Source organism: Acinetobacter sp. YWS30-1, from assembly GCF_033558715.1.
GTDB lineage: Bacteria > Pseudomonadota > Gammaproteobacteria > Pseudomonadales > Moraxellaceae > Acinetobacter.
The window spans coordinates 54,933-112,603 of record NZ_CP114607.1; the positions used below are offsets into that span (position 1 = coordinate 54,933).

Genomic DNA, 57,671 nt, shown 5'->3' on the forward strand with positions numbered 1-57,671 from the left:
TTTTATCTTTTCTTGCCTGTGATCTAGGTTGTAATACTCTAATTTCATACTCACCTGAAGCAGGTAAAATATAAATACCATTATCATCAAGCTCTGGAGAATATTCTCCAAGATTGATGGAGTCTTTTAATTGATTACCCCATAAGTAAGCTTCAACATTTCCTCCAGTCAACTTCACTTTTAACTTTTGCCCTTTTTTAGCATAAAATTTGTAGGAATCATACTTGTATCCATCTATCCTTCCGTAATAATTTGCAGAGTAAGCTTTTTTAGCAAACTTAACTACAATAGTCTTCCGTATATCATTGTTATCATTTGCAAGTAAGACAGGGCTAACTATAGTTAAAGTTAGGGCTATCAAAGCGCCAGCTAGTAATTTCGTATTCGCTATTTCCATAATAAGGTTACCCTAATTCTTGTATCGCTCTTGACATAATAACATAACTAATAAGTAACCATGAATCATGGAGCAGAAATGTGAATAGTCATAACATGGGGTTGCACTTCAAATGCCAATTTAAGACTTGCAAAATTAATGGTTAATTAATTGGTTACTATGGAATAACCAATCTAAATATAAATTTTATTTAACAATTACTTATAAAAATATGTGATGCGTATGATACGCATCATATGAATATCGCTTAAATTTGCTATAATTGAATTGAGCAGTGCCATTTGTGGTTAGGTTAAAAATTCATGAGTCTTACTGAAATTAAGGTACGTCAAGCTAAACCAAAGGAAAAAATCTATTTTCTGGCAGATGATGACGGCTTAAGTTTGAAGGTAGAACCAAACGGACGTAAATCTTGGAGTTACCGCTATTCACTTGCAGGGACAAATAAACGTCCTCGCATGAAGTTGGGTGAATATCCTGTAATGTCCTTGAAAGAGGCCAGATCAGTCCGGGATGAATATAAATTTAATAATTATGAAAATAAACCACTGCATAAAAAATACATCAAAACTTTTCAGGATATTTGTGAAGAGTGGTTAGAATTTAAAATTAAAAATTCCTTTGAAGATGAACCACGATGCGGTGTAATTCAGCTCGCAAAAAAATGTTTAGATCAGGATGTTTATCCAAATATTGGACTAATGCCATTTATGGAAATTAAAAGATATGATCTAGTTAAGATTATTAAAAATATAGAATCTAGAAATGTAAAAGAACCTGTAAAGAAAGCCTATAGTTATTTAAATCAGATTTATGATTATGCGGTAGCGATGGGGTATTGTGAATATAATATTGCACATGGACTTCATAAAATATTAGTCAACAATAAGATTAAGAAAAACTATCCTCATTTAAATTCAGATGAACTATCTAATTTCTTAGCTAAATTAAATCAGATTAATACAGATCCTATTATTAAAAAAGCCCTGTTATTTAAATTATATACAGGCGTCCGTGGTGGAGAATTATTGCTTTGTGAACCACATCACTTCGATCTAGATAAAAAAATATGGAAAATACCAGCCTTACATATTAAACAATATAGAAGAAAGGTTATTTTAGGTCATGATATCCCTGATTTTTTTGTTCCACTATCTGATCAAGCACTTGAAGTTGTGAAATCAGCACTCGTTTGGTCTCATGGCGAAAAATATGTGTTTTCTAGCCCCCGAAACAATAATAAACCTATTCATTTTAATACCCTGAACTTGATTATCAGAAAAATGGGATATACTAAAAATGAATTAACTTCTCATGGGTTACGATCGACATTTAGTACCATATTAAATGAATCCGGTTTATTTCAATCAAATTGGATTGAAGCACAGCTATCTCATACTGATAAAAATAAAACCCGTGCAAGTTATAATCATGCAGAATATTTTAATCAGCGTATGGAAATGATGCAATGGTGGGGCGATTTTATTGATAGTTGTACTGTAAATTAATGGTTATGAAATCCAAGTTTTAATTAGAATAGGCTTTGTTGCACAAACCTATTCACCGCCATAAATCATTATCTAAAATTGCATCTCGTGGTAAAAGCTCAATGGGCCGGTTCTATGGCTATAAATTACATGTTGTGATGAATCAACTTAGAGAAATAGTCTGTTCACAATAATGATTTCTCTTAACTCGGTAAGCGTCCGCTGAATCCCATGCCTATTTTTTAATTTTGGTCGGATTTAGAGGTGGATCAGGAAATTTGAACAACACTTATAAGTGATATTTTGCTCCCCAAATGATGTTATAAACACCAATATATGGAGTATTTTATGGCACGTAGACCAAGAAGAAATCATTCAAATGATTTTAAAGCTAAGGTAGCACTTGCTGCGATTAAAGCAGAAGGCGGATTCAAGCGGCAAGTGCAACAGTATAAAAACCAGCCATAACTTCACTCGGTGTATACCAACCTAGTGTTTTTCTAGGACGATGGTTGAGTGCAAATTCTATCTGCTCTATTTGTTCGTTTGACACGCCATCAAACGATGATGATTTTGGCAGATATTGACGGATTAAACCATTCGTATTTTCATTTCTAGCTCACTGAATAGACTTGTAAGGATCAGCAAAATACGTCTCTATGCCAGCATCAGTAATTCTTTTGTGTTCGGAAAATTCTTTGCCATTATCAAATGTCACACTATAAGCATGGCTCATTTGTAAACGATCTAATGCACAAGTAATCGTTTGAGAGGATGCTCTTGTTGGCCCTAAATGAACAATATGTACATACAGGCTCTTTCGATCAACGAGAGTCAATAAAGCACCTTTATGATGTTTACCAATCACCGTGTCACCTTCGAAATCTCCTAAACGTTGTCGTTGATCAATGACCTGGTCTCGGCAGTGAATACTTGTTTTATCAATGATTTGACCCCTACGATCCGTGTTTTTGTAACCGCGTTTTCGATATTTCTTCTGATGCCTTAAATGTAGATGAAGTTTACCGCCTTTTGATTTATCTTGATAAATGTACTGGTAAATCCACTCATGTGAAGGTACATCCAGCCAACCGCGTTGTGTTAAAGCACCTGAAATTTGTTCGGGTGACCAGTCCAAACCAATCAAATAATCAATATAAGCGAAGGCAAATGCTGTCATTGATGATGAAGGACGGTACCGTCTTTGACTTGCAAATTTAGCTGCCTGTTGAGCTCTATATCCACGTTGCCCAGTATTTCTTTTTAATTCACGGTAGATGGTTGATCGTGAACGTCCTAATTCCCGAGCAAGGGTAGCGATTGAACTTTTACTTTTCAAAGTAGCATAAATTTCGTATCTTTCATCTTGAGAAAGTTGGGTGTATTTCTTCATTGTGTGCTTTCCAATTGCGAGTTGAAAAAGTCTAATGATTCTATGAATACACCTAACTTTTTCAACTAACTACAAATGTGTTGCACTTGGGATTTGAATCCACGATTATATTTTTTTACTTGGATTGAATCATAATCTTTAGACCAAAGGTATTCAAGAGTTTCATCATTGATTCCAGAGTCGGATTACTATCGGGTTGTTCCATTTTCTGCAAAGTCTGAGGTGCTATTTTTGTGATTTTAGCCATTTCATTTAAGGTCAGATGCAGCTCAGTACGGATATAACGCGCAACTTTATAAAATGGCCAGTCAGGATTGTGATTAATCATCTCTAATACTTCATGACGTTTTTTCATCTGCTCAATCGCGGTCATCGGTTTATAGCGCTTATCCATGGGCTAGCTCCTGAATCTGCTGGCATATATTTTCAATCCGGTACTGACTATTCTGCAAAATTTCCTCAGAGATCTGCAGTCTGTGCATTTCAGCCATTAATCCTTGATAAAGAGGCAATTGCTTGACAAATTCTGACTGGATTTCTTGATGTTCAATGCCCGTTTGTTCTGTAATCTGCTCAATCACCGAGCGCCATATTGGCATGCCGCCATGATCATCTTTTTCCCAGCGGGTAGTTCGTGCAATACCATCCGGATGTAACCACATTGGAGCGAAATCAAACAGGGGAGAGAGTCGGATGGTTCCATCATTAAAACGTTGAATCGCTGTATTGCGGGTATGATTATCTTTATTGCCTAAAGCCACATTGGCTAAATCCCGTTTCAAATATTCGAAAATTTCCGGTTTAGGATCTGTACAGCATTCCATCAGTAAAGCACATACCTGATTATGGGTCATTCTTACCCCAAAGCCTGCTTTATTGCTCAACGAAGCAAGGCTTTCCTGTGCAATTCTGTCTACTTTGTTATCTACAATTTTCCGGTCAAATCTTGGAATAAACAGGGTTTTGCCATGCAATTCCAGCTCAGCATAAACCCTTAAATCCAGATACTGGGCAATCTTCATATAAAGTGCTTCATGCTGCAGGATGCTTTCCAGACTTTGATCATTGCCACGGCTGAATTTAACCAGCCAGTGTTTGGCTGCCATTTCATCTGAAAGGGTATGATCCAGATAAAATAACCCATCATGGCCTTGGGTTAGTAATAGTTTTGGCCATTCACCCTGAACGCCAGAAGAACCTGCAACAAATAATCCATAGGAGGCCAGCGATTCTATAAATTTTTCTTTTCTTTCAATGATTTCGCTTAGGCTAAAACCCACATTCTCTTGCACCGGGAAATGCGCCTGCAGCCATTCAAAAGCTTCTTTCACTCGGAGGTTGCCAATGGGATTACCTGCTCCTGCTTTTAGCAAAAACCAGTCTGCCTGTTCCTGCATATTTTCGGAAAAATCTAATTGATTCAGCAGTTCTTTACGGCCGTATCCTTGAGGCAAAAGATCCATCAAAAATGCTGGCCATTGCTTTTGTAAGTTATTTTGGACATTGACTGGAAACTGATACGAAAGCGCATGTCCATCTCTCACGTCCATATGCGAGATTGCATACTCGAAAAGATAGGAAGTACGGGTCGATGCTCTCCAGCCAGCTTCATGGCTGTCTGTAAGCTCGACGATCGCGCAATCTGACCATTCATTATCTTGAAAGATCTGTAGTGTACAGTAATAATCCATATTTATATTAAAATAGAATAATAGGTGTTGTTCTAAGCATTATATTATTATTTTAGTAAAAAAATAAAGATTTAAGATGAGATTGCCCTCTAAGCTTAGATGAATCGTAAGTAACTTGGATTTCTATGCAAATAAAATCACACAATTTCTTAAAAAGCGGACATTTCTATTTTGGAGTTACATGTTTTGTTATTCACCAATTAAAATGTCTATGCGATAAACCATTTAAAATGTCCTATTTTTAACTCAGAGAGTCAAGGACAGGATTTAACTTTCTTTGTTCAATAACAGCTTTCTGAGCTTTACGACTCGGCATACTTTTCTTGAGACGGGAACGTTTATTCTGTTTCTCCAACTCTTCATGTTGTTGCTGGATATGCGCCAGAACTGAGCCTAATCTTTTATTCTCAACCACTTCATTCTGCTGTAGTCCAGCCAGTTTATTGAAGACGCTATAGTTGATCTTCCGTCCTTCATGCATGAGGGCCACAGTGCCATCCGGGTACTCCAGAAATGAAATGTATTGCCCAACAAGCTTATGATTCAGCTCTGTCGGTTCAAGCAGATAAATACACTTGTCATAGGTGATGGTTAGGTTCTTCGTGACCTTACGCGATTCCTGCCAAGTGAATATATCCTCCAGCTCAGCATCAGATTCCGTTAAAGATCGATGTAAATTCTTCGAGTTTCTCGCACACTTGGCAAACTTCTGATTGAAGTGCTCAATGAAGCAGGGTAGCCATGCATTGGCTTCGGCAATTGAACTGATGCCTTCCAGACGCATCTCCTTGATCAAACGGTCTTGAAGGGTTCTATTCGCGCGTTCTACGCGACCTTTAGCCTGTGGTGAGTTGGCAAAGATAATATCAATATTTAACTCGTTCAGAATCCGCCCAAATTGCGTGATCTGGCTGTCTTTCCTGGATTTCTGATTAACTCTGAATACCGAATGTTTGTCGCTATAAAAGGCCAGAGGTTTGCCGTATTGTTCAATGTAGGCTCGGGTTGAAAGCATATAGTCGAAGGTGGTTTCCGCCTCACAGAAGCGTAGATGCAACAGCTTTCCAGTGGCATCATCGATATACACCAATAAACAGCACTTAGCAGCGCGTCCTTCGAACCAGTCATGATATGAGCCATCAATCTGGATCAGCTCACCGAAGCAATCCCGGTTATAACGTGGCTGATATGGACGTTTAAGGCGCTTGGATCGCGGAATCCAGAGGTCATTGGCCATCATCCAGCGCCGAACCGTTTCTACCGGGATATTCAGGTCAAATATGCTGCTGAGCTTCTCATGCGCCAAGGTAGGTCCAAAGCCCAGCAGATGTTCAGAAATAATGGAAAGACATTTTGATTTTAATAACTCATCATGGCGATGATGGCCAGGTTGACCACGACTGGCATGTGCCAGACCTGAAACACCGTCTTGATTGAGTTTCTGCAATAACCGGGTAATTTGACGAGTGGAAAGATTCAGGATTTCAGCAGCACGGACCTGGGTAATACGATGATCTCGAACGTCTTGCAGAACTGCAAGACGTTGAATTTCCTTGTCAGACATAGTGATCAACATCTCTAATTTATATCCAGTCCATGATGGTAAAAACCATCATAAACTAGACATTTTTATTGGTGAGAATATAGACACTTTAAATGGTTTCTAACAATTTGATTTCGTATAATATTGATTATGTTAAATAGACGAATTTCGGTATTAAATTCATTAATATTGATATAAATTAAATTATACATTATGTGTTGTCAATTTCTTCTTAAAAAATAGAGTTTTCCAATCACTATTATGAGAATGAGTTTGTAAATACAGACTCATTTCCTATCGCTATAAATATTAAAAATAGCTACATAGAGTTTATCTCTAGCTTATTCAAATTTGTCTTTGAAATTAGGCGTTACTACGGATGAACAATAATTTTTACAGCAGACTCATTATTATGAATCAATGTTTCAAAGCCTTTAGAAACAAGATCATCTAATGCAATCCGTTGGGTAATAAAAGGTTCTAGATTAATCTTACCTTGCTCAACCAAACGAATAGTTTCCTGATGGTCATTGACGTAAGCTATCGTGCCACGAATATCTAGCTCTTTCATCACCACACTATGCACATTAATTGTGGCAGGATGGCTCCAAATAGAAACGATAACGACTACACCAGTTGGTTTCATTGCTGCAACGAGTGTATCCATGACTTTATTGACACTACTACATTCAAAAGCAACATCTACACCGCGGTCTTGAGTAATTTTCATTACTTCATTTACCACATCAACCTGAGATGGATCCAATACATAATCGGCAACACCAGCCTCTATCGCTTTTTCTTTACGTTTTGCACTCAGTTCAGTGATGATAACCGTAAGACCTTTAGCCTTTAAAATAGCAGATAAAAGTAAGCCTATTGGGCCTGCTCCACCAACCAGTGCGATATCGCCAGCTTTTGCGCCACTTCTGACATAGGCATGATGACCGACAGATAAAGGTTCTATCAATGCTGCTTGGTCTAAAGGAATATCATTTGAAATAGGATGTACCCAACGCCGCTGAACTGCAATTTTTTCAGAAAGACCACCACCGCGTCCGCCTAAACCAATAAAGTTCATATTTTTTGATAAATGATACTTATCATTGGGGCCAGTCGGGACATCATCCGCAATAATATAGGGTTCAACTACGACATGTTGTCCAATTTGGATATCGTCTACACCTTCACCAACTGCATAAACTACGCCTGAAAATTCATGTCCCATTGTTACAGGTGCAGATTCTCCCGAAATTGGATGTGGATGACCACAAGGTGGAATAAAAATAGGGCCTTCCATGAATTCATGTAAATCTGTACCGCAAATACCGCACCATGCAACTTGAATTCCAACTGTGCCTGGAAGTACTTTCGGTTCAGGGATATCTTCAATTCGAATATCCCCTCGGTCATAAAAACGAGCTGCTTTCATTGTGTATTCCTTATGTTGATATTAACGGTAAACCATTCCACCATCTGTCAAAATAGACTGACCTGTAATATAGTTTGCATCCTCGCTGGCTAAAAATGCAACTAATGCAGCCACGTCATCTGGTGTTTCAGCACGTCCTAAAGCAATACCATCTACATATTTTTTATACGTTTGACCAATTGGTGCACCTGTAATTTCAGAGAACCGCTGATCTATTTCGACCCACATGTCTGTACCAACAACACCCGGACAATAACTATTTACAGTAATTTCAACACTAGCATATTCTTTAGCCGCAGCTTGCGTCAATGCACGAACTGCAAATTTCGTTGCCGAATAAACACCGAGTAAAGCAAAGCCTTCATGACCTGCTATTGAGCATGCATTAATAATTTTTCCAGCCTGTTGGCGTTGTTTAAATTTATTTGCTGCGGCTTGAATCCCCCAAAGTACACCACCGACATTGATGTTCATAATTTGGTTAAATTCACTCGGCGTTACTTCTGCCAAAGCTTTGACTTGTGCAATACCTGCATTATTAATCATGATATCAAAGCCATTAAGTATCGATTCTGCATGATTAATAGCGTCACTGATTTGTATTGGATCTGAAATATCCGCAATAAATGTGGTGGCTTTTACGCCAAAGGCTTCAACCTCTTGTTGAACAGTATTTAACTTTTCTTGATGAAGATCGACCAAGGCAATATGTACACCTTCTTGTGCTAAACGTAAGGCAATACCACGTCCAATGCCTTGTGCCGCACCCGTAATTAAAGCAACTTTGTTGTTTAAACCTCTAGGCATGTTGCGACTCCTTAAATATGGATTGCACGTTGCATCGCCGACAAGACCGACTCATGCATCGCCTCAGACAAAGTAGGATGAGGGAAAATGACCTGTGCTAAGCTTTCATCCGTCGCTTCTAGGTATTTTGCGATGGCAAAACCCTGAATATGTTCGGTAACTTCATGTCCAACCATGTGAGCACCTAACAATTCACCCGTTTCCTGACTAAAAATAGTTTTAATGAATCCTGCGCTATCACCCAAAGCCAATGCCTTACCATTGGCTTGCAAAGGAAACTTACCCACATTGATATTCAAGCCCGCAGCTTTCGCTTTCTGTTCTGTCAAACCAATACTGGCCACTTGCGGATGGGTAAAAATACAGCCCGGAATTTGTGTACGATCTAAAGCATGTACATGATCTAAACCTGCAATTTTCTCCACACAAAGAATAGCCTCGTGACTGGCCTTGTGTGCCAAACACGGTGCGCCTGCAACATCGCCAATTGCATATACGCCCACAATATTAGTTTTGCACCATGAGTCGACTTTAATAAAACCATTCTCTAATTCGACACCTAAAGCTTCTAGGCCAAGATTTTCAGCATTTGGTTTCACGCCAATAGCTGAAAGCACCTTTTCAACAGTAATGATTTGTACACCTGTGGCAGTTTCAATATGACAATGTACTTGAGCCTGATCAGTTTCTATTTTTTTTACAGTCGCTTCGGTTAAAACCTGCATACCCTGCTGTTCAAATTGCTTTTGTACATACTTCGCAACTTCAATGTCTTCGCTAGGAAGAATCTGCTTTGCAATATCAACCAAGGTGACTTGGCAGCCTAAGTCTTGGTATAGGCTTGCAAACTCACTGCCTATAGCACCCGAACCAATGACCAGTAAAGATTTTGGTAATTGTTCTGGAACTAAAGCCTCTTTATAACTCCAGACCTGATGGCCATCTACAGGAATATGAGGCAAATTGGCCGCACGTGCGCCTGTTGCGACAATAATATGCGGTGCAGAAATCTGCTGTTTTTGACCATTCGCATCTGTAAGCTCTAATTGCTCTTTGGCAATAAACTGGGCTGCTGCGTTAAAAACAGTGATTTGATTTTTTTTCAATAGTTGACCGATACCTTGCACCAGTTGCTCAGAAACCTGTCTGCTATGATGGACCAGTTTTTGAATATCAAAATCAATCGCGTTAAGCGTAAAGCCAAACTGCCCTGCATGTTTGAACTGCTGCGCAAGCACAGCCCCGCTCAATAATGCCTTGGTTGGAATGCATCCCCAATTAAGACATACTCCGCCTAAGTGTTGTTTTTCAACGATTGCCGTTTTTAATCCCAGTTGCGCTGCGCGAATCGCAGCGACATATCCTCCAGGACCAGCACCAATAACCACAAGATCAAATTGTGTATCTGACATGACTATTCCTCCTACACCAAAATTAATGCAGGATTTTCGACAAACTGCTTAAATGCCGATAAGAATTGAGCACCCAACGCACCATCAATGACACGATGATCACAAGACAATGTTGCGGTCACCATTTCACGAACAACAATCTCATCATTTTCAACTACAGCACGTTTCTCTGCTGCACCTAAGGCTAGAATTGCACCTTGAGGCGGGTTAATAATGGCATCAAACTGTTGAATACCAAGCATGCCCAAATTGGAAATACTGAAACTGCCCCCTTGAAACTCATCAGGTGCCAATTTTCCAGTTTTGGCACGTGTCGCCAGATCACGCATATCATTGGAAATTTGCGCCAAAGATTTACGGTTCGCTGCTTTAATAATTGGCGTGATCAGTCCATTTTCGATGGCTACAGCAACCGAAATATCAGCCTGTTCAAACTGTAAAATCTGCTGATTCTCTTCATCAAACTGAACATTAACTTGTGGAACTTTAATCAGTGCAGCAGCAGCAGCTTTAATCAGCATATCGTTAATGGACAGTTTGACTTGCGGTACAGTACTGTTAATTTGCTGACGCAAAGCCTGAACCGACTCAACATTTAAGTCTATCGTTAAGCGAAAATGTGGTGCATTGCGTTTTGCCGCTTGTAGCCGTGCAGCGATTGCTTTACGCATACCATTCATAGCTACGGTGGTGAATTTTGCTGACTCTGTTGGATGCGCATACTCAGTATGTTGAGCTTGTACAGGATTTTCCCGTTGATATACAGCTTCAACATCTTCCTTACAGACTCGTCCACGTGAACCCGATGCACGACAATCATGCAAATTAATGCCCCATTGTTTTGCCAAACGGCGAGCAACAGGTGTTGCTAGAACATCACTATCATCTGCTTTAGATTTCGCGGCTTTCGTACTAGCTTGATGACGTACATCTGGCCAAGAACCACCAGCAGCTTGAACTGCGGCCTGAATATCTTGAACACTGATACGGCCTTCACGTCCAGAACCCGTAATCTGAGCCAAGTTTACATTATGCTTTTCAGCCAATTTCAAGGCATGTGGCGTTGCAAAAATATCATCACTTTGTTGGTAGCCTTGTAACTCATCAGGAATAGAATATCCGCCCTGAGTCACCGCTTTTGATCCATTACCAACACTGTTCTGTTTAGGAGCAGCTTGTACTTTGGTTTCAACTTGAGCCACATCGACTTTTTCAGGAACCGCTGCTACCGCTTTATTTCCAGTTACAGCAGGTGTTCCACCTAAAGACTGTGCAAATGCTTCAACTTCTGCATCGGAAACTTGGGCGTCTGCACAAATTGCAATGATTCCACCTACGACCAGTGTGTCACCATCGTTAGCAATAATTTTTCGTAGCAGGCCATCAAAAGGTGCCTCCAATACATTGACGATTTTTGTGGTTTCAATTTCACAAATTTCCTGTCCTTTACTAAATTGGGTACCTTCCTGAATCAGCCATTGGGCAATCGTACCCTCTTCCATGGACAAACCCCATTTTGGGATTTCTAAAGTTTTAATTTCGCTCATCCTAAGCCTCCAACGTCTTGCGTACAGCCTGTTCGATGCGTTCTACACTAGGTAGCCATTCTTTTTCTAGTACTGGTGAAAATGGTACGGGTGAGTGTGGTGGAGTGACTAATTCGATTGGTGCTTTAAGATAATGAAAGCCTTTCTGGGCAATAAGCGCAGCCACATCATGTCCGAAACCACAACGTGCTGCTGATTCATCTACAATCACCACACGACCTGTTGAAGCTACTGACTCTAAAATGCCATCTTCGTCTAATGGTGAAATGGTTCTAGGGTCAACCACTTCAACCGAAATGCCTTCTTTTGCGAGCTTATCAGCGACTTCATTGGCACGATGCACCATCAAACTTAAGGCAATAATGGTGATATCTGTGCCTTCACGGGTGTAATTTGCGACACCAAAAGGAATAGTGTAGGACTCATCTGGCACTTCGCCCTTAATGTCGTACAACAACTTGTGTTCACAAAAGACTACTGGGTCGTCATCTCGAATGGCTTGAATCAACAACCCTTTTACATCATAGGCACTTGAAGGCACCACCACTTTTAAACCAGGCACTGAGGCAAACACGTTATATGGCGACTGAGAATGCTGCGCTGCTGCGGAAAAACCTGCACCAATCATGCCACGTACAACGAGTGGCGCTTTGGCTTTGCCGCCAAACATGTAGCGAAATTTAGCTGCTTGGTTATACAGCATGTCATAACACACGCCGTAAAAATCCATAAACATTAAATCTGCCACAGGTCTTAAACCCGTTGCAGCAGCACCTGCCGCCATACCAATAATCGCTGATTCTGTAATTGGAGTATCAATGACTCGTTCAGAACCAAATTCAGTCCATAAGCCTTTGGTTACACCAAGTACACCGCCAAAACCTTCCAGCTTATTATCATCGGTATTTTTACCACCATGTCCACCACGAACATCTTCACCGACCACAATGACACTTGGGTCTCGGCGCATTTCTAATTCAATTGCTTCTTTAATCGCGTTTCGATAACTTTTATTTGGCATTTTTCTACTATTCCTTTAGTAAGAGACGTATACATCGGTAAGTAACTGAGAAACTTCTGGGTACTTAGCTGCACGTGCCTTTGCAACGGCATCGTCTACATTGGCTTTAGACTGAGCGTCAATCGCATCGAGCTTGGCTTCGTCAATTTTGTCTTTGACTTTTTCGCGGAATATTTTCAATGGATCTTTATGTTCTTTGACATAATCCAGTTCTTCTTTAGAACGGATAAGCCCTGGATCACCTTCAAAATGTCCATAAAATCGGTTGGTTACCGTTTCAATCACACTCGGACCTTCACCACGGCGGGCACGTTCAATGGCTTTTTGTGCAACTTCATACACAGCAAAAAAGTCTGTTCCATCTACTTTTTCAGCGGGTAAGCCAAAACCTGCTGCTCGGCCTGCAATATCTTTACTGCCTACGGCATAATCATGTGCAGTACCTTCACCAAAACCGTTATTTTCAAAAACAAAAATGACAGGAAGCTTTAACACAACAGCCATATTAATGGCTTCAAAAGTTAAGCCCTGATTTGAACCGCCATCACCGGTAAAAGATAGACCAATCCCCCCATTTTTGAGTGTTTTAGCACTTAAAGCTGCCCCAATAGCCAAAGGTGGACCACCACCCACAATACCGTTTGCACCGAGCATGCCTTTATCTAAGTCCGCAATGTGCATTGAGCCGCCTTTACCACGACACAAACCATCATCTTTGCCAAAAATTTCTAGCATCATGGCGTGAATGTCACAGCCCTTTGCAATACAATGTCCGTGACCACGATGTGTTGAGGTAATGAAGTCCTTATCTGTTAAATTTTCACAGATCCCTACGGCAACAGCTTCCTCACCGCTATAAAGATGGATGAAACCTGGGATATCACCTGTATTGTTTTCATCGTGAAGTCGATCCTCAAATTCACGAATGTCGCGCATTCTTTTGTATGCTGCTAGCAATTGCTCTTCCGTTAATTGCATATATTTATTCCTTATTAACTACGCTTAAAAGAAAATCCCAAATTGAATAACTGGATTTTTAAATCGTATATTTATATAAGAATATTTTTATTTAATTTCATATTAGACTAAAAAAATATAATGCATAAAAACATAAGATAAACATTAAAAACAATGGTTTATAAAATTAAGAAATTTGTAAATTTTTTAATATTATTCAGCTATATACAAAAACAAACCTTTAACCAACCTTTGTTTTATATGATAAGTTTTTTGCCCTGTTTTAATATTATTAATGCATTTAAAGCAGCTTATTTAATATCAGGCTCAATATTAATTATTTTAAACGACGGAGTGTTTGAAATGGATTTAAATAACCCAGTATTAACTGGAAAGAAGCTACGTGGCGCTAAAAAAATGGCGCGTATTCCAATTAAAGTTGTTCCAACGGAAACGATACCGAAAAAGCCAGAATGGATCCGGACTAAAATTAGTCGACCTGAGGAAGTCCAAATCATTAAGGATTTATTAAGACAACAAAAACTACATACCGTTTGCGAAGAAGCAGCTTGTCCTAACTTGCCGCAATGTTTCGGTAGTGGAACAGCAACATTCATGATTATGGGAGATATCTGTACTCGACGCTGTCCATTCTGTGATGTCTCGCATGGCCGTCCTAATGCCTTAGATATTAACGAGCCACTGCATTTGGCTGAAACAGTGAAGAATCTAAACTTAAAGTATGTTGTGATTACTTCCGTTGACCGAGATGATTTAAAAGATGGCGGTGCACAGCATTTTGCAGATTGCATTCGAGAAATTCGTCAAACTAGTCCAGACACTTTGATTGAAGTTTTGGTTCCTGATTTTCGTGGTCGCGCAGATATTGCACTTAAAATTCTGAGCAAAAATCCACCTGATGTTTTTAATCACAATATTGAAACCGTGCCACGCCTGTATAAAGCCATGCGACCAGGCGCTGACTATCAGCATTCATTGAATTTACTTAAGAAATTTAAACACTACTGCCCTGATATCCCAACGAAATGTGGTTTGATGGTGGGTTTAGGAGAGATTGAAGCTGAGGTTATTGCGTTATTAAATGATTTGAAAGATTATCAAATTGATTATGTCACAATCGGCCAATACCTACAGCCATCCAAATCACATGCGCCAATTCATCGTTTTGTTACATTGCAAGAGTTTAAACATTATCAAACTCATGGAGAGCACTTAGAGTTTAAGAATATTTGGAGTGCACCATTAGTGCGATCGAGTTATTTTGCTGACCGCCAGTATTATGGTGAGGCTGTACCTGTGCCCTACGTGCGTGAATGACATTTTCATCATTTAAAGGATCCTATTTATCAACATAATGGTTACTTTTATTAACACTTCAGATAAAAATAGTCATTTCCAGTCCATAACAACACTTTTAAAGTAGCTAAAAGGCTGGTAAAACCCAAAAAAGGTTATTTAACGAATCCAAGAAAAAATGATTTGGTACACGTAAGAAAAGATTGAATGAGTATAGATCTGGAAATTGATTTCTGAAGTTTAAAGATATTACAGTCTAATCATAAAGGAATATGATATGAACCTGTTCAATACAGCACCAGCAAAAAAGCTGCAAACAACACATTTAATTAATCAGCATATTGTTCAGGCTGCACCCGTTTTGGCTTTGCCTCAAGAAGATCAGACTTCCCTATTCCGCCGCTCTATTCAGCATAATTATGCCGATTTATTAAGAATTGCTGATGATTCCGATATGGCAATTGGTCTTACAGATCACCATGGTACTCTGTTATGGACCTGGAGTAGTTCCGCGATGCTTTCTTCTGCTGAACAGGTACATTTTATTGAAGGTGGCCATTGGTCAACGCAGGCGGTTGGGACCAATGCGATTGGTATGACATTAAATAGCCAAACATCAAGTTGTGTATATTCTCATGAAAACCAAATGGACAGCGTTCGTGATTGGGTTTGTTATGCAGCACCTATCTGGGATCCGACTTCAGGTCAATTTCATGGCATTATCAATCTTTCCACAAAATATAAAAAACATACCCCTCTAGGCATTCTTGCTGTGGAACGCTGTGCAGACTTAATACAGCGAGCAATAAAATTTGAACAGAAAAATTTTTTATACATTAAAGCGCTAGGTTCGCCCTGGGTTCAATTTAATGGGCATACTTTGAACTTGACTCACCGTCAAATTGAAATACTTTGCATTTTAGCTTTGTATCCGTACGGGATTGGTTTAGAAGAGTTACACTATGCCCTTTATGGTGAGCGTAATGTCAGCCTAAAAACCCTAAAGGCTGAGCTTTCACAACTTCGTAGCCTATTACCTCATTCAATTGAGGCTCGGATTTATAGGCTTACCTGTGAAGTCCAATGTGATTTTTTACGTGCTGAACAATCATTAAATGCAAATCTTATTTCGAGTACATTCTCGCTATATAAAGGTAGCTTTTTATCTAAATCAGAAAGCCCTTTACTCAGTACTTGGAGACATTGTTTTGATGCCCGTTTAAGCCAGTTGATTTATCAAATAAAGGATACCGATCAATTATTACGGATTATTGGGCAAACACATGATCGTATTGATGCGGTACAGCGTTTATTAGAATTATTACCACAGGACAGCAACTACCGTAATTATTTTTCAAATCTGATTTAAATTTGATTTGTTGCTTCAACTCTAAAGTTTTATTGAATAAGGTTTTATTGTGTAGCAGATAGAAATTGTTCATCTAAAGATCTTTATTGTGTTTGAATTGGCCAGTTTGAAATAATGGCTCACTGAAAGCCCAGCCTGACCACCATCGACAATAACGATATTAAAATGTGATTTTAAGCATGTTGATTTAAATTTGCATAGTAGGTTCATAAACTTGCACAAGTAAAATTGCGGATTTTATTAAGATAACTATTTAATATTAATAGATCTCTTGCGAAAGTCGTTATTGCAAGTTCATCCGGTTTACCAGTGCAGCGATTAAGTTAATGCGTAAACCGAATCTTTTCCGTCTATTTCGATAGCGTTCACTTAGTATTCTAAATCTTTTCAATTGACTGTTAATGTGTTCGATTACAACTCGTATTTTTCCAATCATTTTATTGTAATTTGTCTCAGCATCAAATAAGGGTAAATTCTTCTTTTTCTTTATTGGCATCAATAATTTAAAGCCATCTTGCTCTAACCCATAGTACCCTAAATCGGTCATAACATAGTCACAATGTTTGAATTTCTTAACTGTTTTTCTTGCCAATTTAATATCATGCTGACTGCCAGACGATATATCTACTCCTATGATTTGTTTGCTCTTCGGATGATAGATCACTTGGGCTTTTAACGTATGTTTCTTCTTTTTACCACTGTAGAACTTACTCTGATTTTTTTTTCGGGCGTTCTATTAAACATTCTGTCGCATCAATAATTACCCAGTTAAATTGTTCGTCTGCTGTGGTAATGCTTCGTTTTGGCAGGGTAAAACGTCTTGATTTCATTAATGCATCTTCAACCTTTTTAATAGTTCGATTCACATTACTTTCAGCGATATGGTAATTTGCCGCCAATTCCAATTGGGTGTTGTAGCTCCGTAAGTAATTGAGTGTTAATAATAATTGATCCTCTATAGCTAAAGTATGAGGACGCCCTAATTTCTTTTTAAGTGATTCTGCTTCTTTTAAAACTTCGACCATTTCACTAAAAACTGCTCGAGGTACACCAACCAAGCGCTGGAATTCAGAATCTGAAAAACGATTTAATTTCTGATATTTCATGAAATCTATATTGAGGCAGTTTTTACTTTCGCAAGAGGTCTAATATTAATTATTTATTAAAAAAATTATGAACTAGACTTTAGGTGAACATAAGTTAAACACATAACAAATGATAATAAATTCATTGATATAGATAAATGACTGAGAGCTTTAATTGCAAGTTTTCTTAAATTATTAAGCTAGATATAGCTGGCTAACTATTTGATTGAATGAATTAAAAATAATACTTTAACAGAATCAATCCGGTACTAACTTTGTACTGGTTGTTAGTACCTCATTGTAAATTTCCCTTCTCCATTCTTGTCTTTAAATTGACATCAAATCTTCATAGCTCTGTCATTTGTTAGTGTTGATATAAGCCAATAAATTTAAAAAGATTAAATGAGGATAAAATATGGCAGGGTTATCCATCTGGCATGTACTAATTTTTGCAATTGTAGTGATCTTACTGTTTGGTACTTCTAAACTAAAAAATCTAGGAAAAGATGTAGGGGGTGCAATCAAGGACTTTAAGAAATCTGTCCGTGAAGAAGAAGAAGCTGAGGCAGCTCAACTTCAGTACCCTCGAACGATTGATGCGAAAGTTAAAGCCAGTGAGAGTTCAATCAAGAATTGAGGTATTGCTATGCTCAATATTGGAATGACTGAGCTGTTGGTCTTTGGGGCAATTGCCTTGCTCATTCTTGGACCAGATAAACTCCCTGAAGCGATACGTTTTATAGGTAAATGGTCAGCCAAAATCAAAAGGATCGCCAGCAATATACAAAATGATCTTGACCGTGAATTGCGACTATCGGAACTACGGGAACAAATGCAAAGCGAGCTGAAACGTATTCAGGAATTAGAAATCAAAATGCAGGCACAAATGGATAATATAAATGTAATCCATCAGCCCATCATTAGAAATCCGGAACAACATCTTTTGAACTATGAGCTGACTTACCAATTAATTAATGAATCAGTTTCACCTGTTCATTTACCGCCAATCCAGCTGAATAAAGTGACAAAACAAGAAAAAATTTATGCTGATATAAAGGTGGCCGTATGAGTATTTTGCCTTCGACTCAAACCAACAACGATACCCGGCAAATCCCGTTAGAAGAAATGCCAATTACCAGGCATCTAGTGATTCTGCGAAAGCACCTTTTCAAAATTGTGGGCGTATTATTAGGACTATTCTTATGTTTACTGCCTTTTGCAAGCCAAACTTATCAGCTTTTATCAAAGCCTTTACGCGCTCAGTTACCTGAAAGCTCTAGCATGATTGCAACAGATGTGACTGCGACTTTCATGGCTCCATTTAAGTTGAACTTCTTTATTGCTTTACTTATCGCCATGCCTTTTATTTTGTATCAACTTTGGGCCTTCATTAGACCAGCATTGTACCTAAAAGAAAAAAAGTTAGCTTTACCACTATTAATCAGCAGTATTGTACTGTTTTATGCAGGTATTGCTTTTGCCTATTTAATCGCTTTACCTTCTATCCTTCATTTTTTTATCAGCGTATCACCTGACACTGTTGCACCGATGACCGATATCAATAGTTATCTGGCTTTTTGTTTAAAACTATTTTTAGTTTTCGGATTTACGTTTGAAATCCCTATTATCACGCTCCTGCTTATTATAATTGGTGTTGTCAGCACACAGACCTTGGTGGAAAAAAGACGATTTATTGTGGTGGGATGTTTTTTTATTGCCATGTTTGTGACACCACCCGATGCCCTATCAATGATTATGTTAGCTGTTCCAATGTGGCTGTTATTTGAACTAGGCTTAGCGGCAGGAAAATGGATAGAAAAATGATGACCGGACATAACTGAATAATAATAAAAAGAACATAAAAGAAGAAAATACTCTATGAGCAGCTTAAGCTGCTTTTATTTTTAATATATAAATCAATATTATATTTAATAAATCCGCAATATTAGCTTCACCTGACTGTCATATTCAACCGCTAATTTATTCCTGACTTTAAAACAACCAGACCTTAGTTATGGGAATAAAAGAATGACAGATTACTTACCTTATGATGAAAATCAGGAATTGGATAATAATACATCAGATAATCATCATTTTCGGGATATTTTAGAACAATCCATATCGCGTCGTGACTTGATTGCCAAAACTGCAAGTGGGGCTGCAGCATTGGCTCTTGCCTCTTCTTTGACTGGATGTGGGGACAACGATAATGATTCTATTGTACCGCCAACCGAGACCGCACCAAACCCGCCTGCTATTGATCCCAATACAAAACCAGAGCAACTCAACTTCACGCCAGTGGCCAAAAACTTAAATGACATCGTTACTGTGCCAGACGGTTATGAAGCCAATGTCCTGTATGCACTTGGAGATTCAATTAACCCTGCCTATCCAGATTGGGATGATAACAATATCCCGAACGGACCAAGCTTTCAGTTCCGTTCCGGTGACTGCCATGATGGAATGAGTTTTTTTGGCTTGAACATCGCTACTGGCCGCTATGACCCGACTGTGTCTGAGCACGGTCTGCTGGTCATGAACCACGAATATATCAATCCAACTTTTTTACATCCTCAAGGTCCAACAAAAGTCGATGGTCGTCGCCCTGAAGATGAAGTCATTCGTGAGACCAATGCGCATGGTGTTTCAATCGTTCATATCAAAAAAGACAATTCCAATCAAAAAGTAGAAATTGTCAAAAATTCAATTTATAACCGCCGTATTACTGCTTCAACTGTCATGAGCATTTCAGGTCCTGCGAGTGGGTCTGCCCTTCTATCTACACGTTTTTCACCAGGTGGAAAATTAACCCGTGGCACGCATAACAACTGTGGCAACGGCTATACCCCATGGGGTACCTATCTCACCACTGAAGAAAACTTTATTGGTTATTTTGTTCGTAGCAAAACTGATGATGCTAATCGTGTGCCGCAAGAAAAGCTTGCTCTGGAACGCTATGGCTTAAAAGCAGGTGCAAGCTCGCGTTATGGCTGGGAATCTGCAGTAGGTACAATTGAACCTCAGGATCTTTATGATCGCTGGAGTGCAGATGTTACTGCCGATGATGCAAGTCAGGATTACCGGAATGGTCCGAATACTTTCGGTTGGATTGTAGAAATTGATCCTGTTGATAGCCGGCAAAATCCGGTTAAACGAACGGCTTTAGGTCGCTTTGCCCATGAGGATTGTCGTGCCAGTCGGGCGCGTGAAGACGATAATCTCGCTTTCTATATGGGTGATGACTCGCGTGGAGAATATATTTATAAGTTTGTCTCTGACTACAAATGGAGCGAAAAAGACCGTAATAGGGGCTATGCAGCCGGAGATAAATACATGGATCATGGCAAGCTTTATGCCGCCAAATTCAATGCAGACGGGAGCGGTCAATGGATTGAGCTGAGTTATGGTAGCAACGGTTTAAATGAGTTGAACAGTACCTATCCTTTTGGTTCTCAGGCAGATGTCGTGACCTTTGCTCGTCTAGCAGCAGATAGCGTAGGCGCGACTAAAATGGACCGTCCGGAATGGGTTGCGGTCAATCCTGAGAATGGAGAAGTCTATGTTACCCTGACCAATAACTCTAACCGCGGTACCACGCATGCGCTAGATGCTGCCAATCCACGTAACTATAACGATCCGGAAGGTGGCAAAGGTAATGTGAATGGTCATATTATCCGTTTACATGAAGATGCAGATACGACTACAGCTATAACGTTCAAATGGGATATTTATCTGTTTGGTGCTGAAGCCAAAATGGCACAGAACATCAACCTGTCGGGTTTAAATGATAATAATGACCTGTCTTCGCCAGATGGTATGTGGTTTGATCCCCGCGGAGTACTCTGGATTCAAACTGATGATGGTGCTTATACAGATACGACCAATTGTATGATGCTGGCTGCACTTCCTGGTAAGGTTGGAGATGGTACTCGAGCAACCACCTCTTCAGGGCAGGAAACTATTGTTGGTGCTCAAGTCACAGATCAGACTTTACGTCGTTTCCTGACAGGTCCGAAAGACTGTGAGATTACAGGTGTAACCATGACACCGGACTATAAAGCTATTTTCATTAATGTACAGCATCCTGGGGAAGATTCCCCGGCCTACAACAAACCAACCAGTCATTGGCCAGCTTCACAGACTAACTCATCTGCCACTTCTCGACCACGCTCTGCAACGGTGGTCATCACTCGCAAGGATGGTGGTGTTATTGCAGGCTAAATATTTAGCTTCTCTCAAAATGCTGGCTCAATGCCGGCATTTTTGTTTTTAATATTTGGCGGATTCAAGCGGCAAGTGCAACAGTATAAAAACCAGCCATAATATCACTGGGTGTATACCAGCCCAGTGTCTTTCTAGGACGATTATTTAGAGCAGTCTCTATCTGTTCTATCCGCTCTTTTGAAACATGATCAAACGATGAGGATTTTGGCAGATATTGTCTGATCAGACCATTCGTATTTTCATTTCTGGCTCGTTGAATAGACTTGTACGGATCTGCAAAGTAAGTCTCTATGCCTGCGTCCGTTATCCGCCTATGCTCTGAGAATTCCTTGCCATTATCAAAGGTCACACTATAGGCATGACTATTACGCAAACATGCTAAAGCACACGAGATCGTTTTAGCTGTGGTTCTCGTTTGCCCCAAATGAACAATATGTACATACAGACTCTTGCGTTCAACCAGGGTTAATAATGCTCCCTTATGATTCTTGCCTATTACAGTATCACCTTCAAAATCACCTAGGCGTTGACGTTTCTCAGTGACCTCATCACGACAATGAATACTTGTTCTATCAACAAGTTGACCTCTACGATCTGTGTTTTTATAACCCCGCTTGCGATATGTTTTCTGGTGTCTTAAATGCTGATGCAATTTTCCACCCTTAGATTTATCCTGATAAATGTACTGATAGACCCATTCAGGCGATGGGACATCTAACCAGCCACGTTGTTTCAAAGCCCCCGTAACCTGTTCAGGTGACCAATCCAGAGCAATCAGATAACGGATGTAGATTATAGCGAAATCTGTCATCTGAGATGAGGATCGATATCGTCGTTGGCTGGAGAGATGCCCAGCCTGTTTAGCCCGATAGCCACGTTGTCCTGTATTCCTTTTGATCTCACGATAAATGGTTGATCGGGAACGTCCAAGCTCTCTGGCAAGGGTGGAGATTGAAGATTTACTTTTCAAAGCAGCATAAATTTCGTATCTTTCTTCTTGAGAAAGTTGGGTGTATTGCTTCATTGTGTGCTTTCCAATTGCGAGTTGAAAAAGTCTAATGATTCTAATACACCTAACTTTTTCAACTAAATACAAATGTGTCGCACTTGGTATTTGAATCCGCGTTTCTAAATATTTGAGTTTTTTCATTTTAAGAGTTAATGAGTCAAAACAGATATTTAAATATTAAAAAGTATTTTTATATTAAATGAGTGCTCAAAAAATTTATATTTTTATTCAAATTAAATGCTAAATCCAACTTTCTTCTTTTGCAATATTTAGTACATCCTCTTTAAGTCTTTCTAGCTCTTCAAAAACTTTTGAATTAAGTTTTGGGCGAACTTTTTCAAACTTAATTTTTAATAAATTTATACTCCTTAAAAGCGTAGAAAAAATAAGTTTCTTTCGTCCTAAGTCGTCTGTGGCCTTAAAGGTCGTAGGATCTATTCTTAAGCGAAAATCCATATTTTGGCGTTTAATAGAATAATAGATACGTTCTTCAAAACTATCTTCACCCATTATAATGATTATACAATCCCAACTATTTAAGGGAATATTATAGAATTTATCATTTAGCCTCAGGTTTAAGGTATCAACAACTGCATTACGTGCTTTACATTCCTGTAGAATTTGCTCTTCAGTTAAAACTTCTTTACTTAATTCAGCGCTTAACCATACTTTCATCAATACAACCCATTAATATTATAATAATAAAAAACCCCGACATCCTAATCTGCACCCCGAAAGTTGGACACTCTTAGTCTAATTTGAAGGGTGCTTTTTAATGGCTAAATGAACCGTACCGGGTTTGTCGGAGACCAACTTTCCTGAGAGAATGCCCCGATGAAAAAAGTAAAATATACCCCTGAAATCAGAGATAGAGCGGTTCATCTTGTGATTGAATCCGAAAAAGATTATCCATCGAATTGGGCTGCAATCACAGCAATTGCACCCAAGATAGGTTGTACTCCTGAAACACTACGTGTTTGGTATTTAAAACATCTCGATCAACAAAATCCAGTTAAAGTACAGCAACTTTCAGATCAAGAACGGATTAAACAACTCGAACGTGAAAATAAAGAACTGCAACGTGCTAACGAAATTCTACGTAAAGCAGCTGCTTTTTTCGCCCAGGCGGAGCTCGACCGCCCACACAAATAATGGTGGATTTTATCCATCATAATAAAGAGCTGTACGGAGTCGAGGCGATTTGTAGAATTTTACCTATCGCACCTTCAACCTATTACCGGACTTTAGATCTCTGTGAAAATCCAGAACATTGAGCGAAACGAGATCTACATGATGTGCATCATGCTGAACAAATTAAACGAATTTGGAAAGAAAGTTCGAGGCGGTATGGCGTTCGTAAAGTCTGGCAAAAACTGAAACGTGAAGGTTATATTATTGCACGCTGTACAGTTGCTCGATTGATGCAGAAGCTAGGTATACAAGGTGTTTGGCGTGGTAAGAATAAACAAACCACCCGTAGCCGAGATGATCAAAAAAGAGCAGATGATTTAGTGAAACGTAATTTTAGGGCTGATCATCAAAACCCTTGCGAAGCAATGCTTCTCAGGTGGGGGACTTCACGTATATTCAAACTCATTCAGGTTAGGTCTAAACCGCATTTATTATTGATGTGTTTTCATGTGCAATTGTTGGCTAGAAAGTATCGACACGTAAGAATACAGATATGGTGCTTGATGCACTGGCTAAAACGGTGAATGGCTGATACAAAACAGAGGTGATTGAATATTTAAATGCAGATTGGCAAGGTTTAGTAGATGTACAACTTATGACATTAAATTGGGTGGATTGGTTTAATAAAGAACGTGTACCTAGTGCGCTAGGTTATGTGCCACCTTTTGAGTTTGAAACAATGTTCGATGATAAGATTAACCTGTTAGGTCAGGTGGCTTAACTTAAATAAAAAAGTCTCCGACAAACCCGGTACGGTTCACCTGTAGGTGCACCAAATTATGAGATTTATAGTTTTTTCAGTATTTGGCTCGGCAGTTTCATTCTGGCATGTTTAACACCGCAGCAATATTTATGGAAAATTCAGCTTAAAATCCTGATTGGTACTGCTTTTATGCTGCCGCTGATCAATATTTATTATCTCATTTTCCATGATTATATTGATTCTTTTACGACTTACTGGCCATTTCTGCGAATCGATCTGATGCTGTGGAACTTGGCACTTCTCGCCCTATTGTTACACCAGAAAATTACCCCTATTCAGCAAAAGGCGGTCAATAAAATTCACGCCAAACTAAAAATTACGCAACAGGAATCATCAACATGATATGGATTGCAGTGATCGGTCTGCTTTGGCTGAGCTGTTTTGGTTTTTATGCGGTAAGTGCAAAGCAGATCCTAAAAACCCGAAAATCTCGGTACGCTTTTTTAGCGAATTTTCCTACGTACACTAAATTCACAGCAGGTATTTTCTTATTCGTCGCAATGGTTCTATTACGGACCCGGTTTAGCTACAGTATCAGCTTTGTGGCTCTATGGGTATTTCTAAGCCCTGTACTGTTTATTTTTATCTTAAAAATGAATAAAGCATTTTAGTATTTATTTAAAATCAGAAAGTAGCAAACAGCCTAGTGCGCTACTTACATGCCTTCTATTGAACCAATCTACCCAGTATCTGCTAAACCTTGCCAACCTATTTTTAAATATTTCAGATTCATTATTTTGGCTAGAATCAAAAATTTAAATTGGTAGGTATTTGGTAGGTAGGATTCTTTTTAACTTCATCCAATACTCATATTACGGTGAGGGTCACCGATAAAATAATCAATGAATGGTAGAAGGAATCAAGCCATGGCTTTTAAAAATATTTCAGATCAAACTAACGGTTTTTATATTCCCTGTGTTTCACTTTTTGGTCCCGGCTGTGCTAAAGAAATCGGGATAAAAGCACAAAATTTAGGTGCCAAGAAAGCGCTGATTGTAACTGATGCGGGGCTGTTTAAATTTGGTGTTGCAGATGAGATTGCAAATTATTTGAAAGAGGCGGGTGTTGACAGTTATATTTTCCCAGGCGCGGAACCCAATCCAACTGATATTAACGTGCATCATGGAGTTACAGCTTATAATGAAAATGCCTGTGATTTTATTGTATCGTTAGGTGGGGGTTCATCACATGACTGTGCCAAAGGCATTGGCCTAGTCACTGCAGGTGGCGGACATATCCGTGATTATGAAGGGATTGATAAAAGTACCGTCCCGATGACACCACTGATTGCAATCAATACTACGGCAGGGACAGCTTCGGAGATGACACGTTTCTGTATTATTACCAATACCGATACCCATGTGAAAATGGCGATTGTAGATTGGCGTTGTACACCACTCATTGCGATTGATGACCCTAAACTTATGTTGGCCAAACCTGCAGGGCTGACTGCGGCAACAGGTATGGATGCCTTGACGCATGCAGTAGAAGCCTATGTGTCTACAGCAGCAAATCCAATCACTGATGCCTGTGCAGAAAAGGCGATTACCATGATCAGCGAATGGCTTAGCCCGGCAGTGGCGAATGGGGATAATCTGGAAGCACGGGATGCCATGAGCTATGCCCAATATCTTGCCGGAATGGCCTTTAACAACGCCTCTTTAGGATATGTGCATGCGATGGCACATCAGCTCGGAGGCTTCTACAACTTGCCGCATGGTGTTTGTAATGCAATTCTGCTCCCGCATGTTTGTGAATTTAACCTGATTGCTTGTCCTGAACGTTATGCCAAAATTGCGCAATTGATGGGGGTGAATACAGAAGGCTTAACCGTAACTGAAGCAGCTTATGAAGCGATTGGCGCCATTCGTCAGCTTTCGGCTTCAATTGGTATTCCATCTGGGCTGACGGAATTGAATGTAAAAGAAGCTGACTTGGCCATCATGGCGGAAAATGCACAAAAAGATGCCTGCATGTTGACCAATCCACGTAAGGCCAATCATGCTCAAGTGGTGGATATTTTTAAAGCGGCAATGTAATGCCTTCCTGTAAGTCATCTCTCCAATCATCTGACTTACATTTTTAGCAGCCCCTGTTTCGCTTTCTAAGGAAGTATGCCAAGAGAAAGAACCCATTTTTCTGCTCTTGGCTGATCCTTCCCCCTTCTTGACATCCTCTCCCCCTTAAAAGAAGGAGATTCCTACTGCTAGACGCTTATGCCCAAGCGCAAGAATGTTCAATGCGGAATTTAAATCCCGCTGCCAGACTGTACCGCAACTCTGGCATGTCCATTCTCTTATTCCAAGATCAACCCTACCTTGCGGACTACTGCTTGATATTTGCTTGCAGCACGAGCAGATCTGGGTGGTATAGGCTTCATTGACTTCCTCAAACATTACCCCTGCGTTCTCGCATTTATACTTGAGCATTGTTTTAAGTTTTGAAAACCCTGTATCTAAAACCGATTTTGCCATTTTAGTTTTTACAAGCTTTTTAGCACTCAGGTCACCTACAACAATCAGTGCATTTTCCCTCACAAGTTGGGTACTGGCCTTGTGCAAATGGTCTTTACGACAGTTTGCAATTTTGGCGTGTAATGCACGAACACGCTTTTTATTTCTCGCTCGTTGAGCAATTCCTAATTTCTGCTCGTACTTGCGATAGAACTTGGGATTGGAAATGACTGTACCATCAGAACAGGTCGCAATATCTTTTAAGCCAAGATCAATACCAATCGCTTTCGTTACGGTTGGTTTGGCTTGCTTAGGTGAATCCACCACCAGGCAGACATACCAGCGACCACGACTATCCTCAACAAATGAGCCTGTTTTAATGCGGTATTGGCTTAATCCGTAGCTGTCCCATAGCTTGAATTGGTGCTTACCGTATTGAACAGATCCATCAGCAGATTTGATGGCTACCTTTTTAAAGGGTATCCAACCAAGAGAGCGCCTTGCTGATTTCTTGTTACTTACACGCCATTTTAGCTTTGCTTTTTTGAATTGCTTGCGTCTTGTTACTAATTCTTCTGTCACAGCCTGAATGGTTTGACTATGTAGGTTGCATTCTTTAGATGCGCCTTTTGTGTATTTCGCTACATCGTAAGCTGATAGAAATTCACCTTTTCTTTTTAAATGTTTAAACCCTAAATCATTGACATAATTCCAGACAAAGTTTACCTCAGATGCTAATTGGTCTAGCATCTTGCAATGTTTGTCTCTTATACGTAATTTAAGTGTTTTCATGGGCTTATATTAGCTCATGTTAAATTAAAGGTGTTGATTTAAAAAAAAATCCAACGACATTTCATGTCGTGTCGCTTATCTCTCTGCCCTGAAGGACAGCACTTTACACTCCATTTGATAAAATTTTAAAATCGGATTCAGGCTAAATTGATAAGCTAACCCGCAGTAAGCAAAGATGATGCTCCATATTCCAGGATTTTGCTGTTTTAGCCTTCTACCGATCGATGCTCCGGCTTTTAAAGATTTTTATATTTTAACAGGGTTTGATGGACAGGATGGGTTTTGGGCATCAGCTCAATCAGGCGTTCTACCGCATCAATCGCTTCAGGGAAATGTGCCACATGTTTCAGCAACACATCGGTTTCATTTGCTTTGAAAATAGCATCACTTAAACGTGATTCCAGACAATCGCGCCAAGCACATAAAAATGGACTTTCTGTTTTGGCCAGAAATACACCGGTACACAACTTCAAGGCGGAATCAATATATCCAGCATCCAGAGATTGCTCTGTCAGTAAAAAGTCAGCCTCTACATGCGCCAGTAATCGATAAGGTCTAGAGCCAAGCATGCCACCCAATATATCGCGCAGCTGCGACATTTCTGCTTTTAGAGTACCGATACTGACTTTACGTTCACCATATAAGGCCTGATGCAAGGTGTCCAGACTCAGACCCTGCGGGCATAAGGCTAGAATAGTCAGAATTTCAATCTGGCGAGGAGTAAGTACTAAAACTTTACCATTAAACAGTACTTGTGGCACTGTAAAAGCCCGGATAAATAAGCGCTGTTTTTGACATTCCTGCAAGGCAGACTGAATGATTGTGGCACAGCGCTCAGCAGCCAACAGTGCCAAACTATTATGCTTTTGCCAAGTGGTAGAAAGGTCAATGACACCTAAAACCTGTTTTGAATAGGGATCAATAATCGGAGCGGCGTAACAAACCCAATCATGAATCGAGGACATGTAATGTTCACTGGAAAAGACACAGCTAGATTGTTGAGTTTTTAAGGACAATGCCAGTGCATTAGTTCCGACTAGCTCTTCACGCCATTGCCCTCCTTCAATAAAGTGTACACTTTCTGCAGCACTTTGCATTTGTGGGCTAGAGGCTGCCCAAATGATGGTACTGCCGATATCTCCAACCGCCAGCACCATAGATGACTGTTCAGCAATATGTTTTAAATCCTGTGCACAATGGCGAAGTGCGTGGGCTAAAGTTGAAGAAGAGGCAGTCTTTTTTACATCTGTCAGCGGTGCTGCTAAACGACTCTTAGGGATTTCGGCCAAAGATGAACGTTGCCAAGAACTGGCAATACTTTGTTCCAGTTGCTCTGCATGCAAGGGAGACAAACTGCTGCTTTGCCGAAACTGATCAGCATCGCGCCTTTTCTGCATCAAATCTTGTTTTGTCATCATTCCTTATTCTCACAACAATTCATGATTTACATCCGCTGTAATCGTTATTTTTTAGATGGATCGAAAAGAGTGTAAACCTGCTTCACTCCAACCTTTCTCCAACCTTATACCAGTTATGTTAATCAAATAGCGTACATAAGTACCTTATACCAAAGCTGTAGAAGCAGTTTGGTCACACGAAAATAAGCAAAGGAAATACATATGCGTTACGTCGATCCTAATCAACCTGATTCAAAAGTTCATTTTAAAGCACAATACGATAATTTCATTGGTGGCGAATGGGTCACTCCGGTCAAAGGTGAATACTTTGACAACATCTCTCCGGTAGATGGCAAAGTCTTTACCAAGGTTCCGCGTTCTTCTGTAGAAGACATTGAATTGGCCCTGGATGCAGCGCACAAAGCCAAAGAACAATGGAACAGAGCATCGCCGACCACCCGCTCCAATATTCTGTTGAAAATTGCCGACCGTCTGGAACAAAATCTGGAAATGTTGGCTGTAGCAGAAACCTGGGACAATGGAAAACCGATCCGTGAAACGCTGGCTGCCGATATTCCACTGGCCATTGACCATTTCCGTTATTTTGCCGGCTGTATCCGGGCTCAGGAAGGTGGCATTTCCGAAATTGATGAAGATACTATCGCCTACCATTTTCATGAACCGCTTGGTGTAGTCGGACAAATCATTCCCTGGAACTTCCCGATTCTGATGGCCGCCTGGAAACTCGCGCCAGCCTTGGCTGCAGGCAACTGTATTGTGCTGAAACCTGCAGAACAGACTCCGGTCAGTATTCTGGTGCTAGCTGAACTGATTCAGGACATTTTGCCGCCGGGCGTATTGAATATCGTCAATGGCTATGGGGTCGAAGTCGGCCGTCCACTGGCGACCAATCCACGCATTGCCAAGATTGCCTTTACCGGTTCAACCGCCGTGGGTCAGATGATCATGCAATATGCGACTGAAAATATTATTCCAGTGACTCTGGAACTTGGCGGTAAATCACCAAACTTGTTCTTTGCCGACATTATGGATCAGGAAGACGATTATCTGGACAAAGCTCTGGAAGGCTTTGCCATGTTTGCCCTGAACCAGGGTGAAATCTGTACCTGCCCTTCCCGGGCCTTGGTACAGGAAAGTATTGCCGATGAGTTTTTAGCGCGTGCAGTAGAACGGGTACAACGCATTAAAACCGGTCATCCACTGGATACTGATACTATGATTGGCGCGCAAGCTTCTCAGGAACAGCAGGACAAGATTCTGGGCTGTATTGCCACTGGCCGTGAAGAAGGTGCACAGATCCTGACTGGTGGTGAAGCACGTCAGGAAGTCGGTCAAGGTTTCTATATTGAACCGACCATCTTTAAAGGCACCAATGACATGAAGACCTTCCAGGAAGAAATCTTCGGGCCTGTACTGGCTGTGACCACCTTCAAAGACTTCGATGATGCGATCAAGATCGCCAATGATACGATTTATGGACTTGGTGCCGGTGTCTGGTCACGCTCAGCGCATACCTCTTACCGTGCAGGCCGTGCTATTCAAGCAGGTCGGGTCTGGACTAACTGTTATCACATCTACCCTGCCCATGCGGCTTTCGGTGGTTATAAAAAATCAGGGATTGGGCGTGAGAATCATAGAATGATGCTGGATCATTATCAGCAGACTAAAAACTTGCTAGTCAGCTATTCGACCAAACCAGCCGGGTTCTTTTAAGAAGTGAAATAAAAGCGAACTTCGGTTCGCTTTGAATGTATGCTAGCTAGCTCTCACAAAATATCAGCAACATCTTTTAAGGGGGAGAGGATGTCAAGTTGCGATTGCTAAGACCATACCATTATTAGAAAATTAAATTATTAAGCTTTTATTTTGCTTAGGCTATTTTTAAAACACATTAAGGTCAAGCCTGGAATAATGCTGACAAAGCAATACGGGCAGGTTTAATGGAATGGCAAGTAAAAACTTCCACTTTTAACCTCAGTTATTTATGAGAGAATTAACGACGCAATTATTCATGTATTTGTCGCTATTTTACTGATTTTCTCCGTAGCCTTCTTACAGACACAAAAAAACCCGGCAGGTGTCGGGTCTTTTCATCATTCAATTCAGGAAGCGAGCAAATTGCGCAAGACATAGTGCAAGATCCCACCAGCCTTAAAGTATTGCACCTCATTCAAGGTATCAATACGACACAACACCTGAAAATGGCTATATGTACCATCGGTATGTTGCACTTCTACATCCAACATTTGATGCGGATGAATATCATCCGACAAGCCTAGAATTGATAGGGTTTCATGCCCGCTGAGGTTCAAGATCTGCCGGTTCTGACCCTCCACAAACTGTAATGGTAACACTCCCATACCGACCAGATTGGAACGGTGAATCCGCTCAAAACTTTCAGCAATCACTGCTTTTATCCCTAACAGGTTGGTACCTTTGGCCGCCCAGTCACGTGAGGAACCGGTGCCATATTCTTTCCCGGCAATAATCAGAAGTGGGGTTTGTTCTGCCTGATAGCGCATTGCCACATCATAAATCGAGAGTTTTTCTGCACTTGGAATATGCAGGGTATTGCCACCCTCCTCGCCACCCAGCATTTCGTTTTTGATACGGATATTAGCAAAGGTACCTCGCATCATCACTTCATGATTACCACGACGGGAGCCATAAGAGTTAAAGTCTTTTACATCAACCCCCTGTTGCTGCAAATATCTTCCGGCCGGACTATCTTGTTTGATATTGCCCGCCGGGGAAATATGGTCCGTCGTGACGGAATCACCTAGTACCGCCAAAATCCTTGCCTGGCTGATCGGCTGAATTGGTCGCACCGGCTGATCAATTTCTGCAAAAAAGGGAGGATGCCGGATATAGGTGGATTGTTCATCCCAAGCATAAGTTTGACTTTGGGGAATCTGGATTGCTTTCCACTTGGCATCTCCTTCAAAAACTTCTGCATATTCTTTATGGAACATCTCGGTATTCACATTCTGCAGTGCGGCATCGATTTCTCCCTGTGTCGGCCAGATATCTTTTAAATAAACCGCTTGGCCATCAAAACCCTCACCTATCGGCTCAGTCGTGAGATCAGTTCGAATATTCCCGACCAGACCATAGGCAACCACCAAAGGTGGTGAGGCGAGCCAATTGGTTTTCACCAGAGGATGCACCCGTCCTTCAAAATTACGGTTGCCGGAGAGTACTGAGGCTACATTCAAATCAAAACATTGCACAGCTTCTTCAATCACTTCAGGTAAAGGCCCCGAATTACCAATACAGGTGGTACAACCATAACCCACCAGGTTATAACCCAGTTGATTCAAATAAGGCATCAACCCTGCAGCGTCAAGATAATCACTGACCACTTTGGAACCTGGAGCCAGTGAACTTTTCACCCAGGGTTTTCGCCGCAAACCTTTTTCGATTGCTTTTTTGGCCAATAGCCCTGCTGCCAACATGACACTGGGATTCGAGGTATTAGTACAAGAGGTAATGGCTGAAATCACCACATCACCATGCTGCAACGGATATTTTTTACCCTCAATCATACAAAAAACATTTTCATGGGGCAGGTTGGCCTGTTTAGCTTCAACCGCCGTACCTCCCCCTCCTTCATTTTCCAGACGATCTTTTTCTTCCTTGACCGGTTTTAAGGTCAGATCCATGAAGGCATGAAAGGTTTGTGGCACTTGTGACAAGAGTACACGATCCTGCGGGCGCTTCGGACCTGCCAGACTGGCTTCTACCGTCGACATATCTAAAGCCAGCATGTCGGTAAAGACGGGCTCATCTCCCGGATTGCGCCATAATCCTTGCAACTTGCTATAGGCCTCTACCAAGGCAATTCTTTCCGGCTGACGTCCGGTTAAACGTAAATAGGAAAACGTCACCTCATCAACAGGGAAAAAGCCACAGGTAGCGCCATATTCGGGTGCCATATTCGCAATCGTGGCACGGTCCGCCAGGGGTAAATCTGCTAGGCCATCGCCATAAAATTCGACAAATTTTCCAACTACGCCTTTTTGGCGCAGCATCTGGGTAATGGTCAGCACCAGATCAGTTGCTGTAATCCCTTCTTTGAGTTTACCGGTAAGCTTAAAGCCGATTACTTCTGGAATCAGCATGGAGATCGGTTGACCCAACATGGCCGCTTCCGCCTCAATACCGCCTACGCCCCAACCTAACACGCCTAAGCCATTGATCATGGTGGTATGTGAATCAGTACCGACCAAGGTATCAGGATAGGCAAAGCGCTGCCCATCAATCTCATTGCTCCATACCACTTGTGCCAGATATTCCAGATTGACCTGATGGCAAATCCCGGTTCCTGGCGGCACCACGCGAAACTGATTGAGCGCCGCCTGCCCCCAGCGCAGAAACTGGTAGCGCTCACCGTTGCGTTGCATCTCAATGGCGACATTCTGCTCAAAAGCTTGCGGGCTGGCAAAGTAATCGACCATCACCGAGTGATCAATAATCAAATCCACGGGTGACAGCGGATTAATTTTTTCCGGATCACCGCCGGCTTTGGCCACCGCTGTACGCATCGCAGCAAGATCAACCACTGCGGGAACACCGGTAAAATCCTGCATCAGTACCCGTGCCGGACGATACTGGATTTCCTGTTCTGAAGTTCGTTTATTTAACCAGCCTGCCAAGGCATAAATATGCTCGGTTTTCACCGTGAGTTGATCTTCGAAACGTAGTAAATTTTCCAGCAAGACTTTTAAGGACTTGGGAAGCCGGGACAGGTCACCTAATTGCACTTGCAATTTGGACAGGTTGAAAATCTGATAGTGTTTTGAACCGACGGTTAATGTTTCTAAGGTATTAAAACTATTGATATCACTATACTTGGCCATCTAGCTTCCCTCCGGCTTGAGCTGTTATTTTTATGATCACAGTCAACTACTTCTTTACTTACTGTATGCTAACTGAGCGGTGGGTTTGTTATTATTTATTATAGGATTGCGCTAGCCAGTTAAATGCAGGGCTGCCAGGGCATTTTTCCAGAGAATTGCCGACAGTTCAAATCTGGCATCAACAACGTTTCTGCCCATCCCCTAAGGACATAAGCTAAATTGACCAGCGTATTACTTTGTTCAGTGTCATCAACGTCGAAGTTTCTCTAATTCTTCGATTAAATCCAACATCATAGCTACAGCAGTAAAACTTGCATCAAAATCACGCTGTAAACGATACGCTTTTTGTGCACGTGCCACATCATCCACTAAAAAATATAAATCTGATGCATTTACACGATTCGGCAAAATATCGTATTCAATCAGTTGCAGAATCCATTCAGGACTTTGACCACAAAGTTGAGCAAAACTATTTAAATCATAATATTGTTGCTCATCTATAACTTCTACCTGTTGGATATCTTCTAAGACCACCTCATAATATTTAACTGTCGTCATAATTTTACTCCTTATGATGATCTCGGCTTAAAGTTTGGAAATGCTGCTGCAAATGCTTCATAAGCTTGTTGTTCTTGTTCGGTTTGCGCAGTTGGTTGCACAATATCGAGGATGAGAAATAAATGCCCTGCATCTTTAGCAGGAATCCCCTGATTTTTTAAACGTAATTGTTGACCTGTTTTGGCATTTTTTGGAATTTGAATATTGAGTTGTTTACCATTGGGTAAGCTTGCCGTAATCGATTGTCCAAGTGCTGCTTCCCATGGACTAATCTTCAGATGATGATAGACATCCGAGTTTTCAACATAAGTTGAATCTGTAGCTTTATATTGAATTTCAATATACAGATCGCCATTCTCACCCCCATGAATACCCGGTTGTCCCTGGCCGGTTAAACGAATTTTTTGCCCTGCTTTCATGCCTTCTGGAATTTTAATTTTTAAGACTTTACGCTGTACTTCTGCTTGCCCGTACGCATTGATAGTTGGAATCTGTAAAGTGACATTTTGCGTTGCGCCATGGAATGCAACATCCAAATCTACTTCTAGAGTCGCGTGTTGATCATCACCTCTATAGGATGCTCGCCCCTGATAACGCTGTTCATTGAAACCACCAAAACCACCACCAAAGCGACCAAACAAGTCTTCAAACCCTGAAAAATCCTGTCCGCCCATATTTGAATAATATTGATGAGCATCCCTACCCTGGCTATTCTGTGGATGGTCTAATTCAAAATCATATTCTGCTTTTTTTTCATCATTACTTAACACATCGTAGGCAATGTTTAACTCTTGCATACGCTCTTCTGCATCAGCTTCTTTACTAATATCAGGATGATATTTTCTGGCAAGTTTACGATAAGCTTTTTTAATTTGCTCAACAGTTGCATCTCGAGATACACCTAATATTTCATAATAATTCTTGGTCATCTCTGCCCTATTGGTGGTTTATATTTTATTCATTATTCATTTTTTTTATAGATAAAAAAACCTTTTAAAGATTTTTGTTGTTATAAATTATTTCTTTTACGAAAATAATAATTATTTAAAAATCATAGCATAACCTTGGTTTTTGTGAAGAAAACTACTAATTCAGAATTACGCATTCACCTCCTTTTCCTGGCTCAACTAAAAAGTGTAGCAACTTGCTACACTTTTTCACTTTTCTGGATCAGCTCTTTTAACAGGCTTTCTAGCTGGGACAGACTTGTTTCATCAATATGGGAAATATTGAGCGAGACCTTAAGCTGCTTCTGGTTAAGTTTGATATTTCCTGCAATCTTACCATCGTATTCGATTTTTCTTACGACTGAGGTGGTCGTCAGTTTTTCCGGGTCCTGACTTAATAATTTTTCCGCATAAGCTGTCACTTTGGTCTGCTCAAGCTTTTTGTCTTTTACTTTCTCCCAGCCTTGAAGCAAGGCAGCTTCCGCCGCAGATAGTTCCTGTATATGATCCGACAAAAATTTTTTAAATGCTGTTGCCGCAGTACGACCCAGTAAGCCAGGATTGAGCTCAAGATCATTTAAAATAACTTGTGGCAACTTTTCATAGGCCAGATATTTGTACATATCTTCGCGGTTCAATCCCAGAGAATTGGCCAAACGCTGCTTGTTTTTCTTTAATTTTTCATCCAATGCGCTCAGGCCAACAAAAACTTCATAATCTGTCAGATCTTGGCGTTTTAGATTTTCCGCCAAAGTTAATAATGAAGCTTCTTCATTATTGGCATCCACAATGATCGCTTCAATCACCGATTTACCCAGTAACTGATGTGCACGCAAGCGTCGCTCGCCTGCAATGAGCTCATATTTCAAGTTATCCAGTTTACGGACAGTAATCGGCTGCAAAAGACCGACTTCTTCAATAGAATCAGCCAGTTCTTTTAATTCCGATTCCTCGAATATTTTGCGCGGCTGGTTTGGACTTCGGCTAATGTCCTCAATTGGAACATTACGCCTAAACTCCTTTAGCTCTTTAATATTATCTTTTTGTGCCTGTTGGTGTTTCTCAGTATTCAGTTTCAATTTCTGAGCTAAAAGCTCTTTGGTGCTTGCCATAACGACCTCAATTTATACTTTAGCTACAATTTCAGTGGCTAGGCTTTCAAAAGCCTTACGTACTTTTGAATTTTTTTCTACTTTGAGTAAGGGTTGCTGCAAAATTGCTGCCTGATTGACCTTAGTACTTTGAGGGATCGTAGTTTCTAAAATTTTACCAACCTGTTTTAATGCCTCATCCCGAATCAGTTTACATACATTTTGGCGCTCATCATGCTTAATCAGCAAGGCGCCTAAGAGCGCCAAGTCTGGATTAATACGCTTGATCTTTTCCAGATGATTTAAAAGATCTGTAACCCCGTACAAGCCATATTGTGATCCAGATTCGATCGGGATAATGACATGGGTTGAAGATGCCAGTGCATTACTGGTTAAAAGTTTCAAGCTTGGTGGGCAGTCAATCAGTATGAAGTCATAAAGGTCTTTTAAGAGTTCTAGCTTGATATTAAGTTCTTCAGAAGGACGTGGTGCTTCTTCTTTCAGCTGGTCTTCTGTTTTTCCTAAATTTAATGATCCGTAAATTAATGATACTTTTTCGAAGTTCGTTTCTTCTTGTAATGCATCAGCTAATAATGAAATATCACCGACCAATAATTCTGCTGTGGTGACAGAAATTTCACTTGGATGCTGAATCCCAATATGTAAACTTGCGTTTGCCTGAGGATCTAAATCAATCACTAGAACTTTATTGCCCAAGTTGGCAAGTTCTGAGGCTAGGTGTACAACAGTCGTTGTTTTGCCACATCCGCCTTTATGGTTAGCAACAGTAATAATTTTTGCAGACATGCGTGTCAGATGCTTCCGTATTTGAATGTCTAGTAATATAAATAACTTTCGTTCATCTTACTATAGTTTTTAAATTTATAAATCCTGTTTGTTCAGATGTAAAACAGCTTAAAAAATAAATCTTTAACTAAGCTAGCTCAATTAATAATTAGAATAATTAGTTATTTAGCTAATTAATAATTAGGAGCATATTTTTGGTATATAAAACAAATGCTTGTGGTTTTAAAAGTGGAAGGTTTGTCACCGTAAAGTGGAAGGTTTGTCACTGTAAGGTGGAAGGTTTGTCACCGTAAAGTGGAAGGTTTGTCACCGTAAAGTGGAAGGTTTGTCACCGTAAAGTGGAAGGTTTGTCACTATGGTGGAAGGTTTGTCACTGCTATTTTTTAAAATGCTATTTTTATTTAAAAATAATTTATAAAACAAATATTTAAGATGTTAATAAAGTCTCATAACTAAGCTTTAAAGGTGGAGAGGTTGTCACTGTATATTCTTGACCTGTGGATAATCTGTTTTTATTGGATATTTCCTGATGATTATATGTGCAGTTATACCTTTGAAATCTAACTGAAAGGTGGAAGCCTTGTCACATCAGGGTTTCTATCTGACTTAACCTACCTGAATCTGGATGAAAAAAAGTAAAAATAGGCATTCTGGACTGTAATCTTGCGGCTAAAGGTGGAAGATCTGTCACTATAGAGTGGAAATATTATATTTAATTCCACTTTAAAAACAAAAAAACGGCTAAAAGGCTTTTTTCTGATGACAAACCTTCCACTTTTAGAATCTCGTGGTGAAAGTCTTGAAAGTTTTTCCACTTTTGTATATAAAAACTAAGTCAAATTATAAATATCACGGTTATGACAGAATCTGAACCATTGCAAGAAGAATCGAATTATATTCCTTACTGTATAGGCAACATTCGCCATAATGGTGTTGTCAGTACCAGTAACCGTTTAATTCGCCCAATCGAGTTATCAGCCAATGAATATAAGGCGCTTCTATATGCAATGGCAGTTGCGAATTATAGTGAGAAAAATAGGATAAATGGTGAAATCACCGAACAAACCTATATTTATTTGTATAAGGATGATCTAGCAGATTTACTAGGATTGAATAAACGCAATTCAATTAATGTTGCAATAGACCGGATCTATAAAGAACTTTCATCTCGGGTAGCTCATTTTATTATTGAGGAGCCTGCTGATGATAAGAAGAGAAAAACGAAAAAAGTGCATTCTGTTGTTCCCATCATCCGTGAATTAAGATGGGAAGATGACTCTAAAAATGCAATTCAGATCCGTTTTACCAGTGAAGTATTACCGTATTTTACTCAACTAGCTGGGGGAAATTTTACTACCTATCAGCTAAAACATCTTTTCGCCCTTGATTCTGTTGCCAGTATGAGTCTTTATACGTATTTCATTAAAAACGAATTCAAGTATGCCAACCAGAAGAGTTATGAAGTTCCATTACTTTTAGAAAATTTGAAAGCACTGATTGATATTAATGAAACAAAATATGATCGTTGGGTAGATTTCAGGCGCTATGTATTAGACAAAATAGTGGCAGAAATTAACGAAAATACAGATCTACAATTAGAGTATGAAACTGTTAAGAAAGGCCGTCCAATTGTGGGTGTGAATTTTAAACTGCATCATCGGATTGCTGATAAAGCACCGGATGAAATAGCAGTAATTGAAAAAATCTATCTTGATGTTCCATTTGAAGACAATGCATTCGTAAAAGAGTTAGGTGCTAAATTCGATATGAATGTACGTTCCTGGTATATTTTTAATAATGATGAAAATTATCAGCAGTTCAAGAAGTGGTTTAAAAAAGTAGGGTGTCTCACTGACTCTCAAGCAAATATTGTCATTAATGACACTTTATTCCAAATGGATTTTGCTGAAATTGGTATAGGGCTGAATGACTTTAAACGAAACATGAAGCATAAACTTAAAAATAATCCGGAATTCGTTCAAAGTATTCGTGAAAGACTGAATGATATTTTTGGTAAAGACCTTATTTAGAAAAAAGTGTAGCAACTTGCTACACTTTTGGAGATATATGTTCTTAAAAAATACAAGTGGTAAGGACTATAGAAGAAAAATGGCTCTATTGCATATAGGCTTTAGAGATAGATCCTTCCTAAGTTAGGTGTTTAGTCCCAGATTTTAATGGTGCAATATTCTCAGATAAATGGAAGGAAGCACTATGGGACAAGTTCTACACAGCAGCGCCACAACGACACAGACAGTGCGTCGAGCAATACAAAATAGTCAAGAGAGCTTAAGAACGCTAGCCAAGCGTTACAGCATCAATCAAAAGACCGTCGCAAAATGGAAGAAACGTACTTCTGAACCGTATCGGGTTTGTCGGAGACTTTTTTATTTAAGTTAGGCCACCTGACCTAACGGGTTAATCTTATCATAGTACATTGCTTCAAACTCAAAAGGCGATACATAACCCAGTGCACTGTGTACACGCTTTTTATTGAACCAATCTACCCAGTTTAGTGTCGCAAGTTGTACATCTGCTAACCCTTGTCAATCTGCTTTTAAATATTCAATCACCTCTGTTTTGTATAAGCCATTCACCGTTTCAGCCAGAGCATTATCGTATGAATCACCAGTCGTACCGAATGATGCTCGTAAATTTGCAGCTTCTAAACGATTGGTATAGCGAATAGAAAGATATTGAACACCTCTATCGGAATGATGAATCACATTCTTTGGCATGCCTCGATCGTGCAATGCTTGCTCTAATGCATCGAGCACTATATCTGTATTCATCCGTGTAGATACTTTCCATCCAACAATTGCTCGTGAGAACACATCAATAATAAAGGCGGTATAGACCCAGCCTGAATGAGTTTGAATATAGGTAAAGTCAGCAACCCACAAGTGATTAGGCTGATCAGCTCTAAAATTACGTTTCACTAAATCATCTGCTCTTTTTTGATCATCTCGGCTACGGGTGGTTTGTTTATTCTTACCACGCCAAACACCTTGTATACCTAGCTTCTGCATCAATCGAGCAACTGTACAACGTGCAATAACATAACCTTCACGTTTCAATTGTTGCCAGACCTTACGCACACCATATCGACCTGAACTTTCCTTCCAAATTCGTTGAATTTGTTCAGCATGATGCTCATCATGTAGATCTCGTTTCGCTCGATGTTCTGGATTGTCAGCGAGATCTAAAGTTCGGTAATAGGTTGAAGCTGCGATCGGTAAAATCCTACAAATCGCATCAACACCATATAAGTCTTTATTGTTATGGATGAAATCCACCATTATTTGTGTGGGCGGTCGAGCTCCGCCTGGGCGAAAAAAGCGGCTGCTTTACGTAGAATTTCATTGGCACGCTTTACTTCTTTAATTTCACGTTCCATTTGCTTCATTTTTTCTTGATCAGATATCTGTTGTACTTTAATAGGATTTTGCTGATCTAAATGCTTTTGATGCCAGGCACGAAGTGTTTCAGGAGTACAACCAATCTTAGGCGCAATTGCTGTGATTGCAGCCCAAGTAGAAGGATAATCTTTTTCAGATTCAATCAATAATTGAACCGCTCTTTCTCTGATTTCAGGGGTATATTTTAATTTTGTCATCGCACCTTGCGAAGCAGTGCTTCTCACTCAGAATATTGACTCTCCGACAAACCCGGTACGGTTCAATGGGTGGTGGTCCCTAAACGTGCAGCAACTTCAGCTACACTATGACCTTTCTCAGTAACTTGCTTTACTGCTTCAATTTTGAATTCTTCAGGGGTATATTTGGGTTCTTTCATCGGAACACTACAATTTATACCAGAATGACAACCTCGATAACTAAGAGCATGATCACCAATAAACTGACGCTTGCAGTTTTTGCATTGATAGTTTTGCTTGCCATATATTTTGAGGCCATTTTTCTTTACACCCTCACTTAGACAGGTTGGACATTTGATTTCTAGTGTTATTTGCATCTCACTATCTTATCAAAAGCCAACCTGTTTTTTTCAGCATACTTTTTGAAACACCACCGAAGATGATTAGGTTGTTATCTTGCTGAATACCGTTGGAAAACGAGCTGATAGCATAGTTTATGACGAAGCGAAAAAGCGAATTAAAGACTAAAATGAGAGGTATAAGCTCGCATTTTTGCATTCATATAATCACCACTATGTTGAATGTAGCTAAATTCCTTAATACGACAGAACCAAACTATACAAGCAGATGAACCAGAAAAGGACCTACCAAAACCATAAAAATACCAGCAAGTACCATTGTTAAGCTGGCAATCACCCCTTCTTCTTTATCACGACTATAGGCTTTAGTCGTTCCAAATCCATGTGCTGCGTTGCCCAAAGATGCACCCATGACAAAATGAGATTTTAACGGTAAGGCGCCTAGCACAATATCACCAATGATCATACCTATAACACCAGTAATCATGGTAAACAAAATAACCAGTTCGACAGAGCCACCTATATGACTGCTCAACTCCATTGCAAAAGGTGTCGAAATGGAACGCGCCATTAAGCTGTAGGTTGTTGACTGATCAAAATTAAACAGCTTAGCCAAATAAAATGAACTGATCATTCCTGCTAGCATCCCCATCACCACGCCCATACTGATAGAAAGTAGATGTGTTTTGATTATTTCACGGTATTCATAAATTGGAATGGCAAAGGCGACTGTTGCAGGGCCTAACATCCAGACAATCCATTGGTTATCTTGCATATACGTATCATAGGATATATTCAAAGATAAGATTAAAATAATCAGAAGGATAGGGGGTAGTATCGCTGGTGATAAAATCAGATAAGGATATTTTTGATGGATTTTTTTTACGACAGTATAAAAAAGTAAAGTTGAAATCAGACAAACAATGGCGATTAAAGTCATGATTATTTTCCATCCTGATCTATATTACGCAGAGATTGGGAGCGATTATTCTTGATTTTATTTTCAAACTGAAAGCCAAGATGTACACTATATGCTGTAACCACCATGACACAAATGGTGCCCAGAATAACAGCAAAGATTAATTGCCAGCCTTCTGTTAAAAAAAGATGTTTATATTTAATTAGTCCAACAAAACAGGGAATAAAGAATAAAACCAATTCACCCAAAATAAAATCGGAGCCACTCTTGATCCATTCAAGTTTAAAAAATCCAGTCAATAAACCTGTTAAAACAATAAAAAGCCCGATCACTGCACCAGATACTGGAAGTTTAAATAAGGATTGAAGTATGCTGCCAATCCACCAGAAAGCAAGTAATAAACTGATTTGAAAAATGATTTTACTGATATATTTGAATCGGGTCGGATGTTCGATTTGTACAGGCATTAATATCACAGCTTGATTTTGAAGATAAGGTAATTTTATATGCTGTACATATGCGAAATAATGAATAATTTTATAAATATTATTCTATATTGGAATAATTTATGGATCTAAAATCACTTAAAATTTTTGTTGAAACTGTTAATAGCCAGAGTTTTAGTTTAGCTGCAGTACGCTTGTTTATGACGCAACCGACTTTAAGCAAGATCATTAAAAGCTTAGAAGAAGAGTTGGGAACAGCACTATTTAAAAAAGGTGAAGCAGGAAGAAAACGTGAAGTCGTACTGACTTATACAGGTGAACTGATTTATCAGCATGCATTAAACATACTGTCAGAACATGAAAAAATATATAACACGATTGAGCAAGTTAAGTTACTTAAAAAGGGTAAACTGACTTTAGGTTTACCACCATTAGGTTCTGTCTTATTTAGTTCACTTATTGCCTTATTTCATAAGCAACATCCGGATATACAGCTTAGTTTTTTAGAGGTAGGCTCAAATAGTATTGAGGAAGCAATTGCAGATAAACGTATTGATGTTGGTATTTTACTTGGTAATTTTCGACCGACTTTTGCGTCAATCCCAGTTGTTGATTCAGCAATGTGCTTACTATCCATAAAAGATTCACAGTGGAGAAATAGGAAAACTGTAAATTTGGTCGAATTAAAAGAAGAATCCTTTCTATTATTTTCTGATACCTTTACTTTGAATAGTATGATTATTAAAGCAGCAAATACAGTAGGTTTTGAACCTAAAGTTGTCTGTAAAAGCAGTCAATGGGACTTTATTGCAAAAATGGTTGAATCAAATATGGGAATCGCATTACTTCCTCAAATATATTGCCAGCAATTAGATCAGGAAAAATTCAACACTGCCGTATTGGAAAATCCAGGTTTAAATTGGACTTTAAGTATGGCCTGGAATACGACTATAGCAATGAGTCCTGCAACTAGAGCATGGCTAAATATTGTAAAAGATCATAAACAGAAAATTCACTTTTAATTCAATGCTTTTACAACCAGTTTTTGATTGTCGTTACAATCAGTTTTGGCTGTTTAATTCATCGGTTCTATCGCATTAAGGAATTTAGGTCCATTTAACTTATGTTTACCTAAAATCTAGTTTATAAATTATTTTTACAATATATTTATTAATTTCAATATTTTGAAAAAAAATAATAGAAATTTATAAAAAATTAGTTCATGAACTTATAAGATTTTTAAGAGCATTTATATGAATGACTAAGTACTGTGAAAAAAGAGAACTAGATGACGTTTAGATAAAATTTTCAATCAAATAATCTTATTGTTGTTATTTCTAGTCACATAGTCTATTTTTATTATATGAATTATTCTTCCTCACCCAAAAGACCACGTGGTCGACCAACCAAACACGGTTGTAACTATGCAGACACTAGAGAAGTTTTAATCCACCGAGGTATCGAGTTACTGACCGAACGTGGAATGAATGCTATGAGCTTGGACGATCTCATGAAATCAGTCCAAGTTCCTAAAGGGTCTTTCTACCATTATTTTGTAAATAAAGAGGCTTTTATTTTAGAAGTCTTAGATGCTTATGAACTTTATTTTGTGAAGCGATTGAATAAGTTTTTAAGTCAAACTGATCTTTCCCCACTAGAAAAGCTGCAAAATTTTGTAAAAGATGCGGGTGAAAAAATGCAAAAATATGATTTTAAACGAGGTTGTATTTTAGGTAACTTAGGACAAGAAGTGTCGTATTTGCCACAAGGAATCATTGCCCGAATCGAAAGTATCTTTAAGGTATGGGAGAAATTAGTTTCTGATTGCCTCCATCAGTCAAATTCACAATATAGCCTAGCTGATTGCGATGAAGCTGCTTATCAGTTTTGGATTGGGTGGGAAGGTGCAGTTCTAAGAGCGCGTTTGGTCAAATCAACAAGTCCCTTAGAAGCATTTTATCGCTTGTTTACTTTAGCTGTAAAAAAACAAAATCACGTAAAAAGTTAATTAAAAAAATAAATGCAGATGTCTGTATTTATTTTTTAATTAATTCTAGACAAGCAGTCTAATTAAATAGAGAGGAAGTTCTATGTACAAAGGTATTGTAATTACTAAAGATGAAGCTGGTTACACATCACAAATTACTGAGATTGCATCAAAGCCTTTACAAGAAGGAGAGGTTAGAGTCGAAGTCAAATATTCAACACTCAATTATAAAGATGCTTTAGCCATTACTGGGCGTTACCAGTGGTGCGTAGTTTTCCTTTGACCCCAGGCATCGATTTTTCGGGTGTTGTGATTGAATCAAAACATCCAGCATGGAAAAAAAGAGATGAAGTTCTACTGAACGGTTGGGGAGTGGGTGAAAAGTATTTTGGAGGGCTAGCCGAGCAAGTCACTGTTTCTGGTGATTGGCTCATACAAAAACCTTCTGCTTTTTCTTTTAAAGATACGATGGTTATTGGTACAGCAGGTTATACCGCAATGTTGTGTGTTATGGCTTTACAAAAACATGGTATTAAACCAAGTGATGGAAAAATTTTAGTGACAGGTGCAAATGGTGGAGTAGGTAGTATTGCCATTATTATTTTGAATCATCTTGGTTATGAGATTACAGCTTCAACTGGTCGACCTCAAGAGTCAGAATATTTAACCTATCTAGGTGCGAGTGAAATTATTGATCGTATTGAATTATCTTCCCCAGGAAAGCCATTAAACAAAGAGGTTTGGGCTGGCGTAATTGATACTGTTGGAAGCCATACTTTAGCCAATGCATGTGCTAGTACAAAATATCGTGGTGCAGTTGCTGCGTGTGGTTTGGCAGGCGGAATGGATTTTCCAGCAACAGTTGCTCCATTTATTCTAAGAGGGATTACCTTATATGGAATTGATAGCGTGATGGCACCAATCGAATTAAGAAAAGAAGCATGGGAACGTTTGGCTACAGAATTAGATCAAACAAAATTAGAAACAGTAACGACTGAAATTCAGTTAACAGATGCTTTAAATATTTCAAATGAAATTTTAGATGGAAAAATTCGAGGTAGAGTTGTTGTACAGATATAGTTCAACAAAATGAGTTGTGGGACTGTTCTAAATTTTGTGTAAGTACTTAATTTTTATTTATCTTATTGAGGATAATAAAAAGAGGTACTTCACATGGATGAAGCTACAATCAAAAGTATGGCAGCTGAATTAGCTAAAGGTTTAAAAACTCCTGAAGATTTAAACCAAATGACAGCCATATTTAAAAATTTCATGATCGAAACCGCTCTGAATACTGAGCTTTCTGAACATTTAGGCTATGAAAAGCATCAACCTAAGAAAGGATCTAATGCACGTAATGGTTTTAGCTCCAAAACAGTTCTAACACAAGATGGGCAGCTTGCTTTAGATATCCCTCGTGATCGTGACGGCTCTTTTAAACCACAGATTATTAAGAAGCATCAAACACGCATTACTAGCATGGATGATCAAATTCTTTCGCTATATGCGAAAGGAATGACAAATAGAGAAATTGTTGCTTTTTTAAAGAAATGTACGATGCCGATGTATCTGCCTCCCTTATTAGTAAGGTGACGGATGCTGTCATTGAACAAGTGACAGAATGGCAAAATAGAACACTCGATAGTCTTTATCCTATTGTCTATTTAGATTGCATTGTTGTTAAGGTTCGTCAGCATTCAACAGTAATCAATAAATCAGTTTATTTAGCATTAGGCATTAACCTGGATGGCCAAAAAGAACTTCTTGGCATGTGGCTTGCTCAAACAGAAGGTTCCAAATTCTGGCTATCAGTCATGACAGAGCTTAAAAATCGAGGAGTGCAAGATATTCTTGTAGCCTGCCTTGCGAAGCAGCGCTTCTCAGGACTAAAGGGCTTTCCTGATGCGATAGCCTCTGTCTACCCTCATACTGATATCCAGCTGTGTATCGTACATGTTGTAAGCAATAGCCTGAGATTTGTGAGCTGGAAGGACTACAAAGTTGTAACAGCAGGATTGAAGGCGATCTATCAGGCAAGTACAGAGGAAAATGCTTTAAAGTCCCAAGATATCTTCTGCGATCAATGGAATCACCAGTATCCAAAAATTGGAGAATCCTGGCGGGCAAATTGGGAAAATATCCGAACGATCTTTAGCTATCCTGCTGAAATACGTCATGCGATTTATACAACAAATGCAATTGAATCATTGAATAGCGTGATCCGCCATTCAACTAAAAAGAGAAAGATCTTCTCTTCTGATGATTCAGTGAAAAAGGTCATTTATTTAGCAACTTCAAATGCTGCTAAAAAATGGACCATGCCAATTCAAAATTGGCGTTTAGCAATGAATTGGTTTACGATTCAGTTCGATGATCGATTAAAAGATCATTTATAAAAAATGAGACTTACACAAAATAATTTACAGGCTCGTAGAAACATGAAGATACATTCTTTTGGTGAACACAATAACATTATTTTATCTAATAATTGTATTGAAGTTCGAGGTGCACGTGAGCATAACCTTAAGGATGTAGATGTTTCTATCCCAAGAAATGCACTTGTTGTATTCTCAGGTGTATCGGGTTCAGGAAAATCATCACTTGCTTTTGGAACTATTTTTGCTGAAGCACAAAGAAGATATTTCGAATCTGTTGCACCTTATGCAAGACGCTTAATAGATCAGGCCGGAGTACCAGATGTTGATGCTATTGATGGTCTACCACCAGCAGTAGCATTGCAACAACAACGTGGTGCAAGTAATACCCGTTCTTCTGTTGGAAGTGTAACAACTTTATCAAATCTCGTGCGAATGATTTATTCGCGTGCTGGTGCATATCCTGCCGATCAGCCAATGTTATATGCCGAGGACTTTTCACCGAACACTCCTCAAGGTGCTTGTCCTACCTGTCATGGTTTAGGTCACATTTATGAAGTTACAGAATCGACAATGGTTCCTGACCCAACACTCAGTATTCGTGAGAGAGCTATCGCATCATGGCCACCTGCTTGGCACGGGCAAAACTTACGCGATATCCTAGTAACCCTAGGGTATGATGTTGATCGACCATGGAAAGATTTACCGCAATCGGATAGAGACTGGATTTTATTTACTGAAGAAACCCCAACAGTTCCTGTCTATGCTGGTTTAAGCCCCGCTGAGACTCAATCTGCACTTAAACGTAAACTAGAACCCAGCTATATGGGCACTTTCACTGGTGCTCGTCGCTATGTCCTTCATACTTTTGCTAATACCCAAAGTACGTTGATGAAAAAACGTGTTTCACGTTTTATGGAAGGAAAAATATGCCCTTCCTGTCATGGTAAACGCCTTAAAGCAGAAGCCTTATCTATTACCTTTGCTGGAGTAGATATTGGTGAGTTTATGCAACTTTCTTTGGATAAGTTAACTTGCCTGCTTGAGCCCATTGTTCTTGGCAATTTCGACGCTCATGATGCTGGAGAAAAGACTAATAATAAAGTAACCCAACTTGATAGATCTGAACGAGCAACAACAGGTAGAGCAGTGCATTCTGTATCTCCAGATGTAAGACGTACGTCAGCACTTTCAGATGAAAAGAAAATTGCTGCCCAGCGTTTAGCAAATGGTGTGATGAGGCGTTTAAATCAATTACGCCAGTTAGGTCTTGGTTATCTAACATTAGATAGAGCCACACCGACTCTTTCAGCGGGAGAGTTACAACGTTTGCGGTTAGCAACACAATTAAGTTCTATGCTATTTGGTGTAGTTTATGTACTGGATGAACCATCTGCGGGATTACATCCTTCAGATAGTCAGTCATTATATGATTCTCTCGATAAATTAAGAGACGCTGGAAACTCCGTATTTGTTGTAGAGCATGATTTAGAGCTCATGCGTCGTGCTCAATGGTTAGTGGATGTTGGACCAGATGCAGGAGAGCAAGGTGGTAATATTTTATATAGTGGAGTACCTCAGGGTTTAAGTGAGATTTCAGCTTCACGTACTGCAAGTTATTTATTTAATAAAATCCCAGTTACTCAAAGTTATGGACGTACACCCTCTGGTTGGCTTGAACTTAACAATATTTACCGACATAACCTGCATAATATTGATGCTCGTATACCTCTTAGTGTACTTACAGCAGTTACAGGTATTTCAGGTTCAGGTAAATCTAGTCTCGTTTCTCAAGCTTTACCCGAGTTAATACTTTCATATTTAGGCAATGAATCTGAAACTGAAAACAATAATGAAAATAATCCTTTAAATGAAGGAATGTTGGTTACCGAGGTTACACAGGGTTCTCTAGCTGGTGATGTGGAGGCTATACAGCGTCTGGTACAAGTTGATCAAAAACCAATTGGCCGTACTCCACGTTCTAATCTGGCAACTTATACGGGTTTATTTGATCATGTTAGAAAGTTATTTGCTGGGACTCCTGAAGCTCGCCAAGCTCATTATGATGCTGGACGTTTTTCGTTTAATGTGGCTAAAGGGCGATGTGAAACTTGTGAAGGTGAAGGCTTTGTCAGTGTAGAATTATTGTTTATGCCAAGTGTATATGCCCCTTGTCCGACATGTCATGGTGCTCGATATAATGATGACACTCTGAAAATTCGCTGGAATGGACGTAATATTGCTGAAGTATTAGGAATGACCGTCAATGAAGCACGTGATTTTTTTGATGGAGAGGTCTCGATTGCTCGTTCACTACAATTATTAAAGGAAATTGGCCTTGGTTATTTACGTTTAGGGCAACCAGCGACTGAACTATCTGGTGGAGAAGCGCAACGTATTAAATTGGCGACCGAGCTGCAACGCAATCAGCGTGGAAATACACTGTATATACTTGATGAGCCAACTACAGGTTTGCATCCATCAGATGTAGATCGATTGTTAGTTCAATTGCAGCGATTAGTCGATGCGGGTAATACCGTGGTTATGATTGAGCATGATATGCGTGCCGTTGCACAAGCAGATTGGGTGATTGATGTGGGACCAGGTGCTGGAAATGCTGGTGGGAATATTGTTGTGGCAGGAACACCAAAACAAATAACAGAAAATCAAGATAGCCGTACTGCTCCATATTTAGTTAATGAGTTAGTGAGTCGTGATACTAAACGTTGATATTGCGAGTGGGTAGAATAAAACCTTAAATTAAAAGCCTGTAAAATTAATTAGATATTTTTCGTTTTAGGTGGTGTGTGAGCATGAAATCTAAAAGTTTTTTTCAACTAAGGGCTTTGTTGCACAAACCTATCTGTAACGGCTTTTTCAGCGATATAATTTTCAAATGAAGAAGCCTACACACAAAATCTACCGCACAACCAATTGGCCCGCATATAACCGAGCACTCATGAGTCGCGGAAATATTGCCATTTGGTTTGATCCTGCTACGCAATGGTATGCGCCATCAAAAGGCAAACAAGGACGAAATCAAACCTACTCCGACGCAGCTATCCAATGCTGCTTAATGATTAAATCCTTATTCCGCCTATCTTTAAATATGGTCACTGGCTTTGTGCAAAGTCTGATTAAACTTTGATTTAGTATAAAAACAAAGTTAGTAAATAAATCATATAAATCAAATACTTTTTTATTAAATATAAAATCTATTTGAATTAATTTTGTTAATTTTGGGACTGTGTTATTCTATTATTGTAACGCTAAAAATAATTTACCTGTGCAGAAAAAAATGATGACACCATTGCTCATTGATGCATTAACAATATCTGAAGGTAGGTTTGAAAAACCATGCCCAGTTTTAGTTTTGAAAATGATGTTACTCAATGAGGAAATGAGCACTGAGTCTTCAAAAAAAATTAAAAATCAAGCCTTACTACTGCTCGCGATATATCGTAAGTTACTGCTTGCTGTCGATAGGGATGTATGTAAGGTAAAAACTCTAAAGGATAGTGTGAAAAGAAGGCACTGGGGTAAAGTGGATAAAGCACAGGACAAGATGGTGGTTGCAGGCCAACTTCGACTAAAGAGTTTAGATCCAGAAGAAATGATTTTATTTTTAAATACACAGCATTTTTTGAAAAAGCTGCCGATTTCCTTTGTTCAAGAATTGGTTAATTGGGCATCACCGGTGGTGAGTGGTAATTTTTTAATCGAAAATGTTTTAGCTGGTTATATCGCCCAGAAGCTTTTGCCATTAGAAAGAATTAAAGTGAAAGAGCTTGGAAAATCTGTGCAACCATATTTTCATTTAGCTGACTTTTTTGTATTTTTACCTCAATTGGAGGAACTTTATCAAAAACATCAGCAGCAAATTGTTTGTGCGGCACCAACTGCAGAAGTTGCTTTAGCCTTAACAGACTGGAAGAAGGCATGGGTCTATCGTATTCGGAGTAGTTCATGAATGAGTATTTGGTGCAGCTCCTAAAATGTATTAATCAGAATGAAAATATAGAAAAAGAACAACTGATCCAAGCATTATTTTTGTTGCGTGCACACTATAGCTTAGCTGGCATTGTTGTCATTTGTCAGCGAATCTTCACATTGATTGGGGATGATGAATTATCAGAATTTCGTGATGAGCTTAATACGTTAAAGATCATTAGTAGATTACAGGATTCTGAGAAGAAATATTCACATTTCTTCTCAGAAACAACAGATAGAAATAATATACTTACGCCATTACGCCCCTACACTGGAGACAGTGGTATTTGTGACTTGCTATTGATTAAAGCAGGAATAAGTCAAAATAATGAGAGTTTTAATACGGTAATAAGGTGGTTTTTAGACCAAATCTTTCACTTTCAAAAAAAAGTACATACTCTAGAGCTTTATAGTAGTTATTTAACGGGTGATGGAAGCATAAAGCTGAAAGATCAAAAAGGATCTCGTGTGTACAATGCCTTTTTAGCGATTAGGCTGTTGGGTGATCCAAGTCATGAGGATATTTTAGAACGAGTCAAAGACTTAATCACTCAAAACGGACCGGAACAATGGATTCGTTCAATGTCCGATCGTTCTGAAGATAAACGATTTAAAGAAGTTTTTTATCCATTAAAGCTATTTTTATCCCAAATTTGGGAAAACAATCCTCTAAAAAATAAGAAGAAACGTCCAGAGTTTGTACACTGTATAGGGTTAAAGCACAAAAAATTGATCCTGCAACGATATGGTTCATTAAGTATTGCTATCCAACCTTTAGAGGATGTAGATGAAATTCATCGTGGTCTAGTCTCTGATGTATTTGAGCATGATGAGATTGAAGAAGATGAAACACCATTGGAGCCCTTGTTTAGATTTTTTTTGGCAGAACAATCCGATTTAATTCGAGGGCTTTATGCATCTAAGTCTACTTCTCAACATATTGAAGCTGCAAATGTTGGTTTAGTTTGGACCAAATCGCGATTGTCCTTAAATTCAATTCAAGAAGTATTTAGGCTCTGTCAACCATCTCATACTGATGCCAGCTTAATCTTACGCGCAAAATTAGCTTTAATATTGAGTTTACTCACAGGACGTTCGGTTACTGAATTAACAGCGCCTCGTTTTAGTCGAAATGCAGATCAGAATAATATTGCTATTCAGTATGATCATACTTTATCTGCATATGTATTAAGTGTGTTTGCAGGGACACCGACACTCAAAAAAAAACCAGAACATTCTAAATTTCATGTGCCATGGACCAATGAATTACATTTGGTTTTACCAAGTGAACTCAATGATTTGGTGAGTCAAGTCAAAAATCTTGGGATTACAAGACGTCATATGGCAGTTGAACGTGACGTGAGTGAACTGATTAACCGTTTACCTCAAGAGCTAGAAATCAGCCTCAAAAGCATTCGAGATATTCTTCCACGGTTGTTATATGATCATAGCCAAGGTGATTTAGCTGTCGTTAAAGCAGTGACGAATGCATCAGGTCGAAATTATGATAACTTGATTCATTATGCCTCTTTTGAACAGAGGCAACTTGAGCAATTATGGGCTGATTGTTTAAGAACGATAAAAATTGATATTCCTCAATACATAAACACTTCAAGTGAACGCGTGGGTAGCCCGATTGGAATAAAGATTGTTGAAATACAAAATGAAATTACACGAATAAAAAACAGAATAAATCAGGCTTATGAACAGAAAAATTGGCAGGTGCTCTTTGATAACTTAACCTTGTATACAGCATTATGGATGAATCTTGCAACTGCAGGACGAGGAATTAAGCAACCCTTTCCAAAGTGGATCAGTCAGCAAGGCTGGGCATTGATTCAAGATAAACATCATCAAGATGAATCAACCGATCGTTATGTACCATTGACGCCAGCGTTGATCAAACAGATTCAAGGTTTACGTGGTTTGATGGTAATGCTGGGGGAGCAAGTTGAACCACGTGTTGATTTATCATCTTATGCTATGCAACTTTGTGATCCTCATCAGATTGAAGGTTTAGTTAGAAATTGGGCACGGAAGTTGGTTCGCTCTGATCATAATCAGTTACCTGGACGGTTCAAGGATGCTGGACTTGGGCACTGGATACGGGGGCGTCATCCATGGGATATGTTATCTGTATTTCCTGTATCAGTTTTTAAACAACAGTGGCTTGATGTACAAGAAAACCTGCAAAAACAATTAGGTTTCGAATGTCTTGAAGGTTTTGATTTTTTTAAAATCAAGCATATTCCAACATTTGTTTTAACCCAAGAGACTAAAACAGCTCAAGTAGAGACGAAGCCGAGAATACAATATTCAGAAAATGATGTAAAAGAATGGCTGAAAAACTCAGAGTATAAGTCCTATTGTCCGTTGATCTTTGGGGAAAATCCTGAGCCACAAGTAGCTTTAGAGCTTGGACATGTATTAGCTTCCCATTTAGCTAAAAATACAAACATTGATTTGCCAGAAGCGATCAAGGCATATTGTGCTTATATTCGCGATAAAACGAAAATTCCTTTATTCGTTCAACTTCCTCAAAAAGCTAATCGTACATGGCTGACATCTGAAAATAGTTTTAGTACATGGGGTTATATTGAACAAAACTTACTTGATTTTATTCAGAAGGATTTAGAACATTTACCTGAACATCAAAATTGTGATGTTGAAATAGGACGTTTGCTGGTTGTACTCTCCATGTATTCACAACTGTGCAGAGTGAGCCATTTACAAGCGATGTTGGAGTTTATTGCTTCTGATCAACATATAGTCGCTATGGGGAATAGTCGGCTCGTTGAACTGACAGTGAATAATGATAGATCTGTGACGAAGATACGCCGTACAGTACTGTTAAGTCCTTATGTCTCGACGTTGATTTTAGTAGGCCGACAGTATCTACAGCCCCGATTAAAAGAGATTTTAGCACAGCCAAGAAATCAACAAAGAACGGCTTGGCAAAAGTGTTTTAATACATATTTAAAACAAATAGGGGTTAAGTCAACTCTATCGTTAGCTCAATGGTTGAAAGCTTTACAGCAAAATGTGATGTTAAATAGCACTCCGCTGATTGCAGGTTATATATCAGGCCAAGTCCTGACTGAAGATCTTTCAATAAATGAATTATTACGCTTATTCGAATATGAAAAATTAACCACAAATTTAGATAGCACTGAGCCAGAAAGTGAAATAGAAATAGACGATGAGCAACTCCATTTGTCTGATATTTTAGCGATGATTCAGCAACTAAAAGGTGAATCTAGATCAAGCATTTGGCTTAAACAGCTTGCCAATAATGAAACGAATCACTACTCAGTCAATTTATTAACGTGCTTTGTGCGATGGCTGATTTTACGCTGTGATGCAGAAGAGTTAAGTCTACAGAATCGAAATATGATTCATCTACATTTGGCCATCGTCAGTGCAGGTATATTGGGGTTTTCAGAAGATTTAACAAAAGATAGCCAGATTAATGAAGATGTATTTCAAAAATGGATGGAGTTGACGCAAGAGCATTTTCCACACCGCAAGCATCTCGCTGCGTGGAATCGCTTTAGAGATTTTTTAATTCAGTTAAATGATAATCGTATAAAGTTACACAAGCGTACAGCGCATCAAGCAAGTGCTAAAGTTTTTTCAAAAAATGAAGTGCAGCAGATCGTTCAAATATTACAATCTGTAGAATCTGGGGTGAATGATGCTGCTTTACGTCTAGAGATTCAGCGTCATTTTCGTTTATCTGCAGCGATGGGTGTACGCCGTTCAGAGACACTTCATTTACGGCCCTTAGATATTGATGAGGATATGCTCCGAATTCGTCCTTATGGTGAGCATCAGTTAAAAACACTTGGATCAGAACGTGTTGTTCCGATGAATTTATTAAGTCAGACGATTCAAAATGGATTAAATGATATTTATAAGAATAAAAAATATTCGATATTAATGTCTGATGAGAATAGTGAGCATAGGCCTTTTTTTGCTCAAATATCTCAAATATTAAAGAAAGTCACTGGAGATGTTGATCTCAGCTTACATCATTTAAGACATACGTTTGCAAGTACATATACTTTAAAGTGTTTGCAAACAGTGGTGGATTTTAAAGCGCTCACGATAGAATTGCCATGGCTACAAAATTGGATGCCATCGAATGAGCAATTTAATACGCTAGTAGGCAATGAAGGACAGGTTGGGCAAGGGATTAAGGCGATTAGTCGAGTGCTTGGACATTTACATGAATCGACAACATTAAAGCATTATGTTCATATCTTATTTCTGGCTACTTATGCCTATAGCATGCAACAACAGCAACCCAATTTACATACTGCATTTTTTAAGCGAGTCATGAGTCGGAGTAATTTATTCAGGCATTTCCAAGCGATTCATCAACAGAATGGTAATCTAAAATATGAGTTGAGAGACACCATCGAAAAATATGTACTCAAAAAAAGACAAAGTCAGAGGTGGGTCATCTATGCTCAAAAAAGAGGGAATTCGACTGGAAAAGTAATTAAACACGAATTATTTCAAAAGTTTGAAGATATTGAGCGGTATCTTATTTCTGGGCAGGGGCAGCCACGATTAGATATTGAGTCCTGGAAGAAAGCTTTAATTATGATGGCAAACATTCCGTCAGGTAAACGTGGTTCAAATATAGGAAGACATCCATTATCGACACAAGGAAAGTTAGCACGTTTGCCTGAATTACTCAGTGCTGTAGATTTTAATTCTGCACAAGAGATTTTAGAGCGATTTGATTATTTAGAACAAAACCAATCAGAAACTTATAATTGGTTAATAAAAAAATGGTTGTATGAAAGTAATGTAACAAAAGTATTGATGCATTTTACGGCAGAGGATGAACCTATGCTTTCAATCCTTACAGAACATCAGTTTTTTCCGATAGTGATGAAACATAATAAATATGATTATTTTAGAATTATGTCTCAACAAGCGTCATTAAGCGCCGTGCGATGGGTACTAGCATGGTTGAGTGTACGATATTTGGTGATTAGAGATCATATCAGAATTTAAGTAAATATGACTTACGCACGCTTTATTACATAAAGTTTTGAAAGACAGCGCTACCCTAATTGAGCTAAATTCAAGTGACAATTTGGGTATAAGTGCAGCCAAATTCTGTGAATTTGTTCAAGACAGCTACGTGTGCATAAATATCATTTACCTGACTACATCATACCTTGCATTTAATATGCTGCTAGAAGCCGATAGCATCCTTCCTTGTGCAAATAGCCTAAGCATATATCGTTCAACCTAAGGGGCCTAGGAATCAGCGACTTTGATTTGTTCTTTGCTTTCAATTTGATCCATATGTTATCGATTTATATTTTTTTATTTAAAAATGAATAAAAAAATTCTAATTCGGTTTGACCAAAGAAAAAGATACAAATATGATAATTACATTACAGCAAAATCTGTAATCGGGCGTGGAAACCTGAAAATTACTACAGAAGCATTAAAACCGCTTTAGCGGTTTTTTGTGCTTATTATGCTTAGTTTGCCATTATGGTAGGCCAGGCAGGGCAGTCTATGACTGGCCGTCTTCTGTAGTGCGGTATTTCCACCCCTGTTTGGTCTACCTCCATCTCGTGGAAAAGATGGTTGTAGATAGTTAACTCTAAACTACAGGTACTAAACATGAAGATTTTATTATCTAATCCCCCCATTTCTCTTAGGTCTCTTTTGTTAGCGCTGACTGGATATTGACGGTCATTTAATTCACAGCTTTAACCAAATCGAACTATATACATTTTCAAATTTCGTACTTGAGCGAAAGTAGGAAAGTGTTGCCTGGAGAAAATAAGAAATGGGTTCTACACGACTATTGACCAATATTATTCAGCGTAAAGTCATGTTGCCAGAAGAAATGTCACCTTCAATGCAGCGTGACAATTTTGAAGTGGCACTGACTGATTTTGAAAAGCATCCAATCATCAAATGTTTATTTAAAGCGGATAACCAGCGTTCTACGGAATGTTGGAGCGTGCAAGAAATTGCAAACTTTATTGAAGATTGCACAGAAGATCAAAACATCAATTTATGCATTTTGTATTGGAAAGATATACACGGCAATATTTACATTATTGATGGGGCTCATCGTCTTTCCTGTATTTATGCATGGATCAATAGATATTTTGCGGATGAGCAAGTCCCTCAAGCACCTAATTTCAATGATCAACAAAAACAAGATATTCGTTACCTCCGCAATTATTTAGGAGATCTTGCTGATTTTCAAAAAATTTGTACTGATGCCGAATTTGCAGAAAAAAAATCGAAATTAGGCGATATTAAAATCAGTTTCCGGCAGGTACTGGGGACTCCAGAAGATGCGCGACGGGTATTTCAATCGATTAACTCAGATACTAAACGTCTAGATAAATATGAGGAATATCATCTCAGAAGTCGCGGGAGTGAC

General features: G+C 39.1%; 39 protein-coding genes, 12 pseudogenes and 2 other annotated features (2 of these 53 cut by a window edge). Of the genes and pseudogenes, 25 read left to right on the top strand and 26 right to left on the bottom strand.

What is annotated here, in order from left to right; translation table 11 throughout:
- Positions 1-397, bottom strand: partial view of a PPC domain-containing protein gene (locus tag O4M77_RS14970; protein WP_166134641.1) — the 5' portion only. Its footprint begins 35 nt before the window's first position; only the first 397 of its 432 coding nucleotides appear in the window; the start codon lies at positions 395-397; its stop codon lies off the left edge, out of view.
- 302 nt (positions 398-699) lie between these two features.
- Here O4M77_RS14970 and O4M77_RS14975 point away from each other — a divergent pair, with 302 nt between their 5' ends.
- Both O4M77_RS14975 and O4M77_RS14980 read left to right on the top strand, forming a co-directional pair.
- Positions 700-1,905 (top strand): tyrosine-type recombinase/integrase, encoded by a 1,206-nt coding sequence (locus tag O4M77_RS14975; protein ID WP_004647716.1) that lies wholly within the window; start codon positions 700-702, stop codon positions 1,903-1,905.
- Positions 1,906-1,955: 50 nt separating this feature from the next.
- Positions 1,956-2,072 (top strand): annotated as a pseudogene (locus tag O4M77_RS14980) (transposase); the annotation flags it as partial.
- A gap of 242 nt (positions 2,073-2,314) precedes the next feature.
- Here O4M77_RS14980 and O4M77_RS14985 read toward each other — a convergent pair.
- The 10 genes and pseudogenes from O4M77_RS14985 to O4M77_RS15030 all read right to left on the bottom strand — a co-directional run bounded on the left by O4M77_RS14985 (position 2,315) and on the right by O4M77_RS15030 (position 13,708).
- Positions 2,315-3,277: pseudogene (locus O4M77_RS14985) on the bottom strand (IS30-like element IS18 family transposase).
- A gap of 115 nt (positions 3,278-3,392) precedes the next feature.
- The gene (locus O4M77_RS14990) at positions 3,393-3,671 is read right to left on the bottom strand and encodes a helix-turn-helix domain-containing protein (RefSeq protein ID WP_166139582.1); all 279 of its coding nucleotides are present in this window, start codon (positions 3,669-3,671) and stop codon (positions 3,393-3,395) included.
- Positions 3,664-4,968 carry a type II toxin-antitoxin system HipA family toxin gene (locus O4M77_RS14995; protein WP_166139584.1) on the bottom strand — a complete coding sequence of 435 codons (1,305 nt, stop codon included), beginning with the start codon at positions 4,966-4,968 and terminating at the stop codon, positions 3,664-3,666. The genes O4M77_RS14990 and O4M77_RS14995 overlap by 8 nt, the downstream gene beginning before the upstream one ends.
- Before the next feature lie 241 nt (positions 4,969-5,209).
- Positions 5,210-6,544, bottom strand: a complete 1,335-nt coding sequence (locus O4M77_RS15000; protein ID WP_323714126.1) for an ISNCY family transposase — start codon at positions 6,542-6,544, stop codon at positions 5,210-5,212.
- Between the two features lie 340 nt (positions 6,545-6,884).
- Positions 6,885-7,943, bottom strand: a complete 1,059-nt coding sequence (locus tag O4M77_RS15005) for a 2,3-butanediol dehydrogenase (RefSeq protein WP_005105897.1) — start codon at positions 7,941-7,943, stop codon at positions 6,885-6,887.
- Between the two features lie 21 nt (positions 7,944-7,964).
- The gene (locus O4M77_RS15010; protein WP_323714127.1) at positions 7,965-8,750 is read right to left on the bottom strand and encodes an acetoin reductase; all 786 of its coding nucleotides are present in this window, start codon (positions 8,748-8,750) and stop codon (positions 7,965-7,967) included.
- 11 nt (positions 8,751-8,761) lie between these two features.
- Positions 8,762-10,162: a dihydrolipoyl dehydrogenase gene (gene lpdA / locus O4M77_RS15015; protein ID WP_166139586.1), complete on the bottom strand. Its 1,401-nt coding sequence runs from the start codon at positions 10,160-10,162 to the stop codon at positions 8,762-8,764.
- Between the two features lie 11 nt (positions 10,163-10,173).
- Positions 10,174-11,709 (bottom strand): 2-oxo acid dehydrogenase subunit E2, encoded by a 1,536-nt coding sequence (locus O4M77_RS15020; protein WP_166139588.1) that lies wholly within the window; start codon positions 11,707-11,709, stop codon positions 10,174-10,176.
- A gap of 1 nt (position 11,710) precedes the next feature.
- The gene (locus tag O4M77_RS15025) at positions 11,711-12,730 is read right to left on the bottom strand and encodes an alpha-ketoacid dehydrogenase subunit beta (protein WP_048881927.1); all 1,020 of its coding nucleotides are present in this window, start codon (positions 12,728-12,730) and stop codon (positions 11,711-11,713) included.
- Positions 12,731-12,745: 15 nt separating this feature from the next.
- On the bottom strand, positions 12,746-13,708 hold the full coding sequence (locus tag O4M77_RS15030; protein WP_075166713.1) for a thiamine pyrophosphate-dependent dehydrogenase E1 component subunit alpha: 963 nt from the start codon (positions 13,706-13,708) through the stop codon (positions 12,746-12,748).
- 342 nt (positions 13,709-14,050) lie between these two features.
- Between O4M77_RS15030 and lipA the strand changes: the two genes are divergently transcribed.
- Together lipA and O4M77_RS15040 are read left to right on the top strand one after the other, a co-directional pair.
- A complete protein-coding gene (gene lipA / locus O4M77_RS15035; protein WP_075166809.1) occupies positions 14,051-15,025 on the top strand; it encodes a lipoyl synthase in 975 nt (324 codons plus the stop codon).
- A 256-nt stretch (positions 15,026-15,281) separates the two neighbouring features.
- Entirely contained in the window at positions 15,282-16,373 is a 1,092-nt protein-coding gene (locus O4M77_RS15040) for a hypothetical protein (protein ID WP_048881925.1), read from the top strand.
- A gap of 283 nt (positions 16,374-16,656) precedes the next feature.
- Here O4M77_RS15040 and O4M77_RS15045 read toward each other — a convergent pair.
- Positions 16,657-17,479 (bottom strand): IS5 family transposase gene (locus O4M77_RS15045; RefSeq protein ID WP_180012291.1). Its coding sequence is split into 2 segments (ribosomal slippage): positions 16,657-17,097 and positions 17,099-17,479, totalling 822 coding nucleotides; the frame shifts between segments, so codons are not numbered across the junction.
- 394 nt (positions 17,480-17,873) lie between these two features.
- Here O4M77_RS15045 and O4M77_RS15050 point away from each other — a divergent pair.
- The 4 genes from O4M77_RS15050 (at position 17,874) to O4M77_RS15065 (ending at position 21,679) form a co-directional block, all read left to right on the top strand.
- Positions 17,874-18,095, top strand: coding sequence for a Sec-independent protein translocase subunit TatA (locus O4M77_RS15050; protein WP_034171713.1), 222 nt, complete (start codon positions 17,874-17,876; stop codon positions 18,093-18,095).
- A 9-nt stretch (positions 18,096-18,104) separates the two neighbouring features.
- Complete coding sequence (tatB, locus tag O4M77_RS15055; protein WP_166134692.1) at positions 18,105-18,527, top strand: Sec-independent protein translocase protein TatB; 423 nt, start codon at positions 18,105-18,107, stop codon at positions 18,525-18,527.
- Positions 18,524-19,282: a twin-arginine translocase subunit TatC gene (gene tatC / locus O4M77_RS15060; protein WP_004812200.1), complete on the top strand. Its 759-nt coding sequence runs from the start codon at positions 18,524-18,526 to the stop codon at positions 19,280-19,282. The genes tatB and tatC overlap by 4 nt, the downstream gene beginning before the upstream one ends.
- 204 nt (positions 19,283-19,486) lie before the next feature.
- Positions 19,487-21,679, top strand: coding sequence for a PhoX family protein (locus O4M77_RS15065; protein WP_166134689.1), 2,193 nt, complete (start codon positions 19,487-19,489; stop codon positions 21,677-21,679).
- Between the two features lie 64 nt (positions 21,680-21,743).
- Here the strand turns inward: O4M77_RS15065 and O4M77_RS15070 are convergent, their stop codons facing one another.
- Both O4M77_RS15070 and O4M77_RS15075 read right to left on the bottom strand, forming a co-directional pair.
- Entirely contained in the window at positions 21,744-22,706 is a 963-nt protein-coding gene (locus O4M77_RS15070) for an IS30 family transposase (protein ID WP_166134686.1), read from the bottom strand.
- Positions 22,707-22,931: 225 nt separating this feature from the next.
- On the bottom strand, positions 22,932-23,366 hold the full coding sequence (locus O4M77_RS15075; RefSeq protein ID WP_166134684.1) for an Imm44 family immunity protein: 435 nt from the start codon (positions 23,364-23,366) through the stop codon (positions 22,932-22,934).
- A gap of 159 nt (positions 23,367-23,525) precedes the next feature.
- Here O4M77_RS15075 and O4M77_RS15080 point away from each other — a divergent pair.
- The 4 genes and pseudogenes from O4M77_RS15080 (at position 23,526) to mdh (ending at position 26,684) form a co-directional block, all read left to right on the top strand.
- Positions 23,526-24,603: pseudogene (locus O4M77_RS15080) on the top strand (IS3 family transposase).
- Positions 23,801-23,917 (top strand) — a sequence feature (AL1L pseudoknot). It overlaps the preceding pseudogene by 117 nt.
- A 39-nt stretch (positions 24,604-24,642) precedes the next feature.
- A pseudogene (locus O4M77_RS15085) lies at positions 24,643-24,987 on the top strand (PepSY domain-containing protein); the annotation flags it as partial.
- Positions 24,984-25,256 carry a hypothetical protein gene (locus O4M77_RS15090; RefSeq protein WP_166134682.1) on the top strand — a complete coding sequence of 91 codons (273 nt, stop codon included), beginning with the start codon at positions 24,984-24,986 and terminating at the stop codon, positions 25,254-25,256. The pseudogene O4M77_RS15085 and the gene O4M77_RS15090, both read left to right, overlap by 4 nt.
- A 255-nt stretch (positions 25,257-25,511) precedes the next feature.
- A complete protein-coding gene (gene mdh / locus O4M77_RS15095) occupies positions 25,512-26,684 on the top strand; it encodes an iron-dependent methanol dehydrogenase (RefSeq protein ID WP_159123511.1) in 1,173 nt (390 codons plus the stop codon).
- A gap of 144 nt (positions 26,685-26,828) precedes the next feature.
- Here mdh and O4M77_RS15100 read toward each other — a convergent pair whose 3' ends face one another.
- Together O4M77_RS15100 and O4M77_RS15105 are read right to left on the bottom strand one after the other, a co-directional pair.
- Entirely contained in the window at positions 26,829-27,890 is a 1,062-nt protein-coding gene (locus O4M77_RS15100; protein WP_166134679.1) for an RNA-guided endonuclease InsQ/TnpB family protein, read from the bottom strand.
- 236 nt (positions 27,891-28,126) lie between these two features.
- Complete coding sequence (locus O4M77_RS15105; protein WP_166134676.1) at positions 28,127-29,308, bottom strand: helix-turn-helix domain-containing protein; 1,182 nt, start codon at positions 29,306-29,308, stop codon at positions 28,127-28,129.
- 201 nt (positions 29,309-29,509) lie between these two features.
- Here O4M77_RS15105 and O4M77_RS15110 point away from each other — a divergent pair, with 201 nt between their 5' ends.
- Positions 29,510-31,021, top strand: a complete 1,512-nt coding sequence (locus O4M77_RS15110; protein WP_166134673.1) for an aldehyde dehydrogenase family protein — start codon at positions 29,510-29,512, stop codon at positions 31,019-31,021.
- A gap of 389 nt (positions 31,022-31,410) precedes the next feature.
- Here the strand turns inward: O4M77_RS15110 and acnA are convergent, their stop codons facing one another.
- The 5 genes from acnA to O4M77_RS15135 all read right to left on the bottom strand — a co-directional run bounded on the left by acnA (position 31,411) and on the right by O4M77_RS15135 (position 37,570).
- Positions 31,411-34,167: an aconitate hydratase AcnA gene (acnA, locus tag O4M77_RS15115; protein WP_166134670.1), complete on the bottom strand. Its 2,757-nt coding sequence runs from the start codon at positions 34,165-34,167 to the stop codon at positions 31,411-31,413.
- A 249-nt stretch (positions 34,168-34,416) separates the two neighbouring features.
- Positions 34,417-34,725, bottom strand: a complete 309-nt coding sequence (locus tag O4M77_RS15120; protein ID WP_166134667.1) for a chaperone modulator CbpM — start codon at positions 34,723-34,725, stop codon at positions 34,417-34,419.
- A gap of 11 nt (positions 34,726-34,736) precedes the next feature.
- Positions 34,737-35,654, bottom strand: coding sequence for a DnaJ C-terminal domain-containing protein (locus O4M77_RS15125; protein WP_166134665.1), 918 nt, complete (start codon positions 35,652-35,654; stop codon positions 34,737-34,739).
- 218 nt (positions 35,655-35,872) lie between these two features.
- Positions 35,873-36,784, bottom strand: coding sequence for a ParB/RepB/Spo0J family partition protein (locus tag O4M77_RS15130; protein ID WP_166134662.1), 912 nt, complete (start codon positions 36,782-36,784; stop codon positions 35,873-35,875).
- Positions 36,785-36,796: 12 nt separating this feature from the next.
- A complete protein-coding gene (locus O4M77_RS15135) occupies positions 36,797-37,570 on the bottom strand; it encodes a ParA family protein (protein WP_166134659.1) in 774 nt (257 codons plus the stop codon).
- Between the two features lie 857 nt (positions 37,571-38,427).
- On the opposite strand from O4M77_RS15135, the gene O4M77_RS15140 reads away from it, so the two are divergent.
- Together O4M77_RS15140 and O4M77_RS15145 are read left to right on the top strand one after the other, a co-directional pair.
- Positions 38,428-39,600: a replication initiation protein gene (locus O4M77_RS15140; RefSeq protein WP_166134656.1), complete on the top strand. Its 1,173-nt coding sequence runs from the start codon at positions 38,428-38,430 to the stop codon at positions 39,598-39,600.
- A 184-nt stretch (positions 39,601-39,784) separates the two neighbouring features.
- Positions 39,785-39,928: pseudogene (locus tag O4M77_RS15145) on the top strand (IS481 family transposase); the annotation flags it as partial.
- 38 nt (positions 39,929-39,966) lie between these two features.
- On the opposite strand, the pseudogene O4M77_RS15150 reads toward O4M77_RS15145, so the two are convergent.
- From O4M77_RS15150 to O4M77_RS15160, 3 pseudogenes are all read right to left on the bottom strand, one after another.
- Positions 39,967-41,186, bottom strand: a pseudogene (locus O4M77_RS15150) (IS3 family transposase).
- Positions 40,795-40,911 (bottom strand) — a sequence feature (AL1L pseudoknot). It overlaps the preceding pseudogene by 117 nt.
- A 65-nt stretch (positions 41,187-41,251) precedes the next feature.
- Positions 41,252-41,365: pseudogene (locus O4M77_RS15155) on the bottom strand (transposase); the annotation flags it as partial.
- A 15-nt stretch (positions 41,366-41,380) separates the two neighbouring features.
- Positions 41,381-41,542, bottom strand: a pseudogene (locus O4M77_RS15160) (transposase-like zinc-binding domain-containing protein); the annotation flags it as partial.
- Positions 41,543-41,612: 70 nt separating this feature from the next.
- Between O4M77_RS15160 and O4M77_RS15165 the strand changes: the two are divergent.
- A pseudogene (locus O4M77_RS15165) lies at positions 41,613-41,693 on the top strand (type II toxin-antitoxin system RelE/ParE family toxin); the annotation flags it as partial.
- A gap of 87 nt (positions 41,694-41,780) precedes the next feature.
- Here the strand turns inward: O4M77_RS15165 and O4M77_RS15170 are convergent.
- Positions 41,781-42,464: an LrgB family protein gene (locus O4M77_RS15170; protein ID WP_166137095.1), complete on the bottom strand. Its 684-nt coding sequence runs from the start codon at positions 42,462-42,464 to the stop codon at positions 41,781-41,783.
- 2 nt (positions 42,465-42,466) lie between these two features.
- Positions 42,467-42,910, bottom strand: coding sequence for a CidA/LrgA family protein (locus O4M77_RS15175; RefSeq protein ID WP_166137101.1), 444 nt, complete (start codon positions 42,908-42,910; stop codon positions 42,467-42,469).
- Positions 42,911-43,011: 101 nt separating this feature from the next.
- Between O4M77_RS15175 and O4M77_RS15180 the strand changes: the two genes are divergently transcribed.
- The 9 genes and pseudogenes from O4M77_RS15180 to O4M77_RS15220 form a co-directional block, all read left to right on the top strand.
- Entirely contained in the window at positions 43,012-43,911 is a 900-nt protein-coding gene (locus O4M77_RS15180; protein WP_048881895.1) for a LysR family transcriptional regulator, read from the top strand.
- 341 nt (positions 43,912-44,252) lie between these two features.
- On the top strand, positions 44,253-44,897 hold the full coding sequence (locus tag O4M77_RS15185; RefSeq protein ID WP_166137092.1) for a TetR/AcrR family transcriptional regulator: 645 nt from the start codon (positions 44,253-44,255) through the stop codon (positions 44,895-44,897).
- A gap of 82 nt (positions 44,898-44,979) precedes the next feature.
- Positions 44,980-45,956, top strand: a pseudogene (locus tag O4M77_RS15190) (MDR family oxidoreductase).
- 93 nt (positions 45,957-46,049) lie between these two features.
- Positions 46,050-47,272, top strand: a pseudogene (locus tag O4M77_RS15195) (IS256 family transposase).
- 42 nt (positions 47,273-47,314) lie between these two features.
- On the top strand, positions 47,315-49,981 hold the full coding sequence (locus tag O4M77_RS15200) for an excinuclease ABC subunit UvrA (protein ID WP_323714117.1): 2,667 nt from the start codon (positions 47,315-47,317) through the stop codon (positions 49,979-49,981).
- A 166-nt stretch (positions 49,982-50,147) separates the two neighbouring features.
- Positions 50,148-50,396, top strand: a pseudogene (locus O4M77_RS15205) (transposase); the annotation flags it as partial.
- Positions 50,397-50,549: 153 nt separating this feature from the next.
- Positions 50,550-51,221, top strand: coding sequence for a hypothetical protein (locus O4M77_RS15210; protein WP_166137082.1), 672 nt, complete (start codon positions 50,550-50,552; stop codon positions 51,219-51,221).
- Positions 51,218-56,269, top strand: coding sequence for a tyrosine-type recombinase/integrase (locus O4M77_RS15215; protein ID WP_166137079.1), 5,052 nt, complete (start codon positions 51,218-51,220; stop codon positions 56,267-56,269). The genes O4M77_RS15210 and O4M77_RS15215 overlap by 4 nt, the downstream gene beginning before the upstream one ends.
- A 793-nt stretch (positions 56,270-57,062) precedes the next feature.
- Positions 57,063-57,671, top strand: the beginning of a protein-coding gene (locus O4M77_RS15220; protein WP_168396477.1) for an HNH endonuclease signature motif containing protein. The gene runs 1,047 nt beyond the window's last position; 609 of the gene's 1,656 nt are visible here — the first part of the coding sequence; the start codon lies at positions 57,063-57,065; the stop codon falls past the right edge of the window.

Bases quoted from the DNA above. Each gene is read 5' to 3' on its own strand.
- O4M77_RS14975 (WP_004647716.1), top strand. From the start codon at position 700: ATGAGTCTTACTGAAATTAAGGTACGTCAAGCTAAACCAAAGGAAAAA.
- O4M77_RS14990 (WP_166139582.1), bottom strand. From the start codon at position 3,671: ATGGATAAGCGCTATAAACCGATGACCGCGATTGAGCAGATGAAAAAA.
- O4M77_RS14995 (WP_166139584.1), bottom strand. From the start codon at position 4,968: ATGGATTATTACTGTACACTACAGATCTTTCAAGATAATGAATGGTCA.
- O4M77_RS15000 (WP_323714126.1), bottom strand. From the start codon at position 6,544: ATGTTGATCACTATGTCTGACAAGGAAATTCAACGTCTTGCAGTTCTG.
- O4M77_RS15005 (WP_005105897.1), bottom strand. From the start codon at position 7,943: ATGAAAGCAGCTCGTTTTTATGACCGAGGGGATATTCGAATTGAAGAT.
- O4M77_RS15010 (WP_323714127.1), bottom strand. From the start codon at position 8,750: ATGCCTAGAGGTTTAAACAACAAAGTTGCTTTAATTACGGGTGCGGCA.
- lpdA (WP_166139586.1), bottom strand. From the start codon at position 10,162: ATGTCAGATACACAATTTGATCTTGTGGTTATTGGTGCTGGTCCTGGA.
- O4M77_RS15020 (WP_166139588.1), bottom strand. From the start codon at position 11,709: ATGAGCGAAATTAAAACTTTAGAAATCCCAAAATGGGGTTTGTCCATG.
- O4M77_RS15025 (WP_048881927.1), bottom strand. From the start codon at position 12,730: ATGCCAAATAAAAGTTATCGAAACGCGATTAAAGAAGCAATTGAATTA.
- O4M77_RS15030 (WP_075166713.1), bottom strand. From the start codon at position 13,708: ATGCAATTAACGGAAGAGCAATTGCTAGCAGCATACAAAAGAATGCGC.
- lipA (WP_075166809.1), top strand. From the start codon at position 14,051: ATGGATTTAAATAACCCAGTATTAACTGGAAAGAAGCTACGTGGCGCT.
- O4M77_RS15040 (WP_048881925.1), top strand. From the start codon at position 15,282: ATGAACCTGTTCAATACAGCACCAGCAAAAAAGCTGCAAACAACACAT.
- O4M77_RS15050 (WP_034171713.1), top strand. From the start codon at position 17,874: ATGGCAGGGTTATCCATCTGGCATGTACTAATTTTTGCAATTGTAGTG.
- tatB (WP_166134692.1), top strand. From the start codon at position 18,105: ATGCTCAATATTGGAATGACTGAGCTGTTGGTCTTTGGGGCAATTGCC.
- tatC (WP_004812200.1), top strand. From the start codon at position 18,524: ATGAGTATTTTGCCTTCGACTCAAACCAACAACGATACCCGGCAAATC.
- O4M77_RS15065 (WP_166134689.1), top strand. From the start codon at position 19,487: ATGACAGATTACTTACCTTATGATGAAAATCAGGAATTGGATAATAAT.
- O4M77_RS15070 (WP_166134686.1), bottom strand. From the start codon at position 22,706: ATGAAGCAATACACCCAACTTTCTCAAGAAGAAAGATACGAAATTTAT.
- O4M77_RS15075 (WP_166134684.1), bottom strand. From the start codon at position 23,366: ATGAAAGTATGGTTAAGCGCTGAATTAAGTAAAGAAGTTTTAACTGAA.
- O4M77_RS15090 (WP_166134682.1), top strand. From the start codon at position 24,984: ATGATATGGATTGCAGTGATCGGTCTGCTTTGGCTGAGCTGTTTTGGT.
- mdh (WP_159123511.1), top strand. From the start codon at position 25,512: ATGGCTTTTAAAAATATTTCAGATCAAACTAACGGTTTTTATATTCCC.
- O4M77_RS15100 (WP_166134679.1), bottom strand. From the start codon at position 27,890: ATGAAAACACTTAAATTACGTATAAGAGACAAACATTGCAAGATGCTA.
- O4M77_RS15105 (WP_166134676.1), bottom strand. From the start codon at position 29,308: ATGATGACAAAACAAGATTTGATGCAGAAAAGGCGCGATGCTGATCAG.
- O4M77_RS15110 (WP_166134673.1), top strand. From the start codon at position 29,510: ATGCGTTACGTCGATCCTAATCAACCTGATTCAAAAGTTCATTTTAAA.
- acnA (WP_166134670.1), bottom strand. From the start codon at position 34,167: ATGGCCAAGTATAGTGATATCAATAGTTTTAATACCTTAGAAACATTA.
- O4M77_RS15120 (WP_166134667.1), bottom strand. From the start codon at position 34,725: ATGACGACAGTTAAATATTATGAGGTGGTCTTAGAAGATATCCAACAG.
- O4M77_RS15125 (WP_166134665.1), bottom strand. From the start codon at position 35,654: ATGACCAAGAATTATTATGAAATATTAGGTGTATCTCGAGATGCAACT.
- O4M77_RS15130 (WP_166134662.1), bottom strand. From the start codon at position 36,784: ATGGCAAGCACCAAAGAGCTTTTAGCTCAGAAATTGAAACTGAATACT.
- O4M77_RS15135 (WP_166134659.1), bottom strand. From the start codon at position 37,570: ATGTCTGCAAAAATTATTACTGTTGCTAACCATAAAGGCGGATGTGGC.
- O4M77_RS15140 (WP_166134656.1), top strand. From the start codon at position 38,428: ATGACAGAATCTGAACCATTGCAAGAAGAATCGAATTATATTCCTTAC.
- O4M77_RS15170 (WP_166137095.1), bottom strand. From the start codon at position 42,464: ATGACTTTAATCGCCATTGTTTGTCTGATTTCAACTTTACTTTTTTAT.
- O4M77_RS15175 (WP_166137101.1), bottom strand. From the start codon at position 42,910: ATGCCTGTACAAATCGAACATCCGACCCGATTCAAATATATCAGTAAA.
- O4M77_RS15180 (WP_048881895.1), top strand. From the start codon at position 43,012: ATGGATCTAAAATCACTTAAAATTTTTGTTGAAACTGTTAATAGCCAG.
- O4M77_RS15185 (WP_166137092.1), top strand. From the start codon at position 44,253: ATGAATTATTCTTCCTCACCCAAAAGACCACGTGGTCGACCAACCAAA.
- O4M77_RS15200 (WP_323714117.1), top strand. From the start codon at position 47,315: ATGAAGATACATTCTTTTGGTGAACACAATAACATTATTTTATCTAAT.
- O4M77_RS15210 (WP_166137082.1), top strand. From the start codon at position 50,550: ATGATGACACCATTGCTCATTGATGCATTAACAATATCTGAAGGTAGG.
- O4M77_RS15215 (WP_166137079.1), top strand. From the start codon at position 51,218: ATGAATGAGTATTTGGTGCAGCTCCTAAAATGTATTAATCAGAATGAA.